We start from the raw sequence: 55604 nt of genomic DNA on the forward strand, positions 1-55604 counted from the left end.
GTACCCGCCCCTCTGCCCGTACCTCATATCCCCGGCATACACCAGAGACAGCAGGCAGTCACGACTCTACGACTCTACGAATTCATTCTGTGTACACGCGTCCATTCGTGGATGGAAACGCCGTTTACACCGGTAGCGACGATGGCCGCATCTATTGCCTCGACAAGAGCACCGGCAAGCTGGTCTGGGCATATCAGACCGGGGGTGCGGTTCATTCCCGCCCATTCTTTAGCGACGGTTCGGTCTACGTCGGCAGCGCCGACGGGAAAGTCCATGCGATAGACGCGAGAACTGGAATCGTACGCTGGACCTCGGGAACCGGGGGCGAGATCGACTCCAGTCCGACCGTCGTCGACCGGGTTGTCTATATAGGCGGCCGGGATGGAAAAGTTTATGCCATCAATGCCATGGACGGCTCGATACGCTGGACCTATCGCACGCGAGATATGATCCACTCCAGTCCTGCGGTGTCCGACGGAATCGTTTACGTCGGCAGTCGCGACGGAAATGTGTATGCATTGGGTGCCAACACCGGGGATTCCCGGTGGACCTATACCACCGGCGGCTGGGTAGATTCGAGCCCGGTCGTCGCGCAGGGCCTCGTCTACGTGGGCAGCGGGGACCACAAGGTTTACGCCTTGGATGCAGCAGACGGACTTATCAGCTGAAATTGCCTTTAAAACTCTTTACCACGCCAAAGCGTATCAACGAGAACAGCGCCGGGTGGCCCAGAGAAATCTCACCTCCGGGCCACCCGGCGCGTGTGTGATCGCCGTTGTGGGGACTCCACCGTGCTCGGGACGATCTTCGACGGAGCGGGGATGTTTCTCAGGGCGTGGCGTGACACCGGCCGTAGTCCGTACTAGCCGGCATGTTCGTGCTGTGGCGATGCTGGCCGGGACCGGCCGGAGAGTCGTAGCGCGGCCAGTGACCGCGCGCCGCAGGCGGGCCGCCTTAAAGCCGTGGAAAAGTACTCATCCGGTCAGGCTCGACGCCAGATAATGCCCGTCTGAGCTGGGCTTTCAGCGACCAGTTCGGGCTAATCTTCGTTACTCTCGTCGGGGTCGTCGTTGCTCCCATCGGGATGGCTCACGAACGTGCCCTTGCCCAACACCGAATAGAGCGTGCCGTCCGATAGAAGGGCGTTGAGCGCCCGGCGGGCTGTCCCCTTGGACACGCCCAACTCAACAGCCAACCGGGGCTCCCCCGGTATTGGCATGCCAGGCCTGTACACACCGGCGGCGATCCTTCGCCGGATCTCGTCGGCTACTGCACGCCAGCGCAGCTCGTCGGGCTTGAAGTCCATGCTTGCCACGCTAGGAACCCAAGGATTGCCCTGCCCTTCCAGGGGTACCCCGAGGTACCTCTAGGCAGGGGGGGGAAGGTTGGCGTAACCTGTAGTCATGGCGATACCCGGCTACGACCTTGATGCGCTTCGCGCCACGTTCCCCGGCTGGTCATTCTTCTGCAGTGACGCGGGCGTGTTCTACGCAACCAGGAGCGGTGTCCAGCTTCGTAACGCCCAGATTGATGCCGGGCTTCAGCAGACGGTGAGTGCCGAGGACGTGGGAGCGTTCGTGGCGCTGCTACAAGAGCAACAGGCCCGTGCGGTGATGTCGTGATCACCTGGACGTCCGCCCTCGATTGCCCCGGGTTGCACGTAGCCGCTCCCCAGGCAAAGCTTGAGTCGGTGCTGTGGGAACCGAGCCTTCCACGCGCGCACCGGGTACGGGTGCGCGAGCACACGTGCATCTGCCAGAACCCGCAGTTCGAGCTGTGTGCGGCGGGCGGCCTGTGGTTCGTGCGGCGCACCTCGGTCGGCGCTTCGACCGGCATCGTCGAGAGTGCGTGGGTGTCCGCTTCGGCTGCCAACGAGCTATGGGGACGCCTCCTGAGCGGTCAGGCGCGGTGACTTCATCTGGAAGGGCCTTGGCCGGCTCCCCCGCCACCCGAAAGTCCGCGCACAGGGCCAGCTCGCAGCCGCCGCCCAGGGCGTACCCGGTGACGGCGGCGATGACGGGCTTGCCGATGGCGGCCACCGCGGCCTCTTCCGGTACAGTGATCGGCCTCGATCATGATCCGGTCATGGTGGACCAGGCCCGGGTACGGCTTGCCGACCGTACCAACGTCGAGATCCTCACCGGCGACGCCCAGGCGATGCCGCTCGCCGACGGCACCGTGGACCGGGCTCGCACGGACCGGATGCTGCAGCATGTGCCGGATCCGGGGAGAGTGGTGGCGGAGTTCCGCCGTGTGGCCCGGCCGGGCGCCGTCATCGCCATGGCCGAACCCGACTGGCACGGCCTGCTGATCGACTCACCGGCAGGCCAGGGCCTCGTCCGGTACATCACCACGGAAGTGATCCGGAACCCGGCCGTCGGCCGCAGCCTCGTCCGCCTCGCCGAACAGGCCGGGCTGACGGTGCGGACCGCGGTGGTGTTCAGCCCGGTGATCCGGGACGGCGCAGGGTGTCGTGGAGTGCTTGGAGTGTCCATGACGGTGAGAGTGGGCATCCGGGCGCCCAGAAAAGGCCCGCCCAGGTCCTGGAGCAAGTCTCTGCCGCTCCCCAGAACGCTGCTCAGACGTCGCCGTCCAGTCGCCGTCCTGAAGTGCACGGGATGCGGCCGGCACGGGAGCGACCTCACCCCAAAGGCGCCGCGCCCTGGGGACGGAGCTCTCCGCCCCCAAGGTCAGGCAATCAACCGGTCTAGTTGGCCTTGAGGTAGTCGCTGTTCATCTGGGCGATCGTGTCCAGCGGAATCCCCTTGGGGCAGACGGCGGTGCATTCACCCGTGTTCGTACACCCGCCGAACCCCTCCACATCCATCTGGTCCACCATCGCCTTGGCCCGCGTCAGCCGTTCCGGCTGTCCCTGGGGAAGAAGTGACAGGTGGGTGATCTTCGCGGCCGTGAAGAGGGACGCCGACCCGTTGGGGCAGGCCGCCACGCAGGCGCCGCACCCGATGCAGGTGGCGGCGTCGAAAGCGTCGTCGGCGTCCTCCTTGCGGACCGGGATGCTGTGGGCGTCGGGGGCCGAACCCGCCGGGACCGAGACGAAGCCGCCGGCCTGGATGATGCGGTCGAACGCCGACCGGTCCACCACCAGGTCCTTCACCACCGGGAACGGCGCCGCGCGCCACGGTTCGATGGTGATGGTGGCGCCGTCTTCGAAGTGGCGCATGTGGAGCTGGCAGGTGGTGGTGGCGCGCTGCTCGCCGTGGGCGACGCCGTTGATGACCATGCCGCACATGCCGCAGATGCCCTCGCGGCAGTCGTGGTCGAAGGCCACCGGATCGTCGCCCGAGAGGATGAGGCGCTCGTTGAGCACGTCGAGCATCTCCAGGAACGACATATCCGGCGAAACCTCTTCAACCCGATAAGTCACCATCTTCCCGGGAGTCGAGGGGCCGCTCTGGCGCCAGACGCGAAGGGTCAGGTTCACTTGTAGCTCCGCTGGGTCATCTTGACGTACTCGTACTCGAGCGATTCCTTGTGCAGCACCGGTCCGTCCCCAGAGAACTCCCAGGCCGACACGTGGGCGAAGTGCTCGTCATCACGCAGGGCCTCGCCCTCGGCGTCCTGCGACTCGGCGCGGAAGTGGCCGCCGCACGACTCGGTACGGATCAGCGCGTCGAGGCACATGAGCTCGGCCAGGTCGAAGAAGTCCGCGACCCGCCCGGCCTTCTCCAGAACCTGGTTCAGCTCCTCGGCGGTCCCCGACACCTTCACGTCGCGCCAGAACTCCTCGCGCAGCTCCGGAATGCGCTCCAGCGCCTTGCGCAGCGACTCCTCGGTGCGCTCCATGCCGCAGTAGTCCCACATGAGCTTGCCCAGCTCCCGGTGGAAGGAGTCGGGGGTGCGCGTGCCGTTCACCGTGAGCAGCCTGTCGATCCTGGTACGCACCTTGATCTCGGCCTCGGCCACGGCCTCGTCGGAGACCTCCCCGAACGGCCCGGCCGCCAGGTAGTCGCCGAGCGTGGTGGGCAGCACGAAGTAACCGTCGGCCAGGCCCTGCATCAGCGCGGAGGCGCCGAGGCGGTTGGCGCCGTGGTCGGAGAAGTTGGCCTCGCCGACCACGAACAGGCCGGGGATCGTGGACTGCAGGTCGTAGTCGACCCACAGGCCGCCCATCGTGTAGTGGACGGCCGGGTAGATGCGCATCGGCGTGTCGTAGGGGTTCTCGCCCGTGATGCGCTCGTACATCTCGAAGAGGTTGCCGTACTTCTTCTCCACGGCCTCCCGCCCGAGGCGGCTGATCGCGTCGGCGAAGTCCAGGTAGACGCCCAGCCCGCCGGGGCCGACGCCGCGTCCCTCGTCGCAGACGTTCTTGGCGGCGCGGGAGGCGATGTCCCGAGGGACGAGGTTCCCGAAAGCCGGATAAATCCGCTCCAGGTAGTAATCGCGGTCGGCTTCCGGGATCTCCCCGGCGGGCCGCGCGTCACCCCCGACCTTCGGCACCCATACGCGGCCGTCGTTGCGCAGCGACTCCGACATCAGCGTCAGCTTCGACTGGTACTCACCCGACACCGGAATGCAGGTCGGGTGGATCTGCGTGTAGCAGGGGTTGGCGAAGTACGCGCCGCGCTCGTGCGCCCGCCAGATCGCCGTGGTGTTGCAGCCCTTGGCGTTCGTGGACAGGAAGAACACGTTCCCGTAGCCGCCGGAGGCCAGCACGACCGCGTCGGCCACGTGCCGCTCGATCTCGCCCGTGACCATGTCGCGGACGATGATCCCGCGCGCCCGGCCGTCGGCGACGATCAGGTCGAGCATCTCGTGCCGGGTGAACATCTCCACGGTCCCGGCCGCGATCTGCCGCTCCAGGGCCTGGTAGGCGCCGAGCAGCAACTGCTGGCCCGTCTGGCCGCGCGCGTAGAAGGTGCGGGAGACCTGCGCGCCGCCGAAGGAGCGGGTGTCCAGCAGTCCGCCGTACTCACGGGCGAACGGGACGCCCTGGGCGACCGCCTGGTCGATGATGTTCACGGAGACCTGGGAGAGGCGGTAGACGTTCGACTCGCGGGCCCGGAAGTCCCCGCCCTTCACCGTGTCGTAGAAAAGGCGGTAAATCGAGTCACCGTCGCCGCGGTAGTTCTTCGCGGCGTTGATCCCGCCCTGTGCGGCGATGGAGTGCGCGCGGCGCGGCGTGTCCTGGTAGCAGAACGACTTGACGTTGTAGCCCAGCTCGCCCAGCGTCGCGGCGGCCGAACCGCCGGCCAGGCCGGTGCCGACCACGATCACGTTGAGCTTGCGCTTGTTGGCCGGGTTGACGAGCTTGGCGCCGAACTTCCGCTTCTCCCACCGGTCCTCGATGGGGCCCGAGGGAGCCTTGGTGTCCTGGATCTCCGGGCCTTCGGTGTACTTCACTTGATCACTCCGAACGTGACGGCGAGCGGCGGCGCGAGGAAGCCGATGACCAGGACCGCGGACACCAGCGCCGCGACCGGGCGAAGGCCCTTGAAACGGGTGGCCCAGCCGAGCGTCTGGAACATGCTCCAGACGCCGTGCCGCAGGTGCAGGCCGACCATGACGACGGCCACGATGTAGAAGAGGGTGACCCACCAGCGCGACAGGTCGAACCCGGCGATCATCCGGTCGGCCGGCGCGGAGTTATACCCCTTGGGGTTCACCACGCCGAAGGTCAGGTCGAGCAGGTGCCAGACCAGGAAGAGCAGGATCGTGACGCCGCCCCACCGCATGATGTGCGTGGTGTAGCCCTGGGCCTGCGACTTCTTGGCCACGTACTTCACCGGCCGGGCGTGACGGGCCCGCCGCGCGAGCGAGATCGCCGCCCACATGTGCAGGACCACCGACACGACGAGGCCGACCTCCAGGATCGTCAGCACCGTCCGGTACGGCGCGATCGGCTCCAGCAGCGTGCGCAGCGCCTCGGCGTACTCGTTGAACGAGTCCCTGCCCAGGAAGATCTTGAGGTTGCCCAGCATGTGGAGGACCAGGAAGAGCACCATCACGGCGCCCGTCACGGCCATGATGACCTTCTTGCCGTTCGACGAGCGCAGGAACCCGCCGCGCTTTCCGGGCGTTGGCTTCTTCGGTGCGGGCTTCGAGACTGGCGCGGTAGCGGCGCCCCGCTCAATCGTGGCTGTCACGCCTTCTGACGCTAGATATCCAGCCATGATCCGTCCAAGTCATGACGGGCCTGGTTTCCATAGCCTTCGGCTATGATGCTTGGTTTGTACGGCCGACGTAAGGAAATCCCGTCAGCCGGTGCGAGGAAAATCACATGCAGTTGCAGCAACTCGCCTACTTCGTCGCCGTGGCGGAGACCAGGCACTTCACCCAGGCCGCCGAGCGGATGCGGGTCGCCCAGCCGTCGCTCAGCAAGCAGATCAAGGCCCTGGAGAGCGACCTCGGCGCCCCGCTGTTCTCCAGAGCGCGCGGCAACGTCACGCTGACCCCGGCGGGAGAGGCGCTGCTGCCGCTGGCCCGCCGGATGCTGGCCGACGCCGGCACCGCCAGGCAGGAGGTGGCCGAGCTCGCCGGGCTGCGCAGGGGCAGGGTACGACTCGGCGCCACGCCGTCACTCTGCGCCGGGCTGCTGGCCGACGCCCTGGCCCGCTTCCACCGGGCGTACCCGGGCATCGAGCTGCTGGTCGAGGAGGACGGCTCGCGTGACCTGGTCAGGGCGCTGGCCCGCGGGCAGCTCGACCTTTCGCTCATCATCACGCCGCTGCAGGGCGACGACCCGTCGCTGGTGACCGAGGAGATCCTGCGCGAGAACCTGGTCGTGGTGACGCCGTCCCACCAGCCGGAGCGCAAGCCGTACCTGCGCATGGAGGATCTGCGCGGCCGGGCGATGGTGATGTTCAGGCGCGGCTACGACCTGCGCGAGGCGACGCTGACGGCGTGCCGCCAGGCCGGGTTCGAGCCCAGGTTCGCGGTGGAGGGCGGGGAGATGGACGCCGTCCTGCGGTTCGTGGAGGCAGGGCTGGGGCTGGCCGTGGTGCCGTCCATGGTGCTCGACGGACGGCCGGGGCTGACCGGCACTCCGCTGGCGCCGCCGGGGCTGAGCCGGACCATCGCGCTGGCCCACCGCAAGGATGTGGAGCCGACGAGGGCGGCGCAGGCATTCCGGGCGACGCTGCTCTCCTTCATCGTCGAGGCCGGTCACGAACGCACGCTTCCACAAGGGGTCGAGCTCATCGCAGAATGAACCACAACATGTCCAAACTTCTATGAAGAGGCGCGTGTGACGGCAACTCTCAACGAAACGCTGACGCTCCTCCTCATCGAGGACGACGACGGTGACGCGTTCCTGGTCGAGGAGCTCCTCAAGCAGGCTGAGGCCCCACCGCGGATCACCTGGGTACGCAGCCTGGAGGAGGGCAAGGCCAAGCTCGACTCCCGGATCCAGTGCGTACTCGTCGACCTCTCGCTCCCCGACGCCACCGGCCTGGAGGCGCTGGAGCAGGTGCTGGCGGCGGCACCGCACGCGGCCGTGCTGGTGCTCACCGGACTGCGCGACGCCCACGTGGGGGTCGCCGCGGTCAAGGCCGGCGCGCAGGACTACCTGGTCAAGCAGGACGTCGACGCGCGACTGCTGGCCAGGGCCATCCGCTACGCGATGGAACGCAAGCGGGCCGATCTGGCGCAGCTCCGGTTGGTCGCGGCCGAGCTGACCGCCAAGGAGAACGCCCGGCTGGAGAGCGGCCTGCTGCCCGTCGCCCTGCTGCACACCGACGCGCTGAACCACACCACCCGCTACCTGCCGGGCAGCCAGGGGGCGCTGCTGGCCGGCGACTTCCTCGACACCGTGCAGACGCCCGACGGTTCGGTGCACATCGTGGTCGGCGACGTCTGTGGGCACGGCCCCGCCGAGGCCGCGCTAGGCGTGGCGCTCCGCATCGCCTGGCGCACGCTGGTGCTCGCCGGGCAGACCGGCGAGCGGATGCTGCGCACGCTCGATGCCGTGCTGCGCGCGGAGCGCCAGGCCCCGGAGATCTTCACCACGCTCTGCATGGCGACGATCTCGCCAGACCTGCGCGACGCCAGGATGCGGGTGGTCGGCCATCCACCGCCGGTCCTGGTCCGCGACGGGGTTGTCAGCGTGGTCGACGGCGCGCCCTCAGGGCCGCCGCTCGGCATCTTCTCCGACGCCGAATGGACCATCCTCGACGTGCCCCTGGGCGAGGAATGGTCCATGATGCTCTACACCGACGGCCTGATCGAGGCCGCGGTGGGCGAGCAGAAGCAACTGCTCGGCGTGGACGGACTGGTCGACCTGGTACGCGAGCACGGCTCGATCGACCTCGACCGGCTCATCAGGCACGTGGGCACGCTCAGCGACGACCTCGCCGCGATACTCGTCAGCAGGAGGCCGGAGTGAGGATCCATCCACTGCCCCCGCCGAAGCCGGCGACGGGCCTCGGCAAGTTGCCGGTGGCCCGCTGGTTCGTCGCCATCGGCGTGGTGAGCGCCGTGATCTTCGCGATGGGGGCCGCACTGATCATGATGCTGGTCGCCGACGTACGGGCGCAGCGCCCGCTGCCCAGGGTCGCGGCCCAGCTCGACCGGCTGAACGTGGCGCTGATCGTGCTGCTGGTCGTGCTGGCCGCGGCGGGGATCGGGCTGGTGTTCATCGTCCGCTTCGCCGTACTGAAGCCCATCGCCCAGCTGACCGACCAGGTGCGCAAGGTCGCGGCGGGCGACTTCGACCATCAGCTGAGCGTGGAGCGGCCGGCGGAGCTGGCCGAGCTGTCGAGCCACGTCGACTCCATGCGCAGGCGCGTCGTGACGGCCTGGCGCCGGGCCGAGGAGCAGGCCGACGAGCTGCGCAGGTCCAACGGAGAGCTGGAGCAGTTCGCCTACGTCGCCAGCCACGACCTGCAGGAGCCGCTCCGCAAGGTCGCCAGCTTCACGCAGATGCTGGAGCAGAGGTACGGAGACCGGCTCGACGACCGGGCCAAGGAGTACATCCGCTACGCGGTCGACGGCGCCAAGCGCATGCAGTTGCTCATCAACGACCTGCTCGACTTCTCCAGGGTCGGCCGGGTCACCGGCGAACGGGTGATCACCGACACGGGCGCGGCGCTCACCACGGCCCTGGACAACCTCTCGGCCGCGATCGAGGACACCGGGACGGTCGTCACCCGCGACGCCATGCCCGAGGTCGTCGGCAACCGGGGCCAGCTCACCCAGCTCTTCCAGAACCTGATCGAGAACGCCGTCAAGTTCCGCTCGGATCTGCCGCCGCGCGTGCACATCGGCGTCAAGCGGGCAGGCGAGATGTGGGAGTTCAGCTGCTCGGACAACGGGATCGGGGTGGAGGCCAAGTACGCGGACCGCATCTTCCTGATATTTCAGCGCCTGCACGCGAGAGACGTGTATCCAGGGACTGGCATCGGGCTCGCGCTCTGTCGCAAGATCGTCGAATATCACGGCGGACAGCTCTGGCTCGACGGCGAGGCCGACGGGCCGGGCGCGACGTTCCGCTGGACCCTGCCCGCGGCTGGAGATGTAGATGACGACTGACTGGCGGCCGATCGAGGTGCTCCTGGTCGAGGACGATCAGGGTGACGTGCTCCTCACCAAGGAGGCGTTCGACTTCAACAAGGTCCGCAACCGCCTGCACGTGGTCAATGACGGCGAGCAGGCGATGGCCTTCCTGCGCCAGGAGAACGGCTACCACGACGCCCCCAGGCCCGACCTCGTGCTGCTCGACCTGAACCTGCCCAGGATGGGCGGCCTGGAGGTGCTCAGCGAGGTCAAGGCCGACGCCGACCTGCGCACGATCCCGGTGGTGATCCTGACGACCTCGGAGGCGGAGGAGGACATCCTGCACAGCTACCGGCTGCACGCCAACGCATACGTCTCCAAGCCGGTGGATTTTGAGCAATTTATCCGGGTTGTCCGCCAAATAGATGATTTTTTCGTGACCGTGGTTAAGCTGCCGAGCAAAGGGCAGCCCACGTGACAGGGGTACGTGACAGGAATCACAGCGAGTCATCGAAAAAGTGAGTGACCCTCCTCACAAATCCCGAGGCGGTCGTCGTAACGTATCCCCCACCAAACGCGCGCCGCGAGCGGAGGCCCCGCCCCGCCGTGTACGCGCCAACCGAACGACCCGGATTCCCTGTGAGCAGGGTCCGCGGGAGGTGGAGAGGTCCGCGATGACCCAGACGACGCCCGATGCTCCTGTCAGAAGGCAGCGTGCGCAGATCAAGGTGCGTACGCTGCGCACCGACAGATGGTGGCTGGCCCCGCTGCTGACGTTCCTGGCGCTCAGCGCCTTCCTCGTCTACGGCGTGTGGGCGATCATCGACGGCAGCTACTACTTCGACCCGTACATCGCCCCGTTCTCGTCGCCCTGCCTCACGACCTCGTGTCCTGAGGGAGCGCGGCTGTTCGGCTGGGCGCCGATCGGCGACTGGTACACGCTGCCCCCCGGCCTGCTGATTCTCGGCCTGCCCGGCGGGTTCCGGCTGACGTGCTACTACTACCGCAAGTCCTACTACCGGTCGTTCTGGCTGTCGCCGCCCGCGTGCGCCGTACAGGAGCCGCACGGCAAGTACAGCGGTGAGAAGCGCTTCCCGCTGATCATGCAGAACATCCACCGGTACTTCTTCTACGCGGCCATCGTCATCGGCGCGATCCTGAGCTACGACGCGATCCTCGCGGTCATCCACAAGCCGCTGGGCCTCGGCTCCTGGGTCCTGATCGCCAACGCCGTCCTGATCGTCGCCTACACGCTGTCGTGCCACTCCTGCCGGCACATCACCGCGGGCAGGCTCAACCACTTCTCCCGGCACCCGCTTCGCTACCGGGCCTGGACCTTCGTCTCCAAGCTCAACGCCAAGCACCAGCCCCTCGCGTGGGCCTCGATGTTCTCCGTCATGGGCGCCGACCTCTACGTCCGCCTGGTCGCCAAGGGCATCATCGCCTTCCCGTTCGCTTAAAGGATCTTTCTGTGGAAATCGAGCGTCACGAATACGACGTCGTCGTCATCGGCGCGGGCGGCGCCGGACTGCGGGCCGCGATCGAGGCCCGCCAGCAGGGCAAGCGGACGGCGATCGTCTGCAAGTCGCTGTTCGGCAAGGCCCACACGGTCATGGCCGAGGGCGGCGCGGCCGCCGCGATGGGCAACGTCAACCCGGACGACAACTGGATGGTGCACTTCCGTGACACCATGCGGGGCGGCAAGTTCCTGAACAACTGGCGGATGGCCGAACTCCACGCCAAAGAGGCCCCCGACCGGGTCTGGGAGCTGGAGGCGTGGGGTGCGCTGTTCGACCGCACCAAGGACGGCAAGATCAGCCAGCGCAACTTCGGCGGGCACGAGTACCCCCGGCTGGCCCACGTCGGCGACCGCACCGGCCTGGAGCTGATCCGCACGCTGCAGCAGCGCGTCGTCGCGCTGCAGCAGGAGGACTTCGAGACACACGGCGATCACGAGGCCTACATCAAGGTCTTCGCGGAATGTACGGTCACCCGCCTGCTCAAGGACGGCGACCGCATCTCGGGTGGCTTCGGCTACTGGCGCGAGACCGGAAATTTCGTGGTCTTCGATGCGCCCGCGGTGGTGCTGGCGACCGGCGGCATCGGCAAGTCCTACGTGGTGACCTCCAACTCCTGGGAGTACACCGGTGACGGCCACGCCCTGGCCCTGCTGGCCGGCGCGAAGCTGATCAACATGGAGTTCATCCAGTTCCACCCCACCGGGATGGTCTGGCCGCCGTCCGTGCGCGGCATCCTCGTCACCGAGTCGGTCCGCGGCGACGGCGGCGTGCTGCGCAACTCCGACGGCGAGCGCTTCATGTTCAAGTACATCCCCGAGGTGTTCAAGGACAAGTACGCCACCAGCGAGGAGGAGGGCGACCGCTGGTACACCGACCAGGCCAACAACCGCCGTCCCCCGGAGCTGCTGCCGCGTGACGAGGTGGCCCGCGCGATCAACTCCGAGGTGAAGGCGGGGCGCGGCTCGCCCCAGGGCGGCGTCTTCCTCGACGTGTCCACCCGGCTCCCGGCCGAGGAGATCAAGCGGCGGCTGCCGTCGATGCACCACCAGTTCAAGGAGCTGGCGGACGTCGACATCACCGCCGAGCCCATGCAGGTGGGCCCGACCTGCCACTACATCATGGGCGGCGTCGAGGTCGACGCCGACACCGGTGCGGCGGCCGTGCCAGGGCTCTTCGCCGCGGGCGAGGTCTCGGGCGGCATGCACGGCTCCAACCGCCTGGGCGGCAACTCGCTGTCCGACCTGCTGGTCTTCGGCCGCCGGGCGGGTGCCGGCGCCGCCGCGTACATCGACTCCCTGCCGGCCAGGCCCAAGGTGGTCCAGGAGCTCGTAGAAGAGGCGCACACCGAGGCCCTGGCGCCGCTGGGCCGCTCCGGCGAGAACCCCTACGAGGTGCACCACGAGCTCCAGCGGACGATGAACGACCTGGTCGGCATCATCCGCAAGGCCGAAGAGGTGTCCGAGGCCCTGGAGGTCGTGGAGAAGCTCAAGGAGCGCGTACAGCTGGTCGGCGCGGCCGGCTCGCGCATCTACAACCCCGGCTGGCACCTCGCGATCGACCTGCGCAACATGGTCCTCGTCTCGGAGTGCGTGGCGCGGGCCGCGCTGCTGCGCGAGGAGAGCCGTGGCGGGCACACCCGTGACGACTTCCCCGGCATGAACCCGGTATGGCGCCGCAAGCTGCTCGTCTGCTCGACGGAGGACGGCTCGTCCGTCGAGGTCGAGGAGAAGGTCCAGCCTTCGATGGCCGACCACCTGATCAAGCTGTTCGACCGGGACGAGCTGACGAAATACCTCACCGACGAAGAGATGACCGAGTTCGACGGGATCGCAAAGTCATGAGCTACAAGGCAAAGTTCAAGGTGTGGCGCGGTGAGGGCGGTGAGGGCAAGCTCGAGGACTTCACCGTCGAGGTGAACGAGGGCGAGGTCGTCCTCGACATCATCCACCGCCTGCAGGCCACGCAGACGCCCGACCTGGCGGTCCGCTGGAACTGCAAGGCCGGCAAGTGCGGCTCCTGCTCGATGGAGATCAACGGGAAGCCGCGGCTGGGCTGTATGACGCGGATGTCCACCTTCACCGAGGACGAGACGATCACCGTCACCCCGATGCGGACTTTCCCCGTCATCAAGGACCTCGTCACAGACGTCTCGTTCAACTACGAAAAAGCGCGAGAAATCCCGTCGTTCACTCCGCCGGCGGATGTCCGGCCGGGCGAGTACCGGATGAAGCAGGTCGACGTCGAGCGGTCCCAGGAGTTCCGCAAGTGCATCGAATGCTTCATGTGCAACAACATCTGCCACGTCATCCGTGACCACGAGGAGAACAAGCCCGCCTTCGCCGGGCCGCGTTTCCTCATGCGCATCGCGGAGCTGGACATGCACCCGTACGACGTGGCGGACCGGCAGGAGTCGGCCCAGGACGAACACGGCCTGGGCTACTGCAACATCACCAAGTGCTGCACCGAGGTCTGCCCCGAGCACATCAAGATCACCGACAACGCGCTCATCCCGATGAAGGAGCGCGTGGCGGATCGCAAGTACGACCCGATCGTGTGGCTGGGCAACAAGATCTTCAAGCGCGCCAAGTAACGGCGTACTGAACCCAAGGCCGGTGAGGGCTCCCCTCACCGGCCTTTCTGTCGCCAGGGATATGACTTGTTGACTGGTTTTGCTAAATTGGTCAACAAGTCACCACGGAGGACGGATGCCAGGAAGACCGAGCGAAGCCACCGACCGCGCCGACCGGATCCTCGACGCGGCGGCCGAGCTGACCGTGCGCCTCGGCTTCCGCAAGGTGACGATCGACGACATCGCCCAGCGGGCCGACATCGGCAAGGGCACCGTCTACCTGCACTGGCGTACCAAACAGCAGCTCTTCGAGGCCCTGTTCGTGCGCGAGGGGGTCATCTACATCGAGACGCTGCTCGACGAGCTGCGCCGCGATCCGTCCGTGGTGCTGCCGCACCGCATGATCAGCACGCTGTTCCTGGTCGTGAGCCGCAGGCCGGTGCTGCGCGCGCTCCTCACCGGCGAACTGCCGATGCTCCAGGGCAGGATGGCGGACAGCGCGACGCGCGGCAACGAACTGCTCGCCACCGCGCGCTTCCACGGGGTGATGCTCCGTCACGGCCTGTTCCGCGACGACGTCGAACACCTGATGTACGGCCTGACCGCGACGCAGGCGGGCTTCTACCTCCTCGACACCGTGGCTCCGGTGCCCGGCGAGCCGGACCTGGAGGCCAAGGCCGAGGCGCTCGCGCATGTCGTCCGGCACGCGTACGAACCGGCCGCGCCGCCGGGCCCGCAGGTGGTCGCCACCGCCGCCGCGGAGATCATCGCCCTCTACGACACCCTGATCCCGCCCTACCGGGAGTTGCTCTACGGCGCGTACCCCACCAGACAGGACTGACAGATGCGCACAGAAAAGGTGGAACTCACCGGCGCGAAGGAGACCCTCCTGTACACGCTGTACTTCAGGGCACTCGACAGCCGCTCGGCGCACCCGATCCTCGACGACCCCTGGGCCGCCGACACGCTCGACCGCCTCGACTACAACCGCTTCAAGATCAAGATGGCGGCCGGCGACCGCTACCTGGGCCTGCTGCGTGCCAAGCGGCTCGACACCTGGACCAGGCAGTACCTCACCGATCATCCCGACGCCGCCGTGCTGCACCTGGGCTGCGGCCTGGACAGCCGGGTCCTCCGCATCGACCCGCCGCCCGGCGTCGAGTGGATCGACGTCGACTTCCCCGAGGTCATCGACCTGCGCGGGCGCCTCTACCCCGAGCGCGACCACTACCGCATGATCGCCTCCTCGGTGACGGAGCCCGGCTGGCTGGAGTCGATCCCCGCCGACCGTCCCGTGCTGGTGATCGCCGAGGGACTGCTGATGTACCTCGCGGGACCGGACGTCAGGCGACTCCTCGTCCGGCTGGCCGAACGCATCCCGCACGGCGAGCTCGCCTTCGACGCCATCGCCCCCTGGCTCGCCGCCTTCTCCAGGACGCTCGGCTGGAAGCTCTCGTCACTCGCCGATCCGCACGATCCGGAGCGCTGGACCGGCGGGCTCACCCTGCTCGACCGCGTCCCCGTCCTGTCGAACCTCGAACAGATCGCCGCCCCGCACTACCGCGTCACCCTCCAGGTCCTCACGAGGATGGCCTGGATGCGGAACGCCATGTCGTTGTTCCGCTACCGCATAGGCGACACCTGAGGAAAGGTCGTTCCATGGCAGCCAAGATCTGCCTCGTCACAGGCGCCTCGGCCGGCATCGGCCGCGCCACCGCACTCGAACTGCTGCGTGCCGGCCACACGGTGTACGGCGTGGCCCGGCGCGTCGACCGGATGGAGGACATCCGCGAGGCCGGCGGTCACATCCTCGCGATGGACGTCACCAAGGAGGAGGACCTGCGGCGCGTCGTCGGCACCGTCCTCGACGAGCAGCCCGGCATCGACGCGCTGGTGAACAACGCCGGCATCGGCGTGTACGGCGCCGCCGAGGACGTGCCGATCGACAGCGGGCGCCACGGGTTCGAGGTCAACCTGTTCGGGCCCGCCCGGCTGATCCAACTGGTCCTGCCTCAGATGCGCGAGCGCGGCTCCGGCACGATCGTCAACGTCTCCTCGATCGCCGGGGTGATCTCGCTCCCGCTCGGCGCCTGGTACCACGCCTCGAAACACGCCCTGGAAGGCTATTCCGACAGTCTCCGCCAGGAGGTCGGCCGGTTCGGCATCAATGTGGTGCTCATCGAGCCCGGCCTCATCAAGACGGAATTCGAGTCGAGCACGCCCCACGAGCTGAGAGCGGTCTCCGGCAAGGGGGCTTATGCCACCGTGGCGAAAGCGATGGCGGACCGCGCGGAGAATGCCTTCGCCGGGAAGAACAAGGCCTCGGACCCCGCCGTGGTCGCCCAGGCCATCCGCGCCGCCATCGAGTCCACGTCCCCGAAGCCGCGCTACGCCGTCGGCTACCTGGCCAAACTCCTTCTGCGCAGCAACCGCCTCCTCTCCGACCGCACCTTCGACAAACTCGTCACGCGGACGTGAGGTGCCGCCGAACAACCGTCACCAACGCGCGCTCCGCGAAACGCATGCGATCCTGGTCGACCGGCGGCCGTGGTGTCGCCCTGGCGCTCGTCGGCGCGCCCGTCACACGCCTTTACGGGGGATTACTGTTTCGTCCCGGGCGGATGCCTGGAGGTGGTCCGAGGGCTCACCGGCATCGGAGTCCCGCTACACCTATGGCCCTGCGACAAAAGCCCCGGCCAACAGTTCCGCTTCAGCTGAGCTGAACCGAGCCAGAACCCACATTAAGTGGATCTTGGTTCGTGTTTCCCCTGATCAGGACGCGGCCGGAATGCGCCGGGAAGGGGCCGCGATCTCGGGGGTTCCGGCTCGAACATGGGGGATAAGTGCGGCGCGATAACGATCAATGCCGTGTTTCCCCAGGTCGAAGTGCCTGGCAAGGCTGGCGAAGGTCGCCCCGTTGATCACGACAGGGCCGGTGAAGCTCACCTCGTCGAACATGGCGTCGTCAATGCGGCAGTGGCTGAGGTTGAAGTTCGCGAGGGCGGCGCCGGTGAGGTCGAGGCGGAGGTGCGGCGACGCCGACGACGCGCGGGACGGCGGCGCCCGCCTGGTCGGGGGCGGGGTGTAGGGCATGCGCAGATACGCGCAGATCACGTCCACGATGGTCTGCCGCAGCACCGGGGTGTCCTGCGCCAGGCGTTCCAGAGCGTACAGGCCGGCCAGCCGGACCGGGGCCTGGTCGTTGCCGACGCCACGTCACGCGTGTCCCTAGTAGATTGCAATTCTTGCGCGGAGCAAGCTGGCCGGAGCCGGACACTGACGGCCCTTGACGGCGCCCTTCCGGATGAAAGGCTGAGGTTCTTCTCCCTCGTCAAGGAGGACCACGATGACCGGGACGTACCCCGAAGCCCTCACCTCAGACCCCGCGGCACCGCAGATCGCAAAGTCGCTGGCAGACATCAGTATCAAGGGCGAGGGCCTGTTCTCCCGGGCGCTGGTGATGGTCAACGGAAACCTCTCCTTCGACGAGGCGCACAGCTACAAGACCCCGGTCGCGGAAGCGCGTTCCGGGGGAACGACGCGCTACTCCCTGACGACCAATGACGGCCGCGGCTACCAGGGACGCGTCGACAAGGCGCAGGCGCGCATGTCCAAGCAGGACAGCGAGGCCGCCGTCCTGCAGGAAGCCTGGGACTGGATCGAGGGGCTTCATTCCTCGTTCCCTCATGGCGCCCACATCCGGGTCGTGGTGGTCGGCAACATCGGGCCGTGCACCGGATGCAAGGCCCGCCTGGAGCTGTTCCGGCAGGACCTCATCGACATGTTCGGACCCGGGCGGGTGATCGTGGAAAGCGTCTACGACACCAGCCAGATGTTCATCACGAAGGACTACGAAGATAAGTACGAGGACTACGAGACGGAGACCACGAGCACGGTCTCGACGACCTACGGATACGAGGGCGCGACGGTGGAGGCCTACAAGCCGCCGGATGCTCCGCAGAGCGTGTCGTACTGGCTGTACCGAGTGGGGTAGGCGGTCCCGGCGCAGTACGTCTGCCGAGCTCGTCGGCATGGTGATCACGCCGCCCACGACGCTTGGCCCTTGCGCTGCAGCGAGGGACGAGCTGCTCGCCCCAGCCGAGGTCGGCGCCGCAGACTCGTACAGATCCCAGCCCTTGTAGTCGTCGACCACGCTGGTCAGGCCGCGCTTGATCAGCTCCTCGACGCCCGCTCGGCGTCGAGCACAGCCGCTCTAGGCGTGCGCCGAGCCGCACCTCCCCCTGATCGAGCTTGGTCGTCCTCGCCCTGGGCCGCGTCGGCGGCCAGAGCGCGAAGGTCAGCGGAGACCGCACGGGTACCGTCCACGTCCCACTGGTAGCCGCTCGCCTCCTGCTGTACGACCTCCTGCAGGATGTCGGCGGCCAGCCGGAGCAGGTCGGGCTCTGGGGCCGTCTCGCCGCGATGGGCGAGGACGATCTGGTGCTGCACGTCCCGCGTCGCTTGCTCGGCAGCGGCCTCAGCGCTGGTCTGCGCCTGCCGGGCGGCGGCGGCCTGCTCGGTGGCGGCGCCTGAACTGACCCCAGAGTTCCCGCCACCCGCACGCGAGCGCCCCACCGAGTCACCCGCCTTTATGCGCCCCGCCGACGTCGGTGCTCTCGGCGATCTCGCGGGTGTTTGGTGCTTTTCATCCTGTACGGCTTCGCATGGGTTACCCGCCCCACCGACGTCGGCGCGCGACATTCCAGCGCCGGTCGTGAACGCTCACGGGGCGCTCACCGTAACGACTCGTTCTCAGCCGCCTTCTTCGGACTCGCGCATGACCGAGTTACGAACCACGACCCCAACGGCGCTTGGGCTCCTGCGGGGGAAGCGGCTGGATGGCGGTCACGTCGTCGACCGGAGGCGCCTCGGCCGGCGGCGCGTCGGCCGGGGCGGGCGCGGGGCCGAAAGCCTCCCACGGCTCGGCGTCGCCGGTCTCGGCGGCCGAGGCGGCGCCCAGGGGCCGCTCAGGCGAGTCCTCGTATGGACCGGAGCCTCCGGGAGGGATGTCGCCCGGCGGCTGCTCAGCGGGGACCAGAGCCTCGAACGGAGCCCGATACGGCTCCTCCTCGGGACGGCTGAAGGCATCGAAGTCCGGCTTGGCGGGCTCGTGGCTGAACGAGTCGAACTCATCCGGATGCAGCACCACGGGCTCGCCCGCCGCCATGGGCGGCTGCTCGGGGCTGTAACCAGGCTGACCGTACATGTTCGGGTCCTGATAGACCGCGCCGTACTGGACCTGTCCCCCCGGATAGGTCTGTACAGGGACAAAGCTGATGATCGGCGCGTACGCCGTGCCACCCGGATAACCGGGCGCCGGGAAGGCCCCTGTGGCATAGCCGGGACCTGCCGGGTAGCCGACCGGGCCCGGCCCACCAGGGGCTCCAGGCCCACCGGGGGCTCCCGGGAAGCCGGGCTGACCCGGGCCGATCTGCGGGCCCGCCTTGCGCACGGCCGCCGCGTGGGCCATCCGGCGCAGGCGCCCCTCGAAGATGAGCACCGCGAACAGCGCGAGCAGCACCAGGATGAGCGCCGGGATGCTGAGCTGCCGGGCCACCGTCTGCTGGTCGTACTCGGGGGCCGCGTTACGCATTTCGAGCTGGACCGACTCGTCCGTCGGGCTCTCCGCCGAGGTCAGCGACGGCGTCGTCGAGGGAGTCTCGGTGGGCGCCACGGTGGGCAGGACGACGGCCGGGTCCGTGTCCTCGGGCGTGGTCGTTGGGCTCACGGACGGCACATCCACGCTCTGCGACGGGATCGGCTGCATCTGCGAGGGCGTGGTCTTCTCGGTGCTGGGAGTGCTGGACGCGCTCGGCTTCTTCGACGTCTTCGGGTTGGCCGTCTTCGTCGTCGTCCTCGTGGGCGCGGTGACGGTCCTGGTGATCGTCGTTTCCGGGTCCGGCGTGGGAGTGCCCATCGTCGTGGTGACGGTGACGGTGGTCTCCGGCGTGATGTCGCACACTTCCCCGGCATCGCAAGGATCGACGGCGGGGTCGTAGGCCACCGCGGAGGCGCTCGCGGTCTGGATGACGAAGGGGGCCACACCGGCACCGGTCAATCCCAAGGCCAGGATCAGTGCGGACACGGCCGTCGCTCGCGTACGTGCCACCTGTGCCCTCCGCGCAGTCCCGAAACCATGGTCAAGGGAATACTAGCCGGGTAAAAGTAACAGTAAAGACCGAATTACAACACCTTTCGCCACAATCGCGAGCGCTGTGCCCTGGCGACCAGCCACAGCCCTCCCAGCAGCACCGCGATCCCGCCCGCGGCCCACGGCAGCCCTCGTACGCCTGCCAGGGGATTCACCCGCTCGGCCGGTTGAAAGCGGTTACCGGAAATGGCGAGCGGCAGTGGCGCCCCGACTTCTTCGGCCGAAGTCATGGCTCCCCATCCGGTTGCCGCACCGGCACCGAAACCGGGAGTACCAAGTCCCTGGGTGCCGAGTCCTGGGGTGCCGAGTCCTGGGGTGCCGAGTCCTGGGGTGCCGAGTCCTGGGGTGCCGAGTCCTGGGGTGCCGAGTCCTGGGGTGCCGAGTCCCGGGGTGCCGAGTCCCGGAGTACCGCCGGTGCCGAGTCCCGTAGTCCCTGCGGTGCCAACCTCTGGAGGGGTACCGCCGGTGCCGAGTCCTGAAGTCCCTGCGGTGCCAACCCCCGGAGGGGTGCCGCCGATGACGGCCCCGGACGTCACGGGGGAAGCGACCTGAGGCAGCCTCAGTGCGGGCTCGCGGTGCGTCTCCGGTGGGAGCACCTGGGCCCGTACGGACGTACCGTCCGAGGCTCCGCCAGACGCGTGCCCGCGACCGGCCGAGACGGTCCGCAGATGGGACTTGCCCGGACGGCCGTTTCCGGAACCCGGCCTTTCAGCAGACGCCTTGCCGGCCGGGTGAGCGTCGTCGGCCCGGGGTCTGACACGCACCGCCCGGCCGCTCAGCGCGACGTCACCGCGCGGTATCTCGACGAACGTCCCCGTGCGGTCGTCGTCGAACTTCCCGCGTGCTGCCACCTCACCGCGCGTTCTCTTCGAGAGGCCCTCAGCAGTTGCCTTCGTCCTGTTCGAGAGGCCCTCAACAGACGCCCCCGTCCTGCCGGTCGCCTCGGCAGACGTTCTCGCCGGTGCTTTGACGGGCGTCGCGGTGGAGCCGACGATGGTCGTGGCAGCACCGCCCGCCACCTCACGCGCCCGAGCAGCCGCCGTGAGCACGACCTCCCTCGGCCCTCGCGGCACGGTGAGCAGCACGTCCACGGACCGATCCCCCGCCGCATCACCCAGCGCGCACACCCGAGCCTCAGGAACAACCCCCGGCACGACCCCGCCCGGCGCGGTCGCCGCCGACGCGGTCATCATCGACGATGGCCCAGACGCCAGGACACCGACCGGCGCCGACTCGGCGCCGATCAGCCCGAACCCCTGCCCACCAGTCGCCTGCCCACCCGCAGACGCCACGCCAACCGCCTGCCCGCCCGCAGACGCCACGCCAACCGTCTGTCCACCCGTAGACGCCCGGTCAGCCGCCTGTCCGCCGGCCGCCTCACCGGCGAGCGCGTTCACCGCCGCGGTCCGGGCCGCCAGGGCGCCGTCTGGTGCCGGCCCGCCAGCCTGAAGCCCGCCGACTGGCCGCCCGCCCGCCTGAAGCCCGCTTTCACCCAGCCCCGTACTCGATCCCCCAGGGGTCGCAACGGGCAAGCCGGGGCACGTCATCGACGTGAGAGCCCGCGCCGGGCTGGTCGCCACCGCGAGCCGGGCGTCGTGCCCGAGCCCGTCCAGACTCACCCGGAACCGCAGCGCGTCCCCGGTCCGCACCCACTTCCCGAAGTCAGCCGGATCCCCCAGCCGCTCGAACACCAGCGCCATCCCAGCCGCTCCAGCGGCCCTGAAGACCCCGGCCGCCACGGGCTCGCACTGTATGCCCACCACAACCGACGCCCCGGCGAAGGCCAGTGCCCCCGCCACGATCCAGCCATGTCTGACCACGTCGCCTCCCCCCGGTCGAGTGACATTACTCTCGGTAATCGTTATGTCACTCAGAGGAGACGGTTAATCCTGCCTGAGCAGATCTTCCACGGCCTTCATGAGCGGCAGGTCCGCCTGGAGCCACGCCACGTCGTAGTACTCGCCGGGCCCGAGCCACCTCAGGGCCAGATGCTCCTTGGCCTCCGGCGCACCCGAGACCACCGTGGCCAGCCAGGCCCGCATCACGTACCCCTCGGACAGCGGCCAGTCACCGCCGACCCGCGCGCCCACGGACACGGTCACCCCGAGCTCCTCGCGGCACTCCCGGATCAGCGCCGCGGTCTCACTCTCGCCGGGATCCACCTTGCCGCCCGGGAACTCCCACCCGCCGACGAGCGCGGGCGGCTCGGCCCGCTGCGCGGCGAGCACGCGCCCGTCCGATGAAACGATCACCGCCGCTACCACGATCACTGTCATAGTGCCGCATTCTGCAGCTTCCTCAGCTGCTCGAGCACATCTGGGTTCTGTAATGGTCGAGTGAAACCCACAATATTGTCGCGCGCTTGGTAGCTCGTCACCTTGATCGGCCCGCACAGCGTGCAGCGCGCCTCGACCATCTTGCCCTTCGACACGACCATCCCGACGTGTCCGGGGCTGTCGGGTCCCGTGCCCGGCCCGGCGTTGAAGAACACCAGGTCGCCCGCCTGTTCCTCGCCCTGCGAGATCTTCACGCCGAACGGCCACTGCCCGAACGTGGTCCGCGGGATCAACAGCCCCGCCGCCCGGTAGGCGGCGTAGATGATGCCCGAGCAGTCGAACGCGTCGGGGCCGGTCCCGCCCCACAGGTACGGCTTGCCGCGCTGGGCCAGCGCGAACTGCAGGATCTTGGCCACCACGTCGCTCGGCGCGGCCTCGACCAGCGGATCGTCGCAGGCGTCGTCGGCCTGCGGCGGCACCTCGACGTCACCGGACTTGGCGTAGCCCTTGGCGATCTGCTCGACCTGGTCGACGTACCACCAGGCGCGGTTGTAGATGAACAGCGCCTGCCGTACCTTCTCCGGAGCGCCGTTGCGCTTGAGCATCTTCGCGGCGCCCAGGATGGCGTCGGCGGGGTTGTAGACGTCACCGACGCCGTCGCCGTTGCCGTCGGAGGCGTACCCGCTGAACTTCGACGACACCGCGATCTGCGCCTTGCCGCCCCACGTGCTGATCAGGAACTGCATCGGCCCGGCCGCGCCCGCGGAGTTGGTGCCGCTCTTGACGCCCGCCATGTTCGAACGGCCGTGGTCGGTCTCGCGTTTGCCGACGGCGGCCAGGATGTTCCACTGGACGCCGATCTTCTTGCCGAACTTCTTGTAGAGCTCCAGGTAGTCGGCCGGGATGTCCGAGGCGCCGGTGTCGGACACCTCCTGCGCAGGTGTGCCGCCGTCGAGGCAGTCGGTACGGCCGGTGCCTCCGCTGCCGAGGAACGACGGGATCGAGGTCATCAGCATCGGCGACATGATGATGACGGCGAGGAGCAGCACCCCGGCGACTCCGACCGCCAGGGCGATGTGGGCGCGGGAGGTGTTCACCCCTGAATGTCCCCATCCTGGCCATCGCCGGCGGGTTGCAGGTCGAAGACCCGCCAGTCGGAGCCCATCTGACTCACCGTGACCGCGTAGTCGTCCACGAGCTGCTTGTCGCCGCTCTTGGCGGTGATCTGCTGCGTCCCGGTGACCACGAAGACGACGGACGACTTCTCGACCTGCCTGATCTCCTTCATCCTGGCCGCGCCCGCGGCCACGACCTCGTCGGCTCGGTCATGGTCGACGGTGCCGGGCGAGGTGCGCGTCCTGGCCAGCACGTTGCCGAAGTCGGCGGTGGTGAACACCTTGACCCGGTTCGCGTAGGCCGCCGGCTCCTCGTCGTAGCGGAACGTCCCGTACGCGGCGGTGAAGCGTTCGGCCAGATCGGCCGCCGCGGCGAGTTGCTCCTTCGTCATCGGCAGGTAGGAGTAGATGTCGAACGGCTTGCCGCTGGCGGTCGCCAGCGGCTTGCTCGGCGCAGCCGGTGAGACGGTCGTGGTACGGCCGGCGGACGGCTGCCCCGCGTCCGTGTCACCGGAGTCCGGCCACATCGTCAGGTAGATGCCGACGGCGGCGATGACCGCCACGATGGCGGCGAAGGCGACTCCCCGCCTGTCACCCGGCTGCGCCATGATCAATCCCTGTCCGGGCTGCTGGGCTTGAGCCAGAACGGCACGGACGGCTCGTCACCACCGGAGCCGCTGCCGCGGCGGCTGCTCGGCAGCCAGAGCGGCGGCGCCTCGGAGGAGCGGCTCGACGGCTCGTCGGCCGGGCGACGCGAACCCGAACCACCGCCACCGCCACCGCCACCGCCGAACATCCCGCCACCCGACGAACCACGACTCGCCGGCCGGGCCCCGCCCGAACCGCCGGAGCCGCCCGAACCACCCGAGCCCCCGGAACGACCTGAGCCGCCCAGCCAGGACCCACCCGACCCGGAACCGCCCGATCGAGACCCGCCCGACCCGCCTGATCCGCCGAACCGGGTGCCGCCCGACCTGGTGCCACCGGAGCCGCCCGAGCCACCGCGTGAAGCCCAGCCGCCCCCGGAACGCCCGCCGAACCAGCCGCCTCCACCGCCCGCGCCGCTCCCGGCGGCAGCGGAACCACCTGACGAGCCGCCCGACGGGCTGCCCGACGCCCGTGCCCCACCGGCCGCCGGAGTGCCACGGGTGCGGGTCGGCGTGCCGCTCAGGTTGAGCGGTGGTGCGGCCCCGGCACGCGGCGCCGGCACCTGCCGGCCCGCGGCCTTCCCGCCCTGCTGGTCGGTGTTCAGCGGCGCGGCCGTGGCGGGCACCCGGGTGCCGGATGCCGCCGTGCCCTCCGCGCCCTCCTGCCCGCGGGCCCGGCCCTGGGCGACCGTGGACGCGGCCGCCGCGGTGCCCGCCGAAGCGCCCATCGCGGCCGCCTGGATGAGCGGCTCGGCCTTGCGCGCGCCCCAGCGGCCGATCCTGGCCGCCGCCACCGGCGGCAGCGCCGAGGACGACCGCTCCAGTACGGACGAGCTCGCGGCGTCGCCGAGCATCCGCGTGGTCAGCGTGTGCCCGTTCATCGAGGCGAACAGGTGCTGGAACGGCCGCCGGTAGAAGAACACCGCGATCGTCAGCAACGCCATGAACAGGATCTGCAACCCCCACGGCATGGCGGTCGAGATGATCAGCGCGTAGCCGTACACCAGCACGCCGAGCACGAGCGCGAGCACGGCCTGCCGGAGCAGCGTGCCGATCAGCATCTCCACCCACCGCATGGCGATGATCCGCCCGCTGCCCGGATGCACGCCGATCAGCAGGAACACCGGCCCGAGTATGAGCAGCAGCAGGAAGCCGACCTTCAGCACCAGCAGCGAGACCGCGACCAGGAAGATGAGCACCCCGGCGACCAGAGCGGCGATCAGCGCGCCGATGGCCACACCGAGCCTGCTGGTCCAATCTCGGCCAGAGAAGATCATGTAGCGCGAGTCGTTCTTGAGTTTCTCCGCGATCTCAGCGTATTTTGCCTGGTGAGCGCCGACGTCTGGAGCTGGTTGATTGACCGTCGCGGCCGGGATCGACTGGGTCTCCAGCATCGTCCGGCCGAAGTCGCGCACGATCGGCTGGTTGGGGTCGGCCGTGCCGAACAGGCCCATCAGCCACGGCTTGCAGACCAGCGTGGACCACAGCGCCTCGGCGTTCTGGTCGACCCCGGGCGTGCCGGTCTGGCCGTAGCCGCCCGCCTTGACCTGCGGGTTCGTCTGGCCGGGGCCGGGCAGGCAGGAGGCGCCGCCCGCGCCGGGCAGGCCGGAGAAGGCGGAGTTGACCACCTCGCCGGTCTTGTCCGTGACGATCTTGCCGAGGCCGGTGAAGTCGCCGGGCCTGCTGAAGAACCACGTCGCGACCGTGACCGCGAGCACCATCCAGATCACGCCTTCGGCGGTGGTGGTGGCCCGCTTGCGGATCAGCCCGTACCAGGCCAGCCAGATGGCGCCGATGATGACCAGGGGCCGGAGCAACGGCCAGTACATGGCGTTCGACAGGTTCACCACGATGTCGTCGACCACGTCCTTGATGGACTGGAGCGGTCCCTCCGTGGCGGCGGCCTGGTAGGTGGTGATGGTCACCCGGTCGATCGCCTTGGCCCACAGGAAGATCGTGTTGGCCCAGGTGTTGCCGAGCACCGCGGCGAAGTCGGAGCAGCCCAGGTCGTAGGTGTGCCAGAACTGGCCGCTCATGCCGAACTGGGCGTAGTTGGTGGTCGGCGCGGTCGGGCCGCCCTCGGGCACGGGCGGCATCATCATGCCGTCGGAGCCGCTGCCGATCACCTCGGGAGCGAGCGCGCCGGACAGGTCACAGGGAGCCGCGGCGGTGGCGGGTGAGAGCGCGCCCACCACGATCGGCACCACGAGGATGCTCACGAGCAGGGCCAAAGCGAGCGCGAAACGTCTGGGTAGCCGGAACTTCATGACCGCACCTCCTGCGCTCTGCCGCCCACTCCCCCTTGACGATCATGATGCCCGTTGTCGCTGGGTTTGTCGTGTGTCGGATTGGTATCGAGCCAACGAAGCAGGTCATCGGAGATCAGGTCTACTCCGATGCGCCCCGCCCTGCCATCCAGATCGCGGAAAATGCATTCGCCGTTGCCGAGCGATCTCAGTACGGCCTTGTGCTCTTCCGACGCCTCCACACCGAGCAGTGACATGACGTGATCGACCTCCACCCGCTCGGTGGACCTGAACGCGAAGACCGAGGACAGGCAGTTGGTGACCTGCTCGTTCAGCAGGTCGCCGGCGTTCTGAGAGACGAGCACCAGCGCGGTGTTGCGAGAACGACCCATGCGGCTGACCTCCGGCACCAGCTTCGCGCCCTCCGGCGTGGACGTGATCGCCCACGCCTCGTCCAGGAAGATCGCCTTCGGCGCACGGCGGTCCAGGCTGTTCATCAGCCGCCGGGCGAACTGGGAGACCAGGTAGAGCAGCGCGACCGACAGCCGCTGCTCATAGGAGTAGTCATCACGGCCCGTCGCCACGTCGGGCAGCGTCAGGCCGCCGAGCGTGAAGACGGTCGTCCAGCCCTCGGTGTCGACCTGGTCGCCACCTGAGGGGTCGAAGCAGAGCTTGGCCAGCCGCATCTCCGACATGGAACGGAGTACGGCGCCCAGGTTCTTGGAGGCGGCGTCCTCGGACTGCTCCAGGAACTCCACCACCTTGCCGAGCGACGGATCCACCCCGTTGGACACGGCCGCGACGGCCTGGATCATCGCCGACTCGCGTTCCTCCGACATCCGGGGCAGCAGCAGCCGCAGCGTCTCCGTGGCCATGGTCTTCTTGGCCGCGATGTCGTCGCCGAACGAGAAAGGGTCGAGCAGGCCGGGCGCGGCCGAGCCGAGCGGGATGACGCGAGCCTTACGGTCGCGCTTCTGCAGCAACTGGACCAGCGACTCGGCGTCGCCCTTGGGGTCGATCACGGCGACGGTGACGCCGCGCAACGACATCTGGTAGATCATCAGCAGCGCGAGCGTGGTCTTGCCGCCGCCGGGCTCGCCGGTGATCGCGATGGCCGTCGGCCGGTTGCGGGTGGCCGCGAGGAGCGGGTCGAAGTGCACGATGCTGCGGGCCCTGCCGACGGTCTCGCCGATGTACGGCCCGAGCCAGCCTTCGCTGCCGTCGCCCAGCCGGTCGCCCAGGTCCACGGTCGCGGTGGCCATGCCGCCGGCGATCGTCCGCAGCGGCTGCCGCTGGGCGTAGGCGTTGACCCTGACCTTCTCCCCCGGCAGCGCCTCGCAGAACAGCGAGAACTGGTCGCCGGTCGAGTTGACCACGTCGATGCCCATGTCACGGTAGTGCTCGACGACCGCTTCGACCCGCTGGACGCACATCTCCTCGGTCGGGGCCGAGACGATCAGCCGGTGCCAGCCGTACACGAAGGGCAGTCGTTCCTTCGTGATGCCGTGCTCCAGCATGCGGGCCGCGTCGATCTGCTCGGCCAGCGCGAGCGGCGCCTCCGCGCCGGCCTCGCGGATGTGGATGTCCATGTCGCGCGCGTGCGCGAGCTTGCGCGCGACGTCCTTCGACGCCTTGACCGGCGGGATGAGCCGCATCCGCGACGAGACCTCGACGGGGAAGGGCAACTGGTCGGCGAAGTGCAACCACGGCTCGCCGTCCGGGAACGGCATGATGTCCGGGAAGCGGGCGAACGACAGTTGCGCGACATAGGAGTCGCCCTGCGGCTGCACGATGCGCAGCAGCGACCTGCCGTTGTGGATCTCACCCTCGACCAGCGACTCGATCTCGCCCTTGCCCCAGCGCCGCTTCGGGCTCGCCGACGGCGGCGGGTCACCGAGCGCCCCCGCGGCCGAGTGCTGGAACAACCACGCCACCTCCACAGAGGTGGCGTGCCTGGCGTAGAGGGCACTGGACGCCAGTGCCCGGCCCAGCCGCTCGGCCTGTTCGGTCCATCTGCCGATCTCGCTGTCCGGCACATGGTCGTCCTCGAGCCCGAGCGCCTTCTCCGTACGCTGGTAGAAGCCGAAGAGCTGCGACAGCGCGCCGTCGCCCATCTGCTTGCCCCGGGGGCCGAGGCGGACGCCGATATAGACCTCCTTGGACCAGAAGTCCTTGGCCCAGACGTGCCGGTACATCTCCTCCAGGTAGTCGCGCCAGCCCGGCCCCTCGTCGGAGGTGGCGTTGAGCGCCATCGCCCATTCGGCCGCGGGATAGGTGCGGTGCGCGACCCTCAGGTGGACCTCGGCGTCGGGCATCCTGATCGTGGCCAGCGCGATCGTGATGTTGGTGGCCAGCGCCTCACGCTCTTCGGGCGTGACGAACTCATAGCTGACCGTCGGAAGGCGGAAATACGCCCATGCGGAGGTGTTGGTGAGCAGGATGCGGTCGTCGAAATAGCGGACCGCCAGGCGCTGATGCGCTCGGGACCCCCTGCTCATGCCGCCCCCTCGGCGCATGAACAAGTCAGACCTGCTCGCACGTTCACTTATCGCTCACCGATTCTCGTGCCCGGGGGGTCACTCGCCAACTCCTCTTCGCTCGGACGGACCGTCTTTGCCGCAAAGCCCGCGACCACGACTCCGGCGAGGGCGAGATAGGCCCGCCGCCCGGCCGCGCGCAACTGCCCGGGATCGACGACCCCGTCGCCACCCGGCGCCAGGTCGTCTTCCCAGGGGACCCTGACGATGGCCCGGCACCTGCCCCTGGCCACCGATTCCGCCTGCTCGACATCGGCCATCGAACGCCTGCTCACGCCGTTGACCACCATGACCGCCCGCCTGCGCAGGTCCGCGCAGCCGTGCCCGTCGAGCCACTCGTACGTCATCGCCACCGCCTCCGCCGCCTCCTCACTCGCGGGGACCACCAGGACCAGCTGGTCGGCGTACGGGAGTACGCGGGCCGCGAGCGCGGCGGCCGGATCCATGACGGCCAGCTTGTAGTGCCGGTCGAGCAGGTGCATGACCTGGCCCAGCCGATGGTCGGAGAACAGCGTCCGGTCGGACAACCGCTGCTCGGCGCCCGCGTCGGTGTCGGCGCCGATCACCTCCAGCCCCGACACGGTGCGGGTGGTGTAGCCCCGCATGGTCAGGTAGCCGCTGACTCGGTCGAGCCCGGACAGCAGCGAGGCCAGCGTCTCGGGGGTCTCCGGTTCGATCTTGCTGGTCAGGGTGTTGCCGCCGGTGTTGGCGTCGATGGCCACGACCCGGTCGTCGCGGTACTTGGCGAACGTGTGGCCCAGCATCAGCGCGGTCGTGCTCTGCCCGGCGCCGCCGGTGCAGCCGAGCACCACGACCCGGCGACTGCCGCTGAACACCGCCCGCGCCCTGGCCTCGTCGATCTCCGACCCGTCGGTCCGCACATTGCCGCCACCGACGACCACCTGCGCGATCCGCCGCCAGCCACCGGAGTCGCGGCCCACCACGGACTCGACCCGCCGCACCCTTTCGCCGGGCTTGGGCCCCGGGGCGATCTGCCTGGCCGCGGGCGCCCGCACGACGGACTCCCTCTCAACCGGCCCGCTCTCAACCGGCCCGGTCTCGAACGTCTCGCTCTCGACCGTCCTGCTTCCCGATGGCTCAGCCCCGGACGCTGCCGCGCTACCAGGCTCGCTCACGCCCGGCTCGGCTCGCCCACTCTTCGCGGGGCCGACGTCTTGGCGAGCTCGCTCGCTCCTGGCGAGGCCGATTTCGTGGACGGACGCGGTGGTCGTGGGCTCGTCGCGCCCGGCTGGAGCCGTCTCGGTCTCCTGGCCCTCGTCGTCGCCCGTCACCGGCCGGATGAACCGCACCGGCTTGCCGTCAGGACTGACCGGCCAGAGCCGTTGCGCGTCCGGCAGCACCAGCGACGGGCCCTGCCTGGGCGGCTGCCCCTTCCGGTGCTGATCACGCGCCACCTCATCCGCCCCAACCGCGCGAACCTCTTCGGGGCCCTCCCCCTCGTCCTGCCGCGATCCCTCACCCCGTCCCGCACCCGAGGACCCGCCCGCCTCCGCTCGCCGCCCTTCCTCGGCAGCTCCACCAGCCGCGACATCCCGAGACCCCGCTCCGTCACCCAGCACCTCAGTGCGCGCCACCTCCGGGCGCACTGTGTCCGGGCGAGTCGCCTCTGCGCGGGTCGCCTCCACGTGGGTCGCCTCAGCGCGCGCTACTTCGGCGCGCGCCGACTCGCTGGACGACGGGGTGTCGGCGCTCGCGGCGAGCTTGCGGAGCCGCCGTAGTGCCTCCGTGTCGATCGGCTTCCCGGCCGCGGCGGGCCGCTCCTCACGCGACGCGTTACGGCCCTCCGCAGCCCCTTCCGGCGACTGCGACTCGACCGGTGTCTCTCGTACTTCCCGCGTTTCCCGTACGCCGTGCGTCTCCCGTACGCCGTGCGTCTCCCGTACGCCGTGCGCCTCCTGGACGGCCTGCGCCTCGTCAGCGCCCGGGACGAACCCGACCATACGGGCGACGTCAGAGACGACGCCCTCCCGAGCCGCGCCCTTCCCGCGCACGACCGAGGACGGCTCGTCGCCCTGCGCCCCGGTCCGCGGCACTTCACCCCGCCCCGTGGCACCCCGGCGCCGCTCGTCCGCCCGAGAGACCTCGTCCAGCTCTGCGGCGACCAGAGGCGTCTCCTCCGACCGTGTACCTCCCCGCGACCCCATCCCCGACGTCGACCGGGAGCCCATCGCGAGTGTCCGGTCCGGGGTCTCAGACTGGCGGCCCGGTTCGGTCTGCCCTGCCGCGGGCTGGGCAGCCAGGTCGGCGCCCAGGGCGGGGGCGGTGCCGCGGCGCGGGGCCGAGCCCCAGCCGAGACGGGCGGGCCTGGACTCCGTGACCGGAGCCTGCGCCGCCGCCGCGGCGGCGGCCGCGACCGCGGGGCGGACCTGGCGCGGCCCGGTCACCGGCTCGGCACCGACAGCCGGCTTGGTCCCGGCGACAGAAAGCTTGGCCTCGGTGACGGACAGCTTGGTCCCGGCGACGGACTCGGCGGCGATGGCGAGCTCGGCGCGGCGCTTGCGCTGGGGCTGGCGCGCCTTGCGTGGCGCCTTGGCCCGCTTGGGCGTGACCCGCCAGACGCGGCCCGCGAAAGTGATCACCTCGGACTCGGCCGTCGGCGCCATCCGGCACCAGGCCCGCGGCTCGCCCACATAACGCAGCTGCGACTGAAGGAGCTCGGTCAGGCGCTTGTTCTCGATCACCGGCCGGGTGGACAGCCAGGTGACGATGCCCGGCGGCACCAGGTAAAGCACGTGCCATGGTGCGTGAAATTGGATGCCCACGAGCATGAGAAGCAGGGACCATGGAGCCAGGACGCCGACGAACACGCCGATCCACACGATGGGGAGCGGCATCGGCAGCCGTAGGTCGTACAGCTTGTAGAGCCGCTTCTCGATTCGCCAAATGTTGGTATACGTGGGCAGGTCCACGCGGTCCTCCTCTCCACCCGCTCGTACAATGACCGCCCCTGAGCGGTCTCAACCCTTTACTTGATGCCCAGTGCTCCCGCGATCGCCTTCGCCGTCACCTCAATGATGTTGGGAACGTAGAAGATCACGCCGATGGCGATGGCCAGGATGAGGAACTGGACGAACCTCGTGATCTCCCGTGTGAAGAGGAAAAAGAGGGCGACCACGGAGACGACGACGAGGAAGAGTGGGGCGAAGAAGGCCCGCAGGAAGTCGGCGAGCCCCGCGGAGTCGATCCCGGTGGGAGTGGGCGTCGGCGCCGTTTCCATCATGGTGAGCAGTATCGTTTTCAAGATCACTTCTTTGTCCTCCCGGGGTTACCGATCAGCAGTGCGTGAGTGCGTCTACCCAACGGCCCGACCGGCGCCGCGGATGTCATCGACGTACCATTTGTCGCCCTGCTTCTCGACGGTGAGGCGGTATGCCTGCTCCAGGCGGGCACCGGCCGCGTTGGGGTCGGTGCTGTTCGGGTCGGCTGACGGGGCCGCGCCGCTGGGCACGGTCCACACCACGACCACCTGGATCTCTCGGGTGGCGCCCCCCACAGGCACCACGATCTCCTTGAGCTCGGCGAAGGTGAAGGCCCCGCCGAAACTCGCGATGCTCTTGCCCGCGGCGACATAGCGCTGCAAGCCCGTCGTGTCGCCCGAGCCGTAGTTCTTGAAGAAGTCTTCCATCTGCGGTTTGAGCTCCGCGGCGACGGCGTCGTCGTTCTCGGGCTTGGCGAGCTGGGGCAGATCGGCCCGGCCTGGCGCGGGCAGTATCGCGGGCCGGCCGGAGACGACGAACTTGCCGGCGCCGTCAGCCGCGTAGTAGATCGGGACCGACAGCATCATCCGGCGGGAGCCCGTCTGGAAGGCCACGGTGACGATCGCGTCATTGGCGTCGGTGGCCTCGATGTCGTACGGCTGGATCGCGACGGCGGCCAGCTTGCCGTTGCCGTCCCAGCCCATCTGCTGATCCATGCCGTCGGCCAGGAACGCGGCCAGCTTGCCCGCCCTGCTCTGCGCGTCGGCCGGACTGAAATTCAGATAAACGCCGGCGAACTGGGCGGCGAACGCCATGCCACGATCGACCGGGAATCCGTGATTGGCCACGGGCGCCTCATTCGGAGTCGCCGCGCTCCCCTGAGTAAACCTCTCAAATGGGGCACGGACCCCATTGACCACGATAACCGCGATAACCGCCCAGAGAATGATGCGACCGGTCCACACCAACCATCGCCCGCCGGCGCCCGACCAACCGCCACGGCGCGGCCTGCGGGCAGGCGACACGTCGAAGTCGGCTATATCGTGGGGTGCCGAAAGCTCGGGGTCGCCAGGGATCCGAGGACCCTGCTGGACGGTTGACCTACGAGCCATCACGCCTCCGCTCGCGCCGATCCCCCGGGCTGGCGCGGTGTCGTCCGTTGCCGATCCCCATCATCTGCGGTAAAGCAGTCACACTACCTGCCTCCGCCATTGTTCCAGGAAAGCCACGCCCATGCTGCAGGCATCGCCGTCCATGGGCAAACCAGGTGCGCATGACACGCTGGAGCGCCAACCCTTGCAATTTGCCCCGCCAAATGGGCATTTGACCAGGCCAGAGGCCGGTATTGGCATAGCCCGGCGGCCATGGATTCCTGTCCAAAGCAGCCATGGACTCTCTTTGACCTGCGGAATTGGTATAGCACGCGAACGGCCGCACACCCCGTCAGGGGCCTGCGGCCTGCTGCGTGGCGCGCCCTCAGGCAGACTCTGGGTCCTGTCCCGGGTCGTGCCGTCTCCTGCTCCGCAGATCGACCACCGTGGGCCGCACCGACCGCTCCAGCGAGCCGCGGAGGTCTTCGAGCATGGTGGCGGCGTCCTGGTCACGCATCCGTGTGGCGAGCTCTTCGCGCTCGTCCACTTTCCTGCGCAAGTACGCCTCGCGATTGACGCGCAGGCCGTACATGAGCTCGACCCGCAACAGGGCGAGCTCCTCTTCGAGGCTGATACCCGCGAGTGAAGGTGCTGGACGTCGTTTCCGGATGATGCGACGGATCATGAGGGCCCTCCCGAGTCAGCGTAAACGCTGTGACGATTCGACGCGTAGGGGCCCAAAGTGGTTGACGTCTCACCTATCCGGGAATCAGACGTTAAAGCGGAACTCCACCACGTCGCCGTCGCGCATGACGTAGTCCTTGCCCTCGATGCGGGCCTTGCCCACCGAGCGGGCGCTGGCGATGGAGCCCGCCTCGACCAGGTCGTCGAACGACACGACCTCGGCCTTGATGAAGCCACGCTGGAAGTCGGTGTGGATCACGCCGGCGGCCTCGGGAGCGGTGGCGCCCTTGCGGATCGTCCAGGCCCTGGTCTCCTTGGGCCCGGCCGTCAGGTAGGTCTGCAGGCCGAGCGTCTCGAAGCCCACCCTGGCCAGCTGCGACAGGCCGGACTCCTCCTGGCCCACCGACTGCAGCAGCTCCAGCGCCTCCTCGTCGTCGAGCTCCACCAGCTCCGACTCGATCTTGGCGTCGAGGAAGACCGCCTCGGCCGGGGCGACGAGGGTGGAGAGCTGCTCGCGGAGCGCGGAGTCGATCAGCTCGTCGGCGTCGAGGTTGAACACGTAGAGGAACGGCTTGGCCGTCAGCAGGTGGAGCTCACGCAGCTCGTCGCGGTCGAGTCCGCTCTCGAAGATGGTCTTGCCCGTCTCGAGCACGGCCAGGGCGGCTTCGGTGGCCTCCAGCGCGACCTTCTTGTCCTTGTTGTGGCGCGCCTCCTTCTGCAGGCGCGGGATGGCCTTCTCGACCGTCTGCAGGTCGGCCATGATCAACTCGGTGTTGATGGTCTCGATGTCGCGCTTGGGGGAGATCTCGCCGTCGACGTGCGTGACGTCGGGGTCGGTGAAGACCCGGATCACCTGGCAGATCGCGTCGGTGTCGCGGATGTTGGCGAGGAACTGGTTGCCCCGCCCCTGCCCCTCCGAGGCGCCCTTGACCAGGCCCGCGATGTCGACGAACTCCACCTTGGCGGGCAGCACCTTGGCCGAGGAGAAGATCTCGGCCAGTTTGGGCAGGCGGTCGTCGGGCACGCCCACGATGCCCACGTTGGGCTCGATGGTGGCGAACGGATAGTTCGCGGCTAGGGCGTTGCCGGTCTTGGTCAACGCGTTGAAGAGCGTGGACTTGCCGACGTTGGGCAGACCGACGATGCCAATGGAGAGACTCATATGCCCGACTCCGTCGGGCATATGAGTCTTTGACTGCTGTGTTTGATGGTTCCCTCGCTACGCTCGCTCACGTTGGCCGAGTTTACTTGCTCACAAGACGCAGACAGGTCACGGGACGATAGGCACCCCGAGCCTCCAGGTAGCGGTCTGAGCCGTCCGGGCAGCTTTTGGCGGACCCGGCGAAGCCGGTCACCCGGGCCCAGGCCCTCTGCGAGGCGCAGGAGACCCGGTTGATCGCCGACCTGGTCACCACGCCGGGGCCCGGCTCGGCCACGCACATTCCCCTGTCGAGCACCTTGCCACCGGCGCCGAGGCAGATCACGGCGTCTCCGGTCAGCGTGCCGGGTGCCGCGTGGTCGAAGGCGAGCGTGTCGAGGGTGGTCGCGGGGCAGTTCGACGGTGTACGGACGAGCGCGACGGCTCTGCCGTACCAGCCGGGCTCAGAACACGGCCGCTCACGGCCGTCGAGCGCGACGCAGTCGCCCGGCCTGAGCACTCCCCCGCCCCCGCCCGGCGCGCCCGGGTGCGGATCGAGGAAGTTGCGTACGCAGGCCACGCGTCCTCCGTCGATACGCAGGACGTCGTCCACGTCGTCGGGGCACGCGCCGGGACCCGCCGGATCGGCGGTCACGGCGACCACCTCGGAGTCGCCGCCGTTGCACGGCGTCAGGTCGTAGCGCTCCGCGGAACTGCGCACGCACGCGCCGGGCTCCCACCGCAACGCCGGCCCGGGGGCCGGGGCGGCGACGGGGCTCGCGGAGCCGGCGCGGACGACGACCGCCGCCAGCACGAGCACGCCGGCCGTCACGGCGATCGCCGCCACGAGCGGCAGCGCGCGCCGCGATCCAGTAACCATACAAGTACTCTGAGTGACGATCGGGGAGCCGCACAAGCGGAACGCCCAAGCGTGTCGGAGAGATCCACAACCGATGTCCTGCAATCATCAATGGAGTGGATAGCGATGGAGTGGATGTCGTCTCGCTTCTCATCGGCCTGGCCGTTGGGTTGGCCATCGGGTTCATGATCGCCCGCACCCGGGCGGCGGTGCGGGTGGCGGAGTCCGAAGCCAGGGCCAGATCGACCGCCGACAAGCTCGTCTACGTCGAGGAGCAGCTCGCCGAGCGCTTCCAGGCCCTGTCCACCCGGGCACTCGACGTCAACAACATCCGCTTCCTGGAGCTGGCCGAGACCAGGCTGGCCGCCAGCCGCGCCGAGGCGACCGGCGACCTCGACCAGCGCAGGCAGGCGGTCGAGCATCTGGTCGAGCCGCTGAAGGACGCGCTCACGCGGGTCGAGGCACAGCTGCGCGACACCGAGTCGGGGCAGCGTGCCGGCCGTGCCGAGCTGGCCAAGCAGATGGAGTTCGTCCGGCAGAGCAACCTGGAGCTGCGTTCGCAGACCACGGCGCTGGTCCGGGCGCTGCAACGGCCCGAGGCCCGCGGCCGGTGGGGCGAGCTGCAGCTGCGCAGGGTCGCCGAGATCGCCGGGATGCAGCGCTATTGCGACTTCGACGAGCAGGTCACCGAGGGCGCCATGCGGCCCGACATGATCGTGCGGCTGGCCGGCGGCAAGAACATCGTGATCGACTCCAAGGTGTCGCTGGCCGCCTACCTGGAGGCCGCGGAGGCGTCCGACGACACGCTGGCGACCGTGCGGCTCGACGCGCACGCCAGGCACGTACGCGAGCACGTCGACCGGCTGGCCGCCAAGGCGTACTGGCAGGGGTTCAACCCGTCGCCGGAGTTCGTGGTGCTGTTCATCCCCGGCGAGGCGTTCCTGGCGCCCGCGCTGGAGCGTGATCCGGCGCTGCTGGAGTACGCGATGACGCGCCGCGTGCACATCGCCACCCCGACCACGCTGATCACGATGCTGCGCACCGCCCAGTACGCCTGGCAGCAGGCGGCGCTGAGCGAGAACGCGCGCGCGGTGTTCGAACTGGGCAAGGAGCTGTACGAGCGGCTCTCGTCGCTGGGAAGGAATGTCGAGTCCCTGGGCAAGTCCCTGACCCGGGCCGTCGAGGCGTACAACAAGACTGTGGGATCCCTCGAAAGCCGGGTGCTCGTCAGCGCGCGCAAGCTGCACGATCTGGGCGTCGTCGACCGCGAGCTCGACTCTCCGGAGATGCTGGAGGGCCTGCCCAGGCCGCTGGCCTCGCCCGAACTGCTGGAAACCTCGTCTCTGATCTCGCACGCGAACGGTAAGTTGGCCAACGGGTCGCAGTAAGGGGGCGGGGGCCATGAGTGAGAAAGGCAAGCGATCGGCCGTCAGGCTGACCGCTCGCGGTGCCATCGCGCTCGCCCTGATCGCCACGCTGGCGGCCTATGTCATGGCCGCCCTGATCAACCTGCCGATCGTGGTCGGGCCGGTGTTCGTGGTGGCGAGCCTGCTCGGCGTGCTCCTGGTCAACCCGCGCGAGCTGCTGTCGCTGGTGGTCACGCCGCCGCTGGTGTTCTTCGTGGCGACGCTCTTCGTCGAGCTGGGCCGGGCGCTCGGCTCGGTGTCGATCACGCAGTCGCTGTTGCTCGGCCTGTTCGGCTCGCTGTCGCAAGGGGCGCCCTGGCTGTTCGCGGGCTCGGCGATCGTGCTCGTCGTCGCCTGGCGCCGCGGGCTGCGCGACAACGTACGCGACCTGCGCGAGGAACTGCGGGCGGGTGCCGAGGCACCGCGCCCGCGCCAGTCGTTCGTACCGGAGCCCGAGGGCTACTTCGAGCCCAAGGTGTACGGCACACCGCGCACCGAGGACTGACCCGGCTCACACGGCGGGCTGACCATCCAGGACCGGCCACGCCGCCCGGCGGACTGACGATCGAGAACGCATGGCGGGCCGCCCGCCGAGGACCGGCCACGCCACACGGCGGGCCGCCTGCCGGGAACCGGCCACACCGTGCGGCGCTTCCTACCGAGGATCGGCGACGCCGCGCGGCGGGCCGCCTATCGAGGACTGGCCATGCCGCACGGCACGCGAGGCACCGCGACCGCCCGAGGACCGCGCGGTCGGTTAGGAAGCTCGTAGGTCCTTGCGGAGCTCGTGGGGAAGCGCGAAGCGCACGCTCTCGTGGACCGGCTCGACCTCCGCGACGTCGTCGAACCCGTGCGCGGCCAGCCGGGCGAGCACCTCGGCGACCAGCTCTTCCGGCACCGAGGCGCCGCTGGTCACGCCGACCGTGGTCACGCCGTCGAGCCACTCGTCGCGGATGAAGGTGGCGTTGTCGACCAGGTAGGACGCGTCGGCGCCGTAGTCCTTGGCCACCTCGACCAGGCGCTTGGAGTTGGAGGAGTTCTCCGACCCGACCACGATGACCAGCTGCGACTCGGCGGCGATCTCCTTCACCGCGACCTGGCGGTTCTGGGTCGCGTAGCAGATGTCGTCGCTGGGCGGGTCGATCAGCGTGGGGAAGCGCTCCTTGAGCTTGGCCACCGTCTCGTTGGTCTCGTCGACGGAGAGCGTGGTCTGCGACAGCCAGACCAGCTTGGACGGGTCCTTCACCTGGATCCGGTCGACGGAGTCGAGGCCGTCGACGAGCTGGATGTGGTCGGGCGCCTCACCGGCGGTGCCTTCGACCTCCTCGTGCCCCTCGTGGCCGATCAGCAGGATGTCGTATTCCTGGCCAGCGAACCTCTTTGCCTCGTTATGCACCTTGGTGACCAGCGGGCAGGTAGCGTCGATCGTGCGCAACCCGCGCTGCTTGGCTTCGTCGTGCACGGCGGGCGAGACGCCGTGGGCCGAGAACACCACGATCTCGCCCTCAGGCACCTCGTCGGTCTCCTCGACGAAGATCGCGCCTCTGGCCTCCAGAGTCTTGACCACATGCGTGTTGTGCACGATCTGCTTACGCACGTAGACAGGCGCTCCGTATTGCTCCAGGGCTTTCTCGACCGCCACCACGGCTCGATCGACTCCGGCACAGTAGCCGCGTGGCCTGGCTACGAGCACTCGGCGGGAAGTGGGGGTCTGGGGCTCCATACTTCTTATGCTACGTGGAGCGGCCAACAGGCCCGCGCGTGCGTGGTTGCCCGCCGTTTGCCAGACTGGCCGTCCAATACAGACCTCCCAGGGAGATGTCATGTCCTTCAGCGACGTGATACGCAACATCACGAAGACCATCACCAACAAAGACGAGCTGAAGGAGAAGGCCAAGGACCTTCCGCTCCTCGTGATCCAGACCACTCTGAGCGCGGCTGGTCAGGCGCTGCTGCTCGTCGATCGGATGAAGAACTCGATCAAGGGACTTGCCGGCAAGGAGGCCAAGGAGGCGGACTACGACTCCCGCCCGTCCGCCGCCGACCAGGTTGCCGCGCCCGCGACGGTGGACGAGGAGGTGGCGGCGAAGCCCGCTCGCAAGGAACCGGTCATCTTCGCGCCGCGCCCCACCCCGTCGGACGCCGCCGCGCCCAACGGCACCGCCAAGACCAAGCCGGACCCGGTCATCTTCAGCCCGGCGGCCAAGCCGAAGCCCGAGGCCACCGCCACCGAAACCGCCGCCGCGCCCGCACCGGTGACCGCCCCCGAGCCGACCGCCGCCCCTGAGCCCGCAGCCGCGCCCGAGCCCGCGTCCGCCACGGTCGAGCCCGCCGTCGCTCCTGAACCGACCGTCGCCCCCGAGCCTGCGGCCGCCGTCGTCCCCGAGCCCATCGTCATCCCCGAGCCCGCCGTCGCGCCCGAGCCTGAGGTCGCCGTGGTCGAGCCCGCCGTCGCGCCTGAGCCTGAGGTCGCCACCGTCGAGGCCGCCGTCGCCGCCGAGCCCGAGGCTGCCATCGTCGCGCCCGAACCGGCCGTCGCACCCGAGCCTGAGGTCGCCACCGTCGAGCCCGCCGTCGCCGCCGAGCCGGTGGCCGCGCCGGAGCCGGTCGTCGCGCCGGAGGTCGTCGAGGTCAAGCCCAAGCGGGCCGCCAAGCCGCGTACCGCCGCCAAGCCGAGGGCCACTGCCAAGGCCAAGCCCGCCACGGAGCCGGCGACCGCCACTGAGGCGACCGCCACCGACGCGCCGGCCACTGAGGCAACCGCCACTGAGGCGACGGCCGCCAACGGTCTGGCTGAGCCGCTGCCCGGCTACTCCGAGCTGACCGTCGCCTCGCTGCGCGCCAGGATGCGCGGCAAGTCGGCCGCGCAGATCACCGAGCTCATCGCGTACGAGCAGGCCACGAGCGCGCGGGCCGAGGTCGTCCGGATGTACGAGAACCGCCTGGCCAAGCTGCAGGCCGGGGAATAAGTCCCCCTGGACCCGTAGTCTTCCGACATGACCTCGAAGACCTCACCCGAGTCTCCGCTGCCGATCCGCACCGTCCTTCAGATGGTGGGCGGCTGGATCGGCAAGCTGGGCACGGTCTGGGTCGAGGGCCAGATCACCGACCTGAGCGCGCGTGGTGGCACGGTGTTCATGACGCTGCGCGACCCGGTGGCGAACGTGTCGGCACGGGTCACCGCCCCGCGCGGCGTCTACGAGGCGGCCGTGCCGCGCCCGGCCGATGGCGCGAGGGTCGTGGTGCACGTCAAGCCCGACTTCTGGGTCAACAAGGGTTCGTTCGCCTTTACCGCGCTGGAGATCAGGCCGATCGGCGTGGGCGAGCTGCTCGCGCGGCTCGAACGGCTGCGCCAGTTGCTGGCCGCCGAGGGCCTGTTCAACGCCGACCGGAAGCGGCGGCTGCCGTTCCTGCCCGGCACGGTCGGGCTGATCTGCGGCCGTGACTCGGCGGCGGAGCGCGACGTGCTGGAGAACTCCCGGCGCCGCTGGCCGGCTGTGCGCTTCAAGGTCGAGGAGGTGGCCGTCCAGGGCCCGTACGCCGTGGGCGAGGTCACCGAGGCGCTGCGTAAGTTCGACGCGGACTCCGAGGTCGAGGTGATCGTCATCGCCCGTGGCGGCGGCTCCTTGGAGGACCTGCTGCCGTTCTCCGACGAGACGCTGGTGCGCTCCGTGGCCGCCTGCCGCACGCCCGTGGTGAGCGCGATCGGCCACGAGCAGGACAGCCCGCTGCTCGACCTGGTGGCCGACGTGCGGGCCTCGACGCCGACCGACGCCGCCAAGAAGGTGGTGCCCGACGTGGGCGAGCAGCTCACGCTGGTGCGCCAGTTGCGCGACAGAGGCCGCAGGGTGGTCGGCGGCTGGCTCGACCGGGAGATGTCCTGGCTGACGTCGGTACGCTCCCGGCCCTCGCTGGCCGACCCGGTGCGCGAGCTCGAACGCCGGGCCGAGCAGGCCGACGCGCTCCGAGACCGGGCCAGGCGCTCGCTGAAGGGCTCGCTCGACCGCGCGGAGGACTCGCTGTCACATCTCCGTGCCCGGCTCGTCGCCCTGTCACCCGCCGCCACGCTGGAACGCGGCTACGCCATCGTCCAGGATCCGTCCGGGGAGGTCGTCCGGCTGGCCAAGAACGTGGCCCCCGGCTCCGTGCTGACGATCCGGTTCACTGACGACCGCCTGACCGTCCGTACGGAAGACGGCACGACACCAGCCGCTACCAAACCCCGCAAACCCCGCAAGAAGGCTTCCGACGAAACCGGCCTCACGCCCTGATCGCCTGGGTCAGGGCGTCGAATCCGGCCTTGATCTCCTCGACCGACATGCCGCGTTCGTCCCGCTGGTGGCGGAGCAGATGGGCGCTGATCGGCGCCAGCAGCGCGTCCGCCAGGAAGTCCGCGCCTTCTGGACGCACCTGGGCGAGCAGCGCGGTCAAGTGGGTGTGGTGCACCTTGTACGGCCCGCTGAGCCGGGCGGCCGGCGGCCCGAGCTCCAGCAGCAAGAACAGGTCGAGCTGCTCGACCACCCGATCGACCAGCGCGTGCAGGAACGCCCTGATCCGCTCGGCGGGAGGCGCCCCCGGCCCGACCGGCGGCGGGCCGTTCAGGAAGGCCGCCTGGAAGCGCCGCTCCCGATCGTCGATCAGCGCCAGCACCAGCCCGGCCCGATCCCCGAATCGGCGGTAGACCGTGCCGACCCCCACGCATGCCTCACGGGCGACCTCATCGAGGGAGAGCTGGTCAACGGACCCGTCGGCGATCATCCTGGCGGCCACCTCGATGATCTTCTGCCTGTTGCGCGCCGCGTCGGCCCGTTCGGGCTGAGGCTGCCCGACGATCGGCAGCATGCGGCGCTCACACACAGGGCGAGCATAACCGTTGTAACCGGAAATTTCTCCGGTTAGGCTGGGCGCCTTAACCGGAGAAATTTCCGATTCAAGGAGCCGAGCATGGCCAACGACTTCAACGAGCAGATCATCGCCGAGTTCCGCGCCAACGAGGGCAAGGTCGGCGGCATGTTCGAGGGCGCCAACCTGGTGCTTCTCACGACCACGGGCGCCAAGAGCGGCAAGCGTACGACGAGCCCGGTGATGTACTTCGAGGACGGTGACCGCTACATCGTCGTCGCCTCCTACGCGGGCGCCGACCACCACCCGGCGTGGTACCACAACCTGGTCGCCAACCCGGAGGTGACCGTCGAGATCGGGACGGAGACGTTCGAGGTCACGGCCGAGGTCGTGGGGGACGAGGAGCGCGACAAGCTCTATGCCCAGGTGGTGGAGATCGCCCCGGGTTTCGCGGAGTATCAGGAGAAGACCACCCGCCGCATCCCGGTGGTGGCCCTTCACCGCGCCGCCTGAGCGATGCGCCGCCACCCCGCCTGACGCGTTGAGCGGCTATCACGGCTGACGCGACAGGCGGTCAGAACGGCGCGTCGTCCGACTGGGCGGCGGTGGGGTCGGCGCGGCGGGCCATGGCGGCGGCGAGCTTCACCCTGGCTCCCTGCAGCCACTCCTCGCAGATGGCGGCCAGCTTCTCGCCGCGCTCCCACAGCTCGATCGACTGCTCCAGGGTGAGCCCGCCCGTCTCCAGGCGGCGCACCACCTCGGTCAGCTCCTCGCGGGCCTGCTCGTATGAGGGTGCCTTCTCATCTGCTGCGGGTGCCTTCTCGTCTGCCACGCGCACCACCTTAGGGTCAGGAACCGACATCCGCGCCCTGGCCCGCCGGGGAGACCCGTGCCACGGGTCAGCCCGTCGGCTTCGGCCGCTGCCGCAGGTCGGCGGCCAGCTCGCCCAGCTCGGCCCAGTCGGCCGTGCCGGTGACGACCAGCGTGACCTCCGGCAGCACCCGGACCAGGGAGCGCTGGTTCTTGTCCTCGCGGAAGCGCTGCTCCCACGGCTGTCCGGCCACCTGCTGGGTGCCCACGACCCGGTTGGAGTTGGCCATCCGGTCGGCGAACCCGGCGGCCGGCTTCTCGTCGCTCTGCACGAACATGGCGTGCTGCATCTTGGCCGTCGCGTAGCCCAGGTAGAGCACCTGGGCCCCACCGGAGCCCTTGGCGATCTTGTTGCTGTTGGGGACCCAGCCCGCCGGGTCCTTCGCGGGCGCCCACACCTGGTACGGCACGTCATGGCCGAAGTTGGCGACGGTCATCGAGTAGTCGAGCTTGGGAATGTGCTGCTCCCGGCTCTGCGGCGTGACCAGCAGGAACAGCCCCACCCCCGCGAGACAGACGAGCAGGGCTACCACGTAGCCATAGATACCTTCGGTGAACCGTCGCACAACTGGCGAGATTACCCGCTGGTGGTGCCGCCTGCCGAAGCGGCCGGGCGGATCTGGCCGATGATGGCGAGCACGTCCGCGGCCAGCTTGGGGTCGTCCGAGAGCACCACCTCGGAGACGGCGGCCGCGAGAGCGCCGGTGAGGACGACGACCAGGGCCCCCTCGTCGTCCTCGAAGAGCGCGGCGTTGCGCTCGGCCCACTTGCGCAGGCGGGCGCGCATGACCAGCTCGAAGCCGGGCGGCCCGTCGCCGCGCAGGAACAGCGCGGCGAGCTCGCGTTCCTCGATGCAGCCGTCGAGATAGGCGCGGGCGGCGCGGATGAAGACCCGCATCGGGTCGTTCTCTCCCTCGGCGCGGGCCTCGCGGGCGGCCTGCTTGGTCCGCTGGGCCTGCCTGGCCTGCCACTCCTCGAACAGCGTGAGGTAGAGGTCGGCCTTGCCGGAGAAGTGGTGGTAAAGGCTGCCGACGCTGGCATCGGCCTTGGCCACCACGTCGGTCACGCCGGCCTCGGCGAAGCCCTTGGAGACGAAGACGTCCCGGGCGGCCTGGAGTAGCGCGCTGCGCGTGGCCGCACCTCGCCCGGAGGTGCGGGCTGTCGCCGGTTGTTCCACATCGCTGCTCATGGCAGGCACATTATCCTCCGCTGACCGGGGATACAGGGACAACTACCATCGAGACAGTTTGTCCACAAGGAGGGCCTTCATCATGTCCGATCAGTCGTCCGTACCCCCAGCGCTGGCCACGGGAGAGCGCGCCCCTGATCGCAACCTGGCTCTGGAACTCGTCCGCGTCACCGAAGCGGCCGCGATGGCGGCGGCCCGCTGGGTGGGCCGGGGGGACAAGAACGGCGCGGACGGCGCGGCGGTGAACGCGATGCGCCAGTTGATCAACACCGTGTCGATGAACGGGGTGGTGGTCATCGGGGAGGGTGAGAAGGACCACGCCCCGATGCTGTTCAACGGCGAGCGGGTCGGCGACGGCAGCGGCGCCGACTGCGACGTGGCCGTCGACCCGATCGACGGCACCCGGCTGACGGCGCTCGGCATGCCCGACGCGGTGTCGGTGATCGCGGTGAGCGAGCGTGGCTCGATGTACGACCCGTCGGCCGTGTTCTACATGGAGAAGCTGGTCACCGGCTGCGAGGCCGCCGACGTGGTCGACATCGAGGCTCCGGTGTCCGCCAACATCGCGGCCGTCGCCAGGGCCAAGGGGGTTTCGTCCTCTGACGTGACGGTCGTCGTACTCGACCGCCCGCGGCACGAGCAGATGGTCAAGGAGATCAGGGAGACCGGGGCGCGGATCAAGTTCATCGTCGACGGCGACGTGGCGGGCGCGATCATGGCGGCCCGCGCCGACACCGGCATCGACCTGATGCTGGGCATCGGCGGCACGCCCGAGGGCATCGTGGCCGCGTGCGCGCTCAAGTGCATGGGCGGCGTGATCCAGGGCAAGCTGTGGCCACGCGACGACGCCGAGCGGCAGAAGGCGATCGACGCCGGGCACGACCTCGGCCAAGTGCTGACCACGAACGACCTGGTGCGGTCCGAGGACGTGTTCTTCGCGGCGACGGGCATCACGCAGGGCGAGCTCATGCAGGGCGTACGGTTCAGGGGCGGGGTGGCGCTGACGCACTCGCTGGTGATGCGCGGGCGTTCCGGCACCATCCGCAAGGTGGACAGCGAACACCAGCTCACGAAGCTGCGCGCCTACAGCGCGATCAACTTCGACACGGCCGGGTAGCGGCTGGACAGGACTCAGCGGCGGCGCTTGCGGCGGGGTGGTTCCTTGACCTTGACGTCGCCCGCGAAGTTGGTGGTGTGCACCTCGACCACCGGCGCTCCCGGCTCGGTCGGCTGCTTGGTCAGCCGGACCGTGCTGCCCTTCGCGACGCGGATCACCTCGAGACCCTCGGGCACGTGGATCTCGAGGCCGCCGAAGACCAGCGTGGCGTTGATCACGATGCGCCGGTTCTGCAGGATGGCTTCGCGGAAATCCAGCTTGGTGGTGCCGAACATGGCCGTGACGGTCAGCTCAGCGGGCACCACCCAGCGTCCGCCGCGCTGCTCCTTCTTGAAGAACGCCGACACCGGCCTGCCGTCGAGGTTCAGCGGCTGCTGCTCGGCGGGCAGCAGGTCGGCCGTCACCGCGGCGAGCTCGCCCAGCGTCCGCGCCGAGTAGACGACCCCGAGCCGTTCCTCCAGCTCGTCGAGCATGAGGCGGCCGTCGGCGTGGGCGTCCTGCAGCACCTGGACGAAACGCTCGCGATCGTCGTCGGAGGCCCGCAGTTCGTGCGGTGCCGGGGCGCTTTCCTCGTCTTTGGGGCGGCGTGCCGAGACCCATTCCTCAGCCAGCCGTTCTCCGACTTCTTGCAGGCGCGGCAACCAGGATCCCGGGCGTTCATTCACACTTCTGACGATATCCGGCAGCCGGGCTGTTCGCTCGTGCCTCGGGCGGTGCCCCAGCCGAAAGTCAGCCGGATGCGCGCCGAAAGTCAGCCGATTCGCGCGACCAGGGCCGCGATCTCCTCCGCGAGTGTCTCGTCGACTTCGGCGTGGCGGTTGAGCAAGCGGTACCACATGGCGCCGAAGATCAGATCGACCGCGAGCTCCACGTCCACGTCGGCGGGGAGCGCGCCGCGTTCCAGCACCGAGCGCAGGGCCTGCCGACGCGGCCCGATGAGCCTGGCCCGCAGCTCCGCGCCGAACGCGGGGTCGGACTGGGCCTCGGCCATGAGACCCACGACCACCTGCCCGGCCACGCCGTGGGCCACCGCGAACGTCTCGCGCAGGAACGCGACCAGGTCCGCGCCCGCGTCGCCGCTGACCGGCGGGAGCGGCAGCTCGGCGCCGACCAGGTCGGTCATCGCCTCCATCAGCACCTCGCCCTTGGACTGCCACCAGCGGTAGAGGGTCTGCCTGCCGACACCCGCCGCGTCGGCGATGCCCTTCAGGGTGACATTCGGGTATCCGTCGCGCTCGCACAGGTCGAGCGCGGCCTTGAGGATCGCCTTCCTGGCCACCTCGCTGCGTGGTCTGCCTACCATGTCCGCCACTTTACAAGACAGCGTGCCTCGTTTTATAGTTTCGAGGCAGGATGTCTCGAATTAGGAGAAAGCGATGCGAGTCGTGATCATTGGTGGCACCACGGGCATCGGGCTGGCGACCGCGGCCCGGCTGGCGGGCGACGGCGCCGAGGTCGTCATCACCGGCCGGACCGCCGAGCGGGTGGCGGCCGCGGTGAAGCAGCTCGGCGACCGGGCCTCCGGAGAGGCCGTGGACGCCCGCGACACCGAGGCGATGCGCGATTTCTTCGGCCGGACGGGTGTCGTCGACCATCTGATCGTCACCGTGACCGGCCGCGGCGGCGCCGGGCCGCTGCGCTCGCTGACGCGGGAGGCGCTGGTCGAGGCCGTACAGAACAAGCTGATCCCGCACCTGCTGACCGCGCAGGCCGCTCTGGACGTGCTCGACCCCGAGGGTTCGATCACGTTCGTGACGGCGGCGTCGGCGGGCTCGGCCTTCCCCGGCGTCTCCGCTCTGGCGGCGGTGAACGGCGCGCTCGAGTCCGCGGTGCCCGGCCTGGCGGTCGAGCTCGGCCCGATCCGGGTGAACGCCGTCTCCCCCGGCGTGATCGACACCGAGTGGTGGTCGGGGCTGCCCGCCGAGGCGCGAGCGGCCGTGTTCGCCCACGCGGCGGGGAGCTCGCCGGTCGGCCGGGTGGGCCGGCCGGAGGACGTGGCGGCGACGATCGCCTACGTGGTGGGCAACTCCTTCGTCACCGGAACGGTGCTGACCGTCGACGGAGGAGGCAGGCTGAAGGCATGAGGACGATCCTGATCACCGGCGCGACGGACGGGCTCGGGCGGGAGCTGGCGCGACGGCTCGCCGCCGACGACCGCGTCATCGTGCACGGTCGCGACCCTGAGCGGGTACGGCAGGCGCGGGCCGGCGCGGGCGGCACCACCGAGGGCGTCCTGGCCGACCTCGGCGATCTGAGCCAGGTGGACCGGCTGGCCGACGAGGTGCTCGACCGGTTCGACCGGATCGACGTGCTGGTCAACAACGCCGGGATGGGCGGCGGGCCGCCGGGCTCCGGCCGCGAGGAGAGCGAGGACGGCGTCGAGCTCCGCTTCGCGGTCAACTACCTGGCCGGATACCACCTGACCCGGCGGCTGATCCCGCTGCTCGTCAAGTCGGCGCCGTCGCGGGTGGTGAACGTCGCCTCGGCCGGGCAGCAGGCGATCGACTTCGCCGACCCGATGCTGACCCGCGGCTACGGGCGGCAGCGCGCCTACAGCCAGAGCAAGCTCGCGCAGATCATGTTCACCTTCGACCTGGCCGAGGAGCTGGCCGGGCAGGGTGTGACGGTCAACGCCCTGCATCCGGCCACGTACATGGACACCACCATGGTCCGCGTGGCGGGAGCCCCGGTGATGAGCACGGTCGACGAGGGCGTGGCGGCGACGCGGCGGCTGATCGACGGGCTGGACGGCGTGAGCGGCCGCTACTTCAACGGGCAGCGGGAGAGCCGGGCCGACGCCCAGGCGTACGACCGCGCGGCGCGGAAGCGGCTGCGCGAGCTCAGCGATGACCTCGTACGACGGGCGCTGGGCTGATCCACCAGGAATCCGTTCCCTTTTCCCGCTGTTGTCTCGACAAAGACGGCGAAGAGGGGGGCTCGTGCATCAACCCGCACGATGGGGACTCGGCGCGGTGGCGGCCGGCGTCACGGTGATCATCGGCCTCGATGTGGCCGGCCTCGGCGAGATCGACCCGCTGCGGCGGACCATCAGCCAGCACGGCCTCGGGCCCGAGGGCTGGATCTTCGGGCTCGGCGTCGCGCTGCTGGCGGGCGGGTCGGCGGCCATCTGCGTGTCGCTGACCCGCAGGCGGCTGGCCGGGATCGTCGGCACGCTGACGCTGGCGCTCTGGAGCGCCGGGCTCTTCGTCGCCGCCTGGTTCCCCAAGCAGGACTGGTCCCTCGCGCCGACCTTGAGCGGCGTCCTCCACCGGACCGGCAGCTTCGTGGCCTTCCTCAGCCTGCCCATCGCGGCGGTGGTCATCGCGCGGTCCTGGCGGCGCGCGGAGCGGCGGGGGGCCGCGCTGACCGCGTTCGCGTCCGGGCTGGGCTCGGTGCTGTGGGTGACGGGCATGGGCGCGATGGCGCTGTACGGGGCGCACAACGGGCTGCCGTGGTGGCGGGTCATGCCGCTCGGCCTGGTCGAACGGGTGCTGGCGGTCACCGAGGTGGCCGCGCTGATCGCCCTGGGCGTCTGGGCCGCCGCGCACACGCCCACGCTCGTGAGGTCACCGGGTGTGTCACAGGACGGCGACGAGGTGGCGAAAGAGCTGGCCAAGCGGCTAACCTGACCGCGCCTCACGTTCCCCCCATCTGGAGGCCGCCGTGCCGACTCCTCGTGATCGCCAGGCCCGCATAGCCACGTTCGTCGTGTACGCGGTGCAGGGTCTCTCGTTCATCACGCTGCTCGCCCAGGTCGCGAACCTGCAGACCAAACACCGGCTCGACGAGGGCGCCCTGACGATCCTGCTGCTCATCGTGCCGGTCTTCGCCGGCCTGGGCAGCGTGGCGGCCGGCTCGTTCGCCTCGCGCAGGGGCAGCAAGCCGCTGCTCCGCGTCGCGCAGCCGGTCGTGGCCCTCGCCGTGGTGCTCGTCGCCCTCGCGCCGAGCGTGCCGCTGCTGGTGCCCGCGCTGCTGCTGTTCGGCCTCGGGGTCGGCGCGGTCGACGCGGGCATCAACATGCAGGGCGTGGCGGTCGAGCGCAAGTACGGCCGGGCCGTACTGAACGGTTTCCACTGCATGTGGAGCGTGTTCAGCACGGCCGGGGCGCTGTGGGCGTCGGCCGCGGCCGACCTGCCGCTGGTGGTCACGATGACGATTCCGATGGTCGTGGCGGTGGCGGGCTCCCTGTACGCCGGGCCGCTCCTGTGCACGATCGAGGAGGAGAAGGTCGAGGACTCCACCGCGACGGCCGCCGGTGGGTTCCCGTGGAAGCCGATCATCCCGCTCTGCCTGGCGATGGCGTTCCTGTACGTCGGGGACGCCTCGGTCTCCAACTTCAGCACCGTGTACATGCAGCAGGTCCTCGCCGCGAGCCCCGGTGTCATCCCGCTGGCCTACGCCGCCTACCAGGCCACCACGCTGCTGATCAGGCTCGGCGGCGACGTCGCCGTCAGGAGGTACGGGCCGGCCGCGATCGTCAGGATCGGCGGGGCGATCGCCACCCTCGGCTTCCTGGGCATCGTCCTGGCGCCCAACCAGCCGCTGGCCATCATGGCGTTCGGCCTGACCGGGGTGGGGCTGTCGGTGGTCGCGCCGCAGTCGTTCTCGGCGGCGGGACGGCTCGACCCGGCGGGGACCGGGGTGGCCATCGCGCGGGTCAACCTGTTCAACTACGTCGGGTTCATCGTGGGCGCGGCGCTGGTCGGTGGCATCGCCAGCGCCAGCGACATGCAGGTGGCGTTCGCCGCGCCGCTGGTGCTGTCCGCCGTGATCATCGCGCTGGCCAGGGGGTTCGAGCCACGGCGGGTCAAGGAAGCCGCCTGACCTTCAATATGGTGGGGGTTTCTTGCTAAGCGCGATCTTCTCCATCAGTCAATATTTTGTCCTGACATTCTGACCTTCAAGCCTTGGATGACCTCCGCCGCCCGATGAGCGGGGAGGCGGGCGAAGCCGACCACGACCGCAGGCGGGCCCGGGGTCAGGCGCGTCGGGCCGACCGGGTCGGCGGCCAGGCCCAGCTCCCGCGCCGGCCCCACGAAGGCGTCCTCGTCCCAGCCCGGCGGCAGGTCCAGGTAGGCGTGCAGGCCCGCCTCGATGCCCCGGACCCGCACCTCGGGCAGGTACTCGGCCACCGCCTTGACCAGGGCGTCCCTGCGCCGCCGGTACTCCCTGCGCATCCGGCGCAGGTGCTTGTCGTAGCCGCCGGTACGCAGGAAGTGGGCCAGGGCGTACTGGTCGATGACCGGGGAGCCCAGGTCGAGCTCGCCCCGCGCCTGCCGGATGGCCTCGGCCAGGTCGGCGGGGGCCGCCACCCAGCCGAGCCGCAGCCCGGGGGCGAGCGCCTTGCTCACACTGCCGGAGAGGATCACCCGGCCGGGGGCCAGGCCCTGAAGGCAGCCGACGGGATCACGGTCGAAGCGGAACTCGGCGTCGTAGTCGTCCTCCAGGACGACACCGTCAGTCTCGGCGGCCCACTCCATGAGGGCGGCCCGCCGGGCCGGGGAGAGCACGACGCCGGTGGGGTACTGGTGAGCGGGGGTGACCAGGACCGCGTGCGCGCCACGGGCCCGCAGCGCCGCCACGTCGAAGCCCTGGTCGTCCACCGGGACGGGGACGAGCTCGGCGCCCGCCCGGCGGAGGAGGGGGACCTGGCGGTGGCTGTTCGGGTCCTCCACGGCCAGGCGCAGGCCGTCGATCCGCTTGGCTAGCACGTGCAGCGCCAGGCTGAGGCCCTGGGCCACGCCGCCGACGATCACCAGGTTGTCGGGGTGCACGTCCGCGGCCCGCACCCGCCGCAGGTAGCCGGCCAGCTCGTCGCGCAGCTCCAGGACGCCGCCGGGGTCGCCGTAGTCGAACACGTCGGAGTGCATCGTGGTGAGCACATGGCGTACGGAGGCCAGCCAGCGTTCCCGGGGGAAGCACCCGAGGTCGGGCGAGGTAGGGCGGTGACCGTAGTGCGGGCCGCACGCGGCGACCTCCGGGCGGGCGGCGGCCGCCACCGAGCCGCGGGACGGCGCGGGGGCCACCTGGGTGCCCGCGCCGACGCGGGAGATCAGGAAGCCCTCGGCCACCAGTTGCTCGTAGGCCTCGACCACGACACCGCGCGAGACCTGGAGGTCGGTGGCCAGGTCGCGGCTGGCCGGGAGCCGGGTGCCCGGCGTGAGGCGACCATGCCGGATGGCCTCGCGGAGCTCCGAGGCGACCTGCCCAGCGATGCCCCCCTGATCACGATTTATCAGGATGTGTAGGTCAGCCACATTGGTCCATCCTTTTAGCGGGACATTGGACTCCTTACCTGAGCCATTCTGTCCCTAGCCTCCCTTCCATGAGAAACGGAATCCCGGGGGCGGCTGCCGCCATGTTCCTCGTGGGGACGCTGGCGGGTGTGTCGGGCCTGATCCAGGACTATCCGGTGTACGGCGGGCAGGCGGTGCGCTACCTGGCCGCGGCGGTGATCTGGCTGGTCGTGATCCGAGTGCTCGGGCTGCGGTTCGTCCGGCTGAACCGGCGCGAGACGCTGCTGCTCGTCGCGCTGACGCTGCTCGGGCTGGTGCTCTTCAACATGTGCGTGATCGAGTCGGCCCGCGCCGCGGGCCCAGGACTGGTCGGCACCGTGCTGGGCACCGTGCCACTCGCCCTGGCACTGCTCGGCGGCCGTCCGGCGCCCCGGCTGCTGGCCGGCGCGGTCGTCGTGGTGGCCGGCGCGACGCTGGCCACCGGGCTGGGCAGCGGCAACCTGCCCGGCCTGCTGTGGGGCCTGGGGGCGCTCGTGGGCGAGGTCAGCTTCTCGATGCTGGCCATCCCGCTGCTGCCGAAACTGGGGGCGATCCGGCTGTCGGCGTACTCGACGGCGCTGGCCGTCCCCCTGCTGGCCACGATCGGCCTGGTCAAGGAGGGCACCGGCATGCTCCAGCCGCCGACCCCGGCGCAGGCCCTCGGCTTCGTCTACCTGGCGGTCGTGGTGACCGTCCTGGCCTTCTTCCTCTGGTACACCGCACTGCCCAAGCTCGGCCCCGGCCACGCGGGCCTGTTCGCCGGCCTCATCCCGGTCGGGGCGATCACCACCGGGCTCGTCCTGGGCATCGCCACCCCAACGGTGTTCGACCTGATCGGCGCGTCCATGGTGATCGCGGGCATCCTGGTCGGGCTGACCACCACGAGGAAGCGGGAAGCGGCTCACGTCCTTTGAAACCACCCAGACGGCCGACGATACGCACGTCACGGCGGCCGGCCACCTCCACCGGAGGAGCGTGTCCCTGGACGGGTGCGCGCTTGGGCGGCGGGTGGGGCCCACCGGGCCGGCCGTAAAAACGCGAAGAGTCCGAAGGCCATGCGAGACGGCCGCCGGGCCGGCCGGAAAAGACTGGTAGAAAAGATAGGCTCTGTGCGGCGAATGGGGAAGATCATGGGCGAGTTCGATTACAGCGAGTTGCTCCCGATGGGCGCCGACGAGACCGAATACCGGCTGATCACGCCGGACGGCGTGCGGCGGGTCGAGGCGGCCGGGCGCAGCTTCCTGGAGGTGGAGCCCGAGGCGCTGCGGCTGCTCACCGAGACCGCGATCCACGACATCTCGCACTTCCTCCGCCCCTCCCACCTCGCCCAGCTACGGAAGATCGTCGATGACCCCGAGTCCAGCGGCAACGACCGGTTCGTCGCGCTCGACCTGCTGAAGAACGCCTCCATCTCGGCCGGCGGCGTGCTGCCCATGTGCCAGGACACCGGCACCGCCATCGTCATGGGCAAGCGTGGCCGCCACGTCCTCACCGACGGGCGCGACGCCGAGCACATCTCGCGCGGCGTCTACGACGCCTACACGCGCCTCAACCTGCGCTACTCGCAGATGGCGCCGCTGAGCATGTGGGAGGAGAAGAACACCGGCAGCAACCTGCCCGCCCAGATCGAGCTCTACGCCGAGGACCCCTACGGTCACGCGGACGAGTACAAACTGCTGTTCATGGCCAAGGGCGGCGGATCGGCCAACAAGTCGTTCCTGTACCAGGAGACCAAGGCCGTGCTGAACGAGAAGCGGATGCTGGCCTTCCTGGAGGAGAAGATCCGCTCGCTCGGCACCGCGGCCTGCCCGCCGTACCATCTGGCGATCGTGGTCGGCGGCACATCGGCCGAGTACGCGCTGAAGACGGCCAAGTACGCCAGCGCCCGCTACCTCGACTCGATCCCCACCTCGGGCTCCCCCTCCGCGCACGGCTTCCGCGATCTGGAGCTGGAGGCCAAGGTCTTCGAGCTGACGCAGAAGCTCGGGATCGGCGCCCAGTTCGGCGGCAAGTACTTCTGCCACGACGTACGCGTCATCCGGCTGCCCCGGCACGGCGCCTCCTGCCCGGTGGCCATCGCCGTGTCCTGCTCGGCCGACCGGCAGGCGCTGGCCAAGATCACGCCGGAGGGCGTCTTCCTGGAGAAGCTGGAGACCGATCCGGCCCGCTTCCTGCCGGAGACCACCGACGAGCACCTCTCGGACGACGTCGTCAGCATCGACCTCAACCGGCCTATGCCGGATGTCCTTGCCGAGCTGTCGAAATATCCGGTGAAGACGCGGCTCTCGCTGACCGGTCCGCTCGTGGTCGCCCGCGACATCGCGCACGCGAAGATCGCCGACCTGCTCGACGCGGGCGGCGAGATGCCGCAGTACCTGAAGGATCACGCTGTCTACTACGCGGGTCCGGCCAAGACGCCGGAGGGCTACGCGTCGGGCTCGTTCGGCCCCACGACCGCGGGGCGGATGGACTCCTACGTGGAGCGCTTCCAGGCCGCCGGCGGCTCGATGGTGATGCTGGCCAAGGGCAACCGGTCGAAGCAGGTGACCGACGCCTGCAGGGAGCACGGAGGCTTCTACCTGGGCTCCATCGGCGGGCCCGCGGCCAGGCTGGCTCAGGACTGCATCAAGAAGGTGGAGGTCCTGGAATATCCGGAGCTGGGGATGGAGGCGGTGTGGAAGATCGAGGTGGTCGACTTCCCCGCGTTCATCGTCGTCGACGACAAGGGTGACGACTTTTTTGATCAACGGCAACTCGACGGCGGAGCGACGTTCGTAGGCATCCCAACACGTTCCCCCAGGTAGAAGAGCCGCCCACCTAGCTCGACGCCCCAGACTGTCGCACTCGCCGGAAGTCTGGGGCTTCTTGTTGTTCCGGGTTGATCACCGCTGTTGTCAGCACCGGCACTGACGTTGTGCTGACCACATCCGGCGTGGCTGGCGGGTGCGACAACCGTTGGCAGGGTTGACGTTTGCGCACAGTCGATCAAAAATCGCGGGGACATGCTCAATCATCTGCAATCCGGCTCAGGAGGCCAGCGATGCGGATTAGGTTCCTCGGCAAGGAGACCCAAGGCGGAGGATCTCCGACCCTGTACGACACGGATGGGACCATGTACGGGAAGGATGTCTACATCCTCCAGGGCTGGAAGGTAACCGATCCGGAGGTCCTGGCCCAGCTCGACATTCCGGACCACGAAACAGTGCTCGCGGTCCCCAAGAAGCTCATGCAGCATCTACCCGAGGACAACCCGTATGGAATTGCTGAAGGGTGATGAGTTCGAGAGTCTCTTCCGAACCTTCAAAAGGACCGCCTTCCATCTCGAACTGAAGGACTCGTATAACACTCCAGAAGAGAGAGGGCCGTTCGCCCAGTTTCTCGCAGGCGAACCAGATGACTTTGCGTGGCATCAGCCATGGCTCTCCCTTGTCCGTGAAGTCACAGAAGCCCATCGAACGATCAAGAGAGTTCGTATCGTTTCGATCCCTCATACCGACTACACACGATGGGGGCTAACGGTCGCTCCTCTCAACATCGCGGCCGGAGAAGAGATTCGCTGGCTTTCTCGCGACCGGGCTACAGATGTCGAACTGCCAACCGACGACTTCTGGCTATTCGATGACACTCGCCTTATCTTCACGGTCTTTGAGACGAGCGGCCAATTTCTGGGCGGCGTAGAGATCCGCTATCCGGAAGTAATTGACCTGTGCAGGAAGGCCCGACAGGAAACTTGGAGTCGTGCGATTCCGCATGACGCCTACGTGGCAGGGTGAGCGTCTTCCTTGTCGAGCACAGTTCACCAAGCCAAAGAAGCCCTCGGGAGCAGGCTTCGAGACCTCCGTAAGGACGCTGGGCTGTCCGGTCAGCAACTCGCGTTGCTGGCCGGTTGGCACAGTTCCAAGGTGTCCAGGATTGAATACGGGAAGCAAACACCTTCTGAGGCCGACATCGAGTCGTGGTCTAGGCACTGCAACGCGCTAGACCAGATACCGGACCTAATCGCCACCGTCAGAAACATCGAAACGATGTACGTCGAGTGGCGGCGAAATCTCTACACCGGCACCAGGAAGCGCCAAGAGGCTTCAATACGCATCGAGGCTGAAACTAAGTTGTTTCGCTGGTATGAGCCGGTACTCATCCCTGGAATTCTGCACACAGCCGAGTACGCCACAGCGGTCATGTCGAAGGTGATAGTTTTCTATGGCATTCCAGACGATCTGGACGCTGGGGTGTCGGCACGAATGGAACGGCAGCAGATCCTATACAGGGGTGATCACCGCTTCCATGTCATCATTGCCCAGCAGGCGCTAAGGACACGTGTCGGCGGGCCGGATGTCATGATCGGCCAGTTGGACCGGCTCCTTGCTGTCTCGTCGCTTGCGCGAATGCGTCTAGGGATCGTCC

General features: G+C 69.1%; 57 protein-coding genes and 1 pseudogene (1 of these 58 running past the window's edge). 30 read left to right on the forward strand and 28 right to left on the reverse strand.

Annotated features, from left to right (window positions below; all coding sequences use genetic code 11):
* Positions 1 to 89: 89 nt before the first annotated feature.
* Entirely contained in the window at positions 90 to 668 is a 579-nt protein-coding gene (locus AB0F17_RS54330) for a PQQ-binding-like beta-propeller repeat protein (RefSeq protein ID WP_358041290.1), read from the forward strand.
* 371 nt (positions 669 to 1039) lie between these two features.
* Here AB0F17_RS54330 and AB0F17_RS54335 read toward each other — a convergent pair whose 3' ends face one another.
* Positions 1040 to 1306 carry a winged helix-turn-helix domain-containing protein gene (locus tag AB0F17_RS54335; RefSeq protein WP_358041293.1) on the reverse strand — a complete coding sequence of 89 codons (267 nt, stop codon included), beginning with the start codon at positions 1304 to 1306 and terminating at the stop codon, positions 1040 to 1042.
* Positions 1307 to 1403: 97 nt separating this feature from the next.
* Here AB0F17_RS54335 and AB0F17_RS54340 point away from each other — a divergent pair, with 97 nt between their 5' ends.
* Both AB0F17_RS54340 and AB0F17_RS54345 read left to right on the forward strand, forming a co-directional pair.
* Positions 1404 to 1622, forward strand: a complete 219-nt coding sequence (locus tag AB0F17_RS54340) for a hypothetical protein (protein ID WP_358041296.1) — start codon at positions 1404 to 1406, stop codon at positions 1620 to 1622.
* A gap of 68 nt (positions 1623 to 1690) precedes the next feature.
* Positions 1691 to 1912: a hypothetical protein gene (locus AB0F17_RS54345; RefSeq protein ID WP_358041299.1), complete on the forward strand. Its 222-nt coding sequence runs from the start codon at positions 1691 to 1693 to the stop codon at positions 1910 to 1912.
* Between the two features lie 16 nt (positions 1913 to 1928).
* On the opposite strand, the pseudogene AB0F17_RS54350 reads toward AB0F17_RS54345, so the two are convergent.
* Positions 1929 to 2042, reverse strand: a pseudogene (locus AB0F17_RS54350) (enoyl-CoA hydratase-related protein); the annotation flags it as partial.
* Here AB0F17_RS54350 and AB0F17_RS54355 point away from each other — a divergent pair.
* Positions 2029 to 2721: a methyltransferase domain-containing protein gene (locus AB0F17_RS54355; protein WP_358041597.1), complete on the forward strand. Its 693-nt coding sequence runs from the start codon at positions 2029 to 2031 to the stop codon at positions 2719 to 2721. The pseudogene AB0F17_RS54350 and the gene AB0F17_RS54355 sit on opposite strands and share 14 nt — an antisense overlap.
* Here the strand turns inward: AB0F17_RS54355 and AB0F17_RS54360 are convergent.
* Genes AB0F17_RS54360 through AB0F17_RS54370 form a run of 3 tightly spaced genes read right to left on the reverse strand, consistent with a single transcriptional unit; the run spans position 2708 to position 6104 of the window.
* Complete coding sequence (locus AB0F17_RS54360; protein WP_358041302.1) at positions 2708 to 3442, reverse strand: succinate dehydrogenase/fumarate reductase iron-sulfur subunit; 735 nt, start codon at positions 3440 to 3442, stop codon at positions 2708 to 2710. The genes AB0F17_RS54355 and AB0F17_RS54360 overlap by 14 nt on opposite strands.
* On the reverse strand, positions 3439 to 5361 hold the full coding sequence (locus tag AB0F17_RS54365; RefSeq protein ID WP_358041305.1) for a fumarate reductase/succinate dehydrogenase flavoprotein subunit: 1923 nt from the start codon (positions 5359 to 5361) through the stop codon (positions 3439 to 3441). The genes AB0F17_RS54360 and AB0F17_RS54365 overlap by 4 nt, the downstream gene beginning before the upstream one ends.
* A complete protein-coding gene (locus AB0F17_RS54370) occupies positions 5358 to 6104 on the reverse strand; it encodes a succinate dehydrogenase cytochrome b subunit (RefSeq protein ID WP_358041308.1) in 747 nt (248 codons plus the stop codon). The genes AB0F17_RS54365 and AB0F17_RS54370 overlap by 4 nt, the downstream gene beginning before the upstream one ends.
* A 134-nt stretch (positions 6105 to 6238) precedes the next feature.
* On the opposite strand from AB0F17_RS54370, the gene AB0F17_RS54375 reads away from it, so the two are divergent.
* From AB0F17_RS54375 to AB0F17_RS54420, 10 genes are all read left to right on the forward strand, one after another.
* Positions 6239 to 7168, forward strand: a complete 930-nt coding sequence (locus tag AB0F17_RS54375; RefSeq protein WP_358041311.1) for a LysR substrate-binding domain-containing protein — start codon at positions 6239 to 6241, stop codon at positions 7166 to 7168.
* Positions 7169 to 7204: 36 nt separating this feature from the next.
* A complete protein-coding gene (locus AB0F17_RS54380) occupies positions 7205 to 8341 on the forward strand; it encodes a SpoIIE family protein phosphatase (protein ID WP_358041314.1) in 1137 nt (378 codons plus the stop codon).
* On the forward strand, positions 8338 to 9486 hold the full coding sequence (locus AB0F17_RS54385) for an ATP-binding protein (protein ID WP_358041317.1): 1149 nt from the start codon (positions 8338 to 8340) through the stop codon (positions 9484 to 9486). Before AB0F17_RS54380 ends, AB0F17_RS54385 begins: the two co-directional genes overlap by 4 nt.
* Positions 9476 to 9928 (forward strand): response regulator, encoded by a 453-nt coding sequence (locus tag AB0F17_RS54390; protein ID WP_358041319.1) that lies wholly within the window; start codon positions 9476 to 9478, stop codon positions 9926 to 9928. Before AB0F17_RS54385 ends, AB0F17_RS54390 begins: the two co-directional genes overlap by 11 nt.
* Positions 9929 to 10124: 196 nt before the next feature.
* The gene (locus tag AB0F17_RS54395) at positions 10125 to 10910 is read left to right on the forward strand and encodes a hypothetical protein (protein WP_358041322.1); all 786 of its coding nucleotides are present in this window, start codon (positions 10125 to 10127) and stop codon (positions 10908 to 10910) included.
* Positions 10911 to 10921: 11 nt separating this feature from the next.
* On the forward strand, positions 10922 to 12811 hold the full coding sequence (locus AB0F17_RS54400) for a fumarate reductase/succinate dehydrogenase flavoprotein subunit (RefSeq protein WP_358041325.1): 1890 nt from the start codon (positions 10922 to 10924) through the stop codon (positions 12809 to 12811).
* The gene (locus tag AB0F17_RS54405; protein WP_358041328.1) at positions 12808 to 13560 is read left to right on the forward strand and encodes a succinate dehydrogenase/fumarate reductase iron-sulfur subunit; all 753 of its coding nucleotides are present in this window, start codon (positions 12808 to 12810) and stop codon (positions 13558 to 13560) included. Before AB0F17_RS54400 ends, AB0F17_RS54405 begins: the two co-directional genes overlap by 4 nt.
* Before the next feature lie 115 nt (positions 13561 to 13675).
* Positions 13676 to 14380 carry a TetR/AcrR family transcriptional regulator gene (locus AB0F17_RS54410; protein ID WP_358041331.1) on the forward strand — a complete coding sequence of 235 codons (705 nt, stop codon included), beginning with the start codon at positions 13676 to 13678 and terminating at the stop codon, positions 14378 to 14380.
* 3 nt (positions 14381 to 14383) lie between these two features.
* Positions 14384 to 15184, forward strand: coding sequence for a class I SAM-dependent methyltransferase (locus AB0F17_RS54415; RefSeq protein WP_358041334.1), 801 nt, complete (start codon positions 14384 to 14386; stop codon positions 15182 to 15184).
* 14 nt (positions 15185 to 15198) lie between these two features.
* On the forward strand, positions 15199 to 16017 hold the full coding sequence (locus AB0F17_RS54420; RefSeq protein WP_358041337.1) for an oxidoreductase: 819 nt from the start codon (positions 15199 to 15201) through the stop codon (positions 16015 to 16017).
* A gap of 294 nt (positions 16018 to 16311) precedes the next feature.
* Here AB0F17_RS54420 and AB0F17_RS54425 read toward each other — a convergent pair whose 3' ends face one another.
* On the reverse strand, positions 16312 to 16677 hold the full coding sequence (locus tag AB0F17_RS54425) for a hypothetical protein (RefSeq protein WP_358041339.1): 366 nt from the start codon (positions 16675 to 16677) through the stop codon (positions 16312 to 16314).
* Between the two features lie 208 nt (positions 16678 to 16885).
* Here AB0F17_RS54425 and AB0F17_RS54430 point away from each other — a divergent pair, with 208 nt between their 5' ends.
* Positions 16886 to 17533 (forward strand): hypothetical protein, encoded by a 648-nt coding sequence (locus AB0F17_RS54430; RefSeq protein WP_358041342.1) that lies wholly within the window; start codon positions 16886 to 16888, stop codon positions 17531 to 17533.
* 179 nt (positions 17534 to 17712) lie between these two features.
* Here AB0F17_RS54430 and AB0F17_RS54435 read toward each other — a convergent pair whose 3' ends face one another.
* The 14 genes from AB0F17_RS54435 to AB0F17_RS54500 form a co-directional block, all read right to left on the reverse strand.
* Positions 17713 to 18114 (reverse strand): hypothetical protein, encoded by a 402-nt coding sequence (locus AB0F17_RS54435; protein WP_358041345.1) that lies wholly within the window; start codon positions 18112 to 18114, stop codon positions 17713 to 17715.
* 211 nt (positions 18115 to 18325) lie between these two features.
* A complete protein-coding gene (locus tag AB0F17_RS54440; protein ID WP_358041348.1) occupies positions 18326 to 19648 on the reverse strand; it encodes a hypothetical protein in 1323 nt (440 codons plus the stop codon).
* Between the two features lie 74 nt (positions 19649 to 19722).
* Positions 19723 to 21510 (reverse strand): hypothetical protein, encoded by a 1788-nt coding sequence (locus AB0F17_RS54445; RefSeq protein WP_358041351.1) that lies wholly within the window; start codon positions 21508 to 21510, stop codon positions 19723 to 19725.
* 63 nt (positions 21511 to 21573) lie between these two features.
* Positions 21574 to 21966 carry a (deoxy)nucleoside triphosphate pyrophosphohydrolase gene (locus AB0F17_RS54450; protein ID WP_358041354.1) on the reverse strand — a complete coding sequence of 131 codons (393 nt, stop codon included), beginning with the start codon at positions 21964 to 21966 and terminating at the stop codon, positions 21574 to 21576.
* The gene (locus AB0F17_RS54455) at positions 21963 to 23063 is read right to left on the reverse strand and encodes a bifunctional lytic transglycosylase/C40 family peptidase (RefSeq protein ID WP_358041356.1); all 1101 of its coding nucleotides are present in this window, start codon (positions 23061 to 23063) and stop codon (positions 21963 to 21965) included. Before AB0F17_RS54455 ends, AB0F17_RS54450 begins: the two co-directional genes overlap by 4 nt.
* Positions 23060 to 23689: a hypothetical protein gene (locus AB0F17_RS54460; RefSeq protein WP_358041359.1), complete on the reverse strand. Its 630-nt coding sequence runs from the start codon at positions 23687 to 23689 to the stop codon at positions 23060 to 23062. The genes AB0F17_RS54455 and AB0F17_RS54460 overlap by 4 nt, the downstream gene beginning before the upstream one ends.
* A gap of 2 nt (positions 23690 to 23691) precedes the next feature.
* Positions 23692 to 25995, reverse strand: coding sequence for a type IV secretion system protein (locus AB0F17_RS54465; protein ID WP_358041362.1), 2304 nt, complete (start codon positions 25993 to 25995; stop codon positions 23692 to 23694).
* Positions 25992 to 28472, reverse strand: a complete 2481-nt coding sequence (locus tag AB0F17_RS54470) for an ATP-binding protein (RefSeq protein ID WP_358041365.1) — start codon at positions 28470 to 28472, stop codon at positions 25992 to 25994. Before AB0F17_RS54470 ends, AB0F17_RS54465 begins: the two co-directional genes overlap by 4 nt.
* 47 nt (positions 28473 to 28519) lie before the next feature.
* Positions 28520 to 31441, reverse strand: a complete 2922-nt coding sequence (locus tag AB0F17_RS54475; protein WP_358041368.1) for a TcpE family conjugal transfer membrane protein — start codon at positions 31439 to 31441, stop codon at positions 28520 to 28522.
* A gap of 56 nt (positions 31442 to 31497) precedes the next feature.
* A complete protein-coding gene (locus AB0F17_RS54480) occupies positions 31498 to 31752 on the reverse strand; it encodes a hypothetical protein (RefSeq protein WP_358041600.1) in 255 nt (84 codons plus the stop codon).
* Between the two features lie 72 nt (positions 31753 to 31824).
* Positions 31825 to 32577 (reverse strand): conjugal transfer protein, encoded by a 753-nt coding sequence (locus AB0F17_RS54485; RefSeq protein ID WP_358041371.1) that lies wholly within the window; start codon positions 32575 to 32577, stop codon positions 31825 to 31827.
* Between the two features lie 628 nt (positions 32578 to 33205).
* Positions 33206 to 33505 carry a hypothetical protein gene (locus AB0F17_RS54490; RefSeq protein WP_358041374.1) on the reverse strand — a complete coding sequence of 100 codons (300 nt, stop codon included), beginning with the start codon at positions 33503 to 33505 and terminating at the stop codon, positions 33206 to 33208.
* An 84-nt stretch (positions 33506 to 33589) separates the two neighbouring features.
* Positions 33590 to 34666, reverse strand: a complete 1077-nt coding sequence (gene ychF / locus AB0F17_RS54495) for a redox-regulated ATPase YchF (RefSeq protein ID WP_214639699.1) — start codon at positions 34664 to 34666, stop codon at positions 33590 to 33592.
* 82 nt (positions 34667 to 34748) lie between these two features.
* Positions 34749 to 35522 carry a hypothetical protein gene (locus AB0F17_RS54500; RefSeq protein WP_358041377.1) on the reverse strand — a complete coding sequence of 258 codons (774 nt, stop codon included), beginning with the start codon at positions 35520 to 35522 and terminating at the stop codon, positions 34749 to 34751.
* Positions 35523 to 35686: 164 nt separating this feature from the next.
* Between AB0F17_RS54500 and AB0F17_RS54505 the strand changes: the two genes are divergently transcribed.
* Together AB0F17_RS54505 and AB0F17_RS54510 are read left to right on the forward strand one after the other, a co-directional pair.
* Positions 35687 to 36889 carry a DNA recombination protein RmuC gene (locus AB0F17_RS54505; RefSeq protein WP_358041603.1) on the forward strand — a complete coding sequence of 401 codons (1203 nt, stop codon included), beginning with the start codon at positions 35687 to 35689 and terminating at the stop codon, positions 36887 to 36889.
* A 13-nt stretch (positions 36890 to 36902) separates the two neighbouring features.
* Positions 36903 to 37412, forward strand: coding sequence for a DUF6542 domain-containing protein (locus AB0F17_RS54510; protein ID WP_358041380.1), 510 nt, complete (start codon positions 36903 to 36905; stop codon positions 37410 to 37412).
* A 252-nt stretch (positions 37413 to 37664) separates the two neighbouring features.
* On the opposite strand, the gene AB0F17_RS54515 is transcribed toward AB0F17_RS54510, so the two are convergent.
* Complete coding sequence (locus tag AB0F17_RS54515; RefSeq protein ID WP_358041383.1) at positions 37665 to 38630, reverse strand: 4-hydroxy-3-methylbut-2-enyl diphosphate reductase; 966 nt, start codon at positions 38628 to 38630, stop codon at positions 37665 to 37667.
* A gap of 100 nt (positions 38631 to 38730) precedes the next feature.
* Between AB0F17_RS54515 and AB0F17_RS54520 the strand changes: the two genes are divergently transcribed.
* Both AB0F17_RS54520 and xseA read left to right on the forward strand, forming a co-directional pair.
* On the forward strand, positions 38731 to 39876 hold the full coding sequence (locus tag AB0F17_RS54520; protein ID WP_358041386.1) for a hypothetical protein: 1146 nt from the start codon (positions 38731 to 38733) through the stop codon (positions 39874 to 39876).
* A 27-nt stretch (positions 39877 to 39903) separates the two neighbouring features.
* Complete coding sequence (gene xseA / locus AB0F17_RS54525) at positions 39904 to 41178, forward strand: exodeoxyribonuclease VII large subunit (protein ID WP_358041389.1); 1275 nt, start codon at positions 39904 to 39906, stop codon at positions 41176 to 41178.
* On the opposite strand, the gene AB0F17_RS54530 is transcribed toward xseA, so the two are convergent.
* The gene (locus tag AB0F17_RS54530; protein ID WP_358041392.1) at positions 41168 to 41764 is read right to left on the reverse strand and encodes a helix-turn-helix domain-containing protein; all 597 of its coding nucleotides are present in this window, start codon (positions 41762 to 41764) and stop codon (positions 41168 to 41170) included. The two genes, xseA and AB0F17_RS54530, sit on opposite strands and share 11 nt — an antisense overlap.
* Positions 41765 to 41851: 87 nt before the next feature.
* Here AB0F17_RS54530 and AB0F17_RS54535 point away from each other — a divergent pair, with 87 nt between their 5' ends.
* A complete protein-coding gene (locus AB0F17_RS54535; RefSeq protein WP_358041394.1) occupies positions 41852 to 42262 on the forward strand; it encodes a nitroreductase family deazaflavin-dependent oxidoreductase in 411 nt (136 codons plus the stop codon).
* A gap of 61 nt (positions 42263 to 42323) precedes the next feature.
* On the opposite strand, the gene AB0F17_RS54540 is transcribed toward AB0F17_RS54535, so the two are convergent.
* From AB0F17_RS54540 to AB0F17_RS54550, 3 genes are all read right to left on the reverse strand, one after another.
* On the reverse strand, positions 42324 to 42581 hold the full coding sequence (locus AB0F17_RS54540; RefSeq protein ID WP_358041397.1) for an exodeoxyribonuclease VII small subunit: 258 nt from the start codon (positions 42579 to 42581) through the stop codon (positions 42324 to 42326).
* 67 nt (positions 42582 to 42648) lie between these two features.
* Positions 42649 to 43185, reverse strand: coding sequence for a DUF4245 domain-containing protein (locus AB0F17_RS54545; protein ID WP_358041400.1), 537 nt, complete (start codon positions 43183 to 43185; stop codon positions 42649 to 42651).
* An 11-nt stretch (positions 43186 to 43196) separates the two neighbouring features.
* Entirely contained in the window at positions 43197 to 43808 is a 612-nt protein-coding gene (locus AB0F17_RS54550) for a TetR/AcrR family transcriptional regulator (RefSeq protein ID WP_358041403.1), read from the reverse strand.
* An 82-nt stretch (positions 43809 to 43890) separates the two neighbouring features.
* On the opposite strand from AB0F17_RS54550, the gene glpX reads away from it, so the two are divergent.
* Positions 43891 to 44925, forward strand: a complete 1035-nt coding sequence (glpX, locus tag AB0F17_RS54555; protein WP_358041406.1) for a class II fructose-bisphosphatase — start codon at positions 43891 to 43893, stop codon at positions 44923 to 44925.
* Between the two features lie 14 nt (positions 44926 to 44939).
* Here the strand turns inward: glpX and AB0F17_RS54560 are convergent, their stop codons facing one another.
* Complete coding sequence (locus AB0F17_RS54560; RefSeq protein WP_358041409.1) at positions 44940 to 45590, reverse strand: DUF1707 domain-containing protein; 651 nt, start codon at positions 45588 to 45590, stop codon at positions 44940 to 44942.
* A gap of 86 nt (positions 45591 to 45676) precedes the next feature.
* On the reverse strand, positions 45677 to 46228 hold the full coding sequence (locus AB0F17_RS54565; protein WP_358041411.1) for a TetR/AcrR family transcriptional regulator: 552 nt from the start codon (positions 46226 to 46228) through the stop codon (positions 45677 to 45679).
* Between the two features lie 73 nt (positions 46229 to 46301).
* On the opposite strand from AB0F17_RS54565, the gene AB0F17_RS54570 reads away from it, so the two are divergent.
* The 4 genes from AB0F17_RS54570 to AB0F17_RS54585 all read left to right on the forward strand — a co-directional run bounded on the left by AB0F17_RS54570 (position 46302) and on the right by AB0F17_RS54585 (position 49749).
* Positions 46302 to 47009: an SDR family oxidoreductase gene (locus AB0F17_RS54570; RefSeq protein WP_358041414.1), complete on the forward strand. Its 708-nt coding sequence runs from the start codon at positions 46302 to 46304 to the stop codon at positions 47007 to 47009.
* Complete coding sequence (locus AB0F17_RS54575) at positions 47006 to 47800, forward strand: SDR family NAD(P)-dependent oxidoreductase (RefSeq protein ID WP_358041417.1); 795 nt, start codon at positions 47006 to 47008, stop codon at positions 47798 to 47800. Before AB0F17_RS54570 ends, AB0F17_RS54575 begins: the two co-directional genes overlap by 4 nt.
* 64 nt (positions 47801 to 47864) lie before the next feature.
* Entirely contained in the window at positions 47865 to 48554 is a 690-nt protein-coding gene (locus AB0F17_RS54580; RefSeq protein ID WP_358041420.1) for a DUF998 domain-containing protein, read from the forward strand.
* A gap of 34 nt (positions 48555 to 48588) precedes the next feature.
* Positions 48589 to 49749, forward strand: coding sequence for an MFS transporter (locus AB0F17_RS54585; RefSeq protein WP_358041423.1), 1161 nt, complete (start codon positions 48589 to 48591; stop codon positions 49747 to 49749).
* Positions 49750 to 49793: 44 nt separating this feature from the next.
* On the opposite strand, the gene AB0F17_RS54590 is transcribed toward AB0F17_RS54585, so the two are convergent.
* Positions 49794 to 51182 carry a PLP-dependent aminotransferase family protein gene (locus AB0F17_RS54590; RefSeq protein ID WP_358041426.1) on the reverse strand — a complete coding sequence of 463 codons (1389 nt, stop codon included), beginning with the start codon at positions 51180 to 51182 and terminating at the stop codon, positions 49794 to 49796.
* Between the two features lie 68 nt (positions 51183 to 51250).
* Here AB0F17_RS54590 and AB0F17_RS54595 point away from each other — a divergent pair, with 68 nt between their 5' ends.
* The 5 genes from AB0F17_RS54595 to AB0F17_RS54615 all read left to right on the forward strand — a co-directional run.
* Positions 51251 to 52114, forward strand: coding sequence for a DMT family transporter (locus AB0F17_RS54595; RefSeq protein ID WP_358041429.1), 864 nt, complete (start codon positions 51251 to 51253; stop codon positions 52112 to 52114).
* Positions 52115 to 52330: 216 nt separating this feature from the next.
* Entirely contained in the window at positions 52331 to 54004 is a 1674-nt protein-coding gene (locus AB0F17_RS54600) for a fumarate hydratase (RefSeq protein ID WP_358041432.1), read from the forward strand.
* A 236-nt stretch (positions 54005 to 54240) separates the two neighbouring features.
* Positions 54241 to 54474: a hypothetical protein gene (locus AB0F17_RS54605; RefSeq protein ID WP_358041435.1), complete on the forward strand. Its 234-nt coding sequence runs from the start codon at positions 54241 to 54243 to the stop codon at positions 54472 to 54474.
* Complete coding sequence (locus tag AB0F17_RS54610; RefSeq protein WP_358041438.1) at positions 54455 to 54973, forward strand: DUF6879 family protein; 519 nt, start codon at positions 54455 to 54457, stop codon at positions 54971 to 54973. The genes AB0F17_RS54605 and AB0F17_RS54610 overlap by 20 nt, the downstream gene beginning before the upstream one ends.
* Before the next feature lie 9 nt (positions 54974 to 54982).
* A protein-coding gene (locus AB0F17_RS54615) for a helix-turn-helix transcriptional regulator (protein ID WP_358041441.1) crosses the window boundary here: on the forward strand, positions 54983 to 55604 show its 5' portion. 218 nt of this gene lie beyond the right edge of the window; 622 of the gene's 840 nt are visible here — the first part of the coding sequence; the start codon lies at positions 54983 to 54985; its stop codon lies off the right edge, out of view.

Source organism: Nonomuraea sp. NPDC026600, from assembly GCF_040638335.1.
GTDB lineage: Bacteria > Actinomycetota > Actinomycetes > Streptosporangiales > Streptosporangiaceae > Nonomuraea.

What these genes read in the sequence shown, in the direction of transcription:
- AB0F17_RS54335 (WP_358041293.1), bottom strand. Translation starts at nt 1,306, where the DNA reads ATGGACTTCAAGCCCGACGAGCTGCGCTGGCGTGCAGTAGCCGACGAG.
- AB0F17_RS54340 (WP_358041296.1), top strand. Translation starts at nt 1,404, where the DNA reads ATGGCGATACCCGGCTACGACCTTGATGCGCTTCGCGCCACGTTCCCC.
- AB0F17_RS54355 (WP_358041597.1), top strand. Translation starts at nt 2,029, where the DNA reads ATGGCGGCCACCGCGGCCTCTTCCGGTACAGTGATCGGCCTCGATCAT.
- AB0F17_RS54375 (WP_358041311.1), top strand. Translation starts at nt 6,239, where the DNA reads ATGCAGTTGCAGCAACTCGCCTACTTCGTCGCCGTGGCGGAGACCAGG.
- AB0F17_RS54390 (WP_358041319.1), top strand. Translation starts at nt 9,476, where the DNA reads ATGACGACTGACTGGCGGCCGATCGAGGTGCTCCTGGTCGAGGACGAT.
- AB0F17_RS54395 (WP_358041322.1), top strand. Translation starts at nt 10,125, where the DNA reads ATGACCCAGACGACGCCCGATGCTCCTGTCAGAAGGCAGCGTGCGCAG.
- AB0F17_RS54405 (WP_358041328.1), top strand. Translation starts at nt 12,808, where the DNA reads ATGAGCTACAAGGCAAAGTTCAAGGTGTGGCGCGGTGAGGGCGGTGAG.
- AB0F17_RS54410 (WP_358041331.1), top strand. Translation starts at nt 13,676, where the DNA reads ATGCCAGGAAGACCGAGCGAAGCCACCGACCGCGCCGACCGGATCCTC.
- AB0F17_RS54415 (WP_358041334.1), top strand. Translation starts at nt 14,384, where the DNA reads ATGCGCACAGAAAAGGTGGAACTCACCGGCGCGAAGGAGACCCTCCTG.
- AB0F17_RS54420 (WP_358041337.1), top strand. Translation starts at nt 15,199, where the DNA reads ATGGCAGCCAAGATCTGCCTCGTCACAGGCGCCTCGGCCGGCATCGGC.
- AB0F17_RS54430 (WP_358041342.1), top strand. Translation starts at nt 16,886, where the DNA reads ATGACCGGGACGTACCCCGAAGCCCTCACCTCAGACCCCGCGGCACCG.
- AB0F17_RS54450 (WP_358041354.1), bottom strand. Translation starts at nt 21,966, where the DNA reads ATGACAGTGATCGTGGTAGCGGCGGTGATCGTTTCATCGGACGGGCGC.
- AB0F17_RS54460 (WP_358041359.1), bottom strand. Translation starts at nt 23,689, where the DNA reads ATGGCGCAGCCGGGTGACAGGCGGGGAGTCGCCTTCGCCGCCATCGTG.
- AB0F17_RS54465 (WP_358041362.1), bottom strand. Translation starts at nt 25,995, where the DNA reads ATGAAGTTCCGGCTACCCAGACGTTTCGCGCTCGCTTTGGCCCTGCTC.
- AB0F17_RS54470 (WP_358041365.1), bottom strand. Translation starts at nt 28,472, where the DNA reads ATGAGCAGGGGGTCCCGAGCGCATCAGCGCCTGGCGGTCCGCTATTTC.
- AB0F17_RS54480 (WP_358041600.1), bottom strand. Translation starts at nt 31,752, where the DNA reads ATGATGGAAACGGCGCCGACGCCCACTCCCACCGGGATCGACTCCGCG.
- AB0F17_RS54490 (WP_358041374.1), bottom strand. Translation starts at nt 33,505, where the DNA reads ATGATCCGTCGCATCATCCGGAAACGACGTCCAGCACCTTCACTCGCG.
- ychF (WP_214639699.1), bottom strand. Translation starts at nt 34,666, where the DNA reads ATGAGTCTCTCCATTGGCATCGTCGGTCTGCCCAACGTCGGCAAGTCC.
- AB0F17_RS54500 (WP_358041377.1), bottom strand. Translation starts at nt 35,522, where the DNA reads ATGGTTACTGGATCGCGGCGCGCGCTGCCGCTCGTGGCGGCGATCGCC.
- AB0F17_RS54505 (WP_358041603.1), top strand. Translation starts at nt 35,687, where the DNA reads ATGATCGCCCGCACCCGGGCGGCGGTGCGGGTGGCGGAGTCCGAAGCC.
- AB0F17_RS54510 (WP_358041380.1), top strand. Translation starts at nt 36,903, where the DNA reads ATGAGTGAGAAAGGCAAGCGATCGGCCGTCAGGCTGACCGCTCGCGGT.
- AB0F17_RS54515 (WP_358041383.1), bottom strand. Translation starts at nt 38,630, where the DNA reads ATGGAGCCCCAGACCCCCACTTCCCGCCGAGTGCTCGTAGCCAGGCCA.
- AB0F17_RS54520 (WP_358041386.1), top strand. Translation starts at nt 38,731, where the DNA reads ATGTCCTTCAGCGACGTGATACGCAACATCACGAAGACCATCACCAAC.
- xseA (WP_358041389.1), top strand. Translation starts at nt 39,904, where the DNA reads ATGACCTCGAAGACCTCACCCGAGTCTCCGCTGCCGATCCGCACCGTC.
- AB0F17_RS54535 (WP_358041394.1), top strand. Translation starts at nt 41,852, where the DNA reads ATGGCCAACGACTTCAACGAGCAGATCATCGCCGAGTTCCGCGCCAAC.
- AB0F17_RS54550 (WP_358041403.1), bottom strand. Translation starts at nt 43,808, where the DNA reads ATGAGCAGCGATGTGGAACAACCGGCGACAGCCCGCACCTCCGGGCGA.
- glpX (WP_358041406.1), top strand. Translation starts at nt 43,891, where the DNA reads ATGTCCGATCAGTCGTCCGTACCCCCAGCGCTGGCCACGGGAGAGCGC.
- AB0F17_RS54565 (WP_358041411.1), bottom strand. Translation starts at nt 46,228, where the DNA reads ATGGTAGGCAGACCACGCAGCGAGGTGGCCAGGAAGGCGATCCTCAAG.
- AB0F17_RS54570 (WP_358041414.1), top strand. Translation starts at nt 46,302, where the DNA reads ATGCGAGTCGTGATCATTGGTGGCACCACGGGCATCGGGCTGGCGACC.
- AB0F17_RS54575 (WP_358041417.1), top strand. Translation starts at nt 47,006, where the DNA reads ATGAGGACGATCCTGATCACCGGCGCGACGGACGGGCTCGGGCGGGAG.
- AB0F17_RS54595 (WP_358041429.1), top strand. Translation starts at nt 51,251, where the DNA reads ATGAGAAACGGAATCCCGGGGGCGGCTGCCGCCATGTTCCTCGTGGGG.
- AB0F17_RS54600 (WP_358041432.1), top strand. Translation starts at nt 52,331, where the DNA reads ATGGGCGAGTTCGATTACAGCGAGTTGCTCCCGATGGGCGCCGACGAG.
- AB0F17_RS54605 (WP_358041435.1), top strand. Translation starts at nt 54,241, where the DNA reads ATGCGGATTAGGTTCCTCGGCAAGGAGACCCAAGGCGGAGGATCTCCG.
- AB0F17_RS54610 (WP_358041438.1), top strand. Translation starts at nt 54,455, where the DNA reads ATGGAATTGCTGAAGGGTGATGAGTTCGAGAGTCTCTTCCGAACCTTC.